Below are 55,653 nucleotides of genomic sequence, written 5' to 3' on the forward strand. Positions count from 1 at the left end.
CACGTTGAAGGCCGAACCGTTGCCCTGCTTGATGGCCTCCCCATCCGGGCCGACCCAACTCCACCCGCCATTACTGATCGGCGAAGTCTGAGCGGTGCCCACCGGAGCCGTCGCTACCACCTTGACCGCGACGAACACGAAGCCTTCGGCCTGCGGCTTCTCGGAGGTCGCCCCGGCCTGCAGGTAGACGATCGAAGTGGGGGTCAGCTCGAGACGCCCGAGGCCGCCAGCTCCGACGGTCTCTGCCCTCGCCCCGAGCGCCAGCGCACCCGCGGACCCAGTCGCCGAAGGCCGTGCGGTCGGATTGGCGTCCGGCTTGGATGGAGCCTCACCGCTGCAGCCGGCGAGGGCAAGCGAAGCGAGGAGGATGGCGGCGATTCGTCTGCGCATGTGCGTCCCCTGGGATCGAGTGGAGCGACCGTAGCGCCAGCGCGCGGACGCGGGGTACGTAGTTCCCGAACTGGTACCCCGCACCTCGCCCTCACCGCTCTCGCGGTGGGGATTTCTTGCTGTTCGGGCTGTTCATCAATCGATCCGTTTCCGCACGACCCGCGAACGGGGTGCACCCATGGCAGAGTCCACTGACCACGCACAGGCCGAGGTCATCAAGCTGTCCCCCCGGCCGCCCTCGCGGCCACGCCGGACTGCGGCCGCTGCCAGGACTACGCGCACCGCCACGACAAGGCCACGGGCCGTTGCGGGGGCGGTCGTCACGGACATGCAGGTGCTCATGAAGCGCTGCGCGGCGGCGGGACGCCGGTGACCGGCCGCCGCCGGTTCAACGTCGGCGACGTGGTGCTCGACGGTGACCGCCAAACACGCGGCGAAGTGGTCAGCATCGACCGCAGTCCGTCCGGTGAGGTGCCGGTGGTGTTCCCGCGGCATCTCCGGGGAGGCGCCACCCACAGCGCCTCCCCACGGACGGGCCGGATGTCCAGGTGGGACGTAGGTCAGTTCGAGTAGTTCACGCAGGTGTCGCCCGCCGACATCTTCTTGCCGCCGCAGTCGTCAGACGAGCCCTGGAATCCCACCCAGACGATCGCCACGCCGATGGCAAGGAAGAAGAGACTCGCCAGGAGGTTCTGCGCGGGGGTGTTCTCTCTGCGTGTTGAGGCCATGACATCCAGCTTTCCATCCGTAGGTGTAGGGGTTCCGATCACGAGGCCCCCGACCGGGGCGGCCGTACAGGTCATGCAGCCGGTCATTGGTGACCGGCGGCCACGGGAACGTACGGCGAGCCTGGTCCTGCGCGTCGGTCATGCCGAGCGCGCCCAGCACCAGGCCGTCCGCCAGGAGGAGGCCGCGCGTTGCGAGTTCATTGACGACCTCCTCTGCGGGCGCAGCCCTCGGGAGACTGTCAGAGCGCGCAGAGCGCTTCGGGCTGCGCCTTTCCCAGGCCCACGCGGTGGCCATGGCGAGCGGACCTGAGCGTACGGCGACGGCCACTCGGTGGCCCGCGGGATTGAATGTGTGGCCCCCGGCGACCGGCCGGACGTCCTCACGTTCTGCGCCAAGCAGGCGTACGCCGCCACCGACGGCGGCAAAGTGGCCATAGGCCGCTCCCCTCCCGGCGCCGGCGGCGTGGTGCACTCCTACGAGGCGGCGATCTACGTCCTCGACCTGGCCGAGCGGATGTTGTAGTCATCGGCGGGCGGGTTCCGTGGGGTAGGGGCGGGCTGGGTTTGTAGGGGCCGGCCCGGTCGGCCATGAAAAGCATCATGATGCCGATGCCGGCCAGTCTGATGATCACCAGGGCCCGGCCGATCGGGTTTCTGGGGTTGTAGTAGTAGCGGTTGGTTCCCCACTTGCTACGTTTGAAGACCGGCTCGTCGTCGTACCGCGCGGGTGGATCCTTCTGTCAGGTGGCATACGCGAGGCGAAGTAGCGCAGCCAGATGCAGAGGGCGGCGATCGCGGAGGTGACGGCGGTGACGATCAGGCCGTACTTGGTGAACTGCCAGAAGGTGATGGGCTGGCGGTTGCGTTCGGCGATGCCGAGGACGTCGACGTTGGCCGCTGGCGCCGATCGTGGTGGCGTTGCCACCGAGGTCGGCTCCCAGCGCCAGGGTCCACTGCATGACGTGTTCGCCGTCACTGCCCATGGACTGCACGAGGTCGCAGGTGACGGGGGCCGTGGTCGCGACGTGGGGGATGTTGTCGACGATGCCGGAGAGCACACGGTGGGGGCGCCGAGCATCATCATGGAGCCGGCCATCTCGCGGCGGCCGATGGCGCTCGCCAGAGCGTGGGAGACCTTACGCCGAGCGCCGGTGGACGGATCCGCCGGGCGGACCGGGGCATGTGGGCGCGCAGCTCGCGCGGGACCGCTCCGGCTCTGGACGCGCAGAAGGCGCTCATCATCGGGGCGGCGCCGAAGGACCGGCAGCACCGAGCGGTGGGCGATCCCTTCCGACTGTGGGCCATGCCGGTCCGCGCCCCCGGCTATATGGGGGAACCGCGGGCCACCGCGGTCTTCCCCGATCGAGTGCGGGCATCGATTGATGAAACGGAGGAGAGACACGATGCCGCTCTATCTATCGAGGTTCAGCTACACACCGGAGACCTGGGCGAGACTGATCGGCCACCCTGAGGACCGCGCCCTGGCCGCTCGGTCGTACATCGAGTCCGTCGGCGGGAAGCTCCACGGCTTCTGGTACGCCTTCGGTACGCACGACGGCTACAACCTCTGGGAAGCTCCGGACAACGTGTCCATGGCCTCGGTCGCGCTGGCGATCAGCGGCGGGGGCGCGCTCAGCTCGTTCGAGACGACTGTTCTCCTGAGCGTCGATGAAACGCTGGATGCCCTGCGCAGAGCTGAGCAGGTCCGGTATCGGCCTCCTGGGCAGTAGCGGTCCGGCCGGCGAAACCTACTGCCTCGGCCGGGCCGCCCCGGGCAGGCATGGCCGCCGGGCCGAGCGCCCACATGCACCCGTGCATCCCTGATCGTGCGGCGGTACGCCAAGTCCCTGGTCCCCGCCCCGGGCGTCTCAGTAGCAGGCCGCGGACGTCGAGTACGGGCGGGGGAGTGAGCTGGCACAGCGTCGGCAAGGACCGGCCGGCGCGGCGCTCCGACCACGCGTGGCGTGACGGTGACTGCTCCTTTGACCAGGGCCGAGACAGCCCCTTCGATGCCCGTCAGGCCGGAGGTCCGGGAAGGTGACCGAGGCGCTTGATGACGCGGTCACGCAGGAGGAGGTACTCCCCTCCGCGTCGGGGGAGGGGTCCCGGCGGGCGCTGGACGACGCGAGCCGCGGTGACGGTCTGCCCGTCCTGGAACTGCTCCCGCGTCAGATCGAGTTCAACGCCGCTGGGCAGCCGGTTCCACCAGTGGAAGCCGTGCTGGTTGCCGTTGAGGTGGACCTCACCGACCATGAGGTCGCCGCCGAAGACGTCGTTGACGACCAAAGCCGTGATGTCGCAGTGACCCCGGGCAGGGTTGTCGGGCCGCCAATCGGCCTGGTCATCGGGCGAGCAGGTATCGGCGGCCCAGCTGACGCGCAGAGCCCTGTCCAGGGCGAGCAGGTTCCAAGGGATCACGCGGTCAGCATCGCAGAGGCCACTGACAGGACGACTCCCGAGGGTGCCACTCGTCAGCCGCCGGCCGGGCACGGCGTGCCGGTTCACCCGCCGACGCGGGCCTGTTCTACGTCGTGGAGGAACTCGGCGACGCGGCTGTTGAAGACCTGCACGGGCATGCCGTGTGCGGCGCCGGGAATGATCCCGTTCCGTACAACCGGAGGCGCCTCGCACGGCCTCGGCTCGGCGCGAATCCATGACGCGGTCGGCGCCACTCAGGAGAACTGGGGCGGGCCCGGTAGTCGAGGCCAACTCCTCGTCACTCATGCGCTGCGGCCGAGGCAGCCGGTTGGCAGCCGGAGTCGGGGGTGAGGGGCCAAGGCGCAAATTCATCGTCAGGCTCTGTTGCGCGGTGTTGCCCTGGTGCCGAGCCGGCCCCGTACGGCGGCGGGTGCGTCGGGCGTGTGGATCGGCGAGAGCAGGCCCAGCCTGGGAAGAACTCGGCGGTGTCGAGCTCAACACCCGCTGGTGCGCCGCGCGCCTGGTCGAGACCGTGCACCGCCTCGACCCCGACAACCGCGCGTTGTCGATGGACCGCCCCCACGACGAGGAGGAGCATCTGGCCCGCATGCTGCTCGCCGGCGCCTGGTACCAGGTGTTGGCCCGCAACCCGTACGGACCCACCTACATCCAGCTGTACCTCACCGCGCTGGAGGACCCCAGCGGCTTCACCCCCCGACCGGCTCTTGACAGCTCCCCAACCAGAACGTGGCCGACGACGTCGTCCACCAGCTCTACCTGACCGCCACCAGCCCCTTGAAGGCGCTGCGCGCCCGCACCCAGGCCCAGGACTGCACCGGCGGGCCCACCTTCCCGGGCGCAGGCATCACCGCCGACGCCGACCACGTGGTCGACTGCCTGCCTCGACTTCAAGAGCACCAAGCACCCCGTCGTCCGGCGACTGTCCAAGCACACCGCGAACCAGCTGATCGGCTATCTGCTCCTCGATACCACCAACCGCTACCGGATCGACACCCTGGGCCTCTACCTCACCCGCTCCGGATCCTCGCAAGCTGGCTCGTGGAGGACTGCCTCAACCTCCTCGGCACCTGCCGGCGCGACCTGCCCACTCTGCGCACCGTCGTCGCTGAACTCCGCGCCAGCTGCCAGGCCGACGCCATCCCGTACGGACCGGAGGAGGACCAGGCCCACGAGCTCCTCGAGCGCCTGGCCCCGGTCGTCGCTGCCGGCCACTGCCCTACCTGCGTCCAGCCTCTGCCCGGCTCCACCGGGCGGCCCCGCAGGTACTGCAACCCCCGGTGCCGCAGCCGCGAACGGACCCTGTGCCGCAAGGGCCTGCTCCCCAGCGGCCCCACTCCGCTGCTCCCACGCCCGCGAAAGGAGCACTTGGAGCCGGCCGAAGGCCGGCAGGTTGTGAGCCCCACACTCGGCTGCGGCAGGTAGGCGTGGGCTGTACGTGCCGACCCAGATTATTAGCTGTCAAATAATCATTAGGGGGCAATTTCCTTCGGCACCCCTATGTGCCACAGACACAATGCGCTGTCATATTCCTGCCAGATTGGCCCCGTTCATCTCGTGCACCCATCAGGGGAAGGCAGGAAAATGGGCAGGTTCAGGTACGGAACCACGGCGTCGGCCATCGCGCTCGCCGCCTTTGGATCGCTCGCGGCCGCGGGAGGCACGGCTCACGCGGAAGCGGGTCAGGACACCATCAGCATGCTGAAGCAGGAGAAGACCCAGTGGTGCTGGGTCGCCTCCGGGCTGACCATCGCCAAGTTCCAGGGCTTCGGCTCCACACAGACGGACTTCTGCAACCGTGCCCAGCCCTACTACGGCTGCAACAACCAGCCCGCCACGCTCGACGACATGGCCAGGGGCTGGAGCAGCCTCGGCATGGCCCATACCGGCTCGGGCCTGAGCAGTGCAGCCACGTTCAACCAGGTGTACACCGACGTCAAGGCGGCACGGCCGATCGGTGCCCGCATCGGTTGGACGTCCGGGGGCGGCCACATGAACGTGGTCTACGGCTTCGACACGTCGAACAACACGATCGCCGTGGCCGACCCGTGGCCGGACACGACCACGTACACGTGGTGGAACTACAACGACTACGTGAGCAACAGCTCGTCCAAGTGGACCCATTCCCGCATCGGTATCTCCCGCTAAGGCAGGCGACATGCGCGACACCAGCGGCACCAAGATGTCCAACCAGCGGGCGGCCTCTCCCTTCTCCCGTCTGTCCATCGTCATTGCAGTGAGTGCGTCCGCAATGTTGTCCGTCGTCGGTCCGACGCACGCGGCCCCGGCCAAGGACCCTCTCCCCGCCGACATCCCCGACTACCAGGCGGCCCTCAACGCGGTGAAGTCCACCGATGTCCACAACGCGGTATGCCGCTTCCTGCGCACTCCGGTGCCCACCGGCGACGTCGGCGGGCCGGTGCAGACGATCCCCGAAACGGCAGAGCCGTGCCAGGGCCTCCCGGTCTTCACGATCAAGGATCCGGTGGCACTGAACGAGATCACCCCCGGGTTCGTGGCAGGCACCGCCAAGCCGCTGCCCACCGAGGCGATCAAACTGACGCAACTGGTCTCCTCGCTCAGCACCACCGTCAACGGCCGCAACGCCACCGTCATGCTCGCCCCCACCCAGGGCGGCGGCTGGCATCTGGCAGCCGTGCGAGACGGCGACAGCGACGCCACATACGCCAGCAAGGCCACCCTGGGCACGATGGTCTTCGCCGAGCCGCAAATCCGCGGCTGGTACCAGCTCAAGCTCACCACCGTCGAGCCCCTCAACGACCAGGCCCGGCAGGGACTCGGCGGCCAGGCGTCGGTGTCACTCAGCGACTACCAGAAGCTGGTCAAGGCCCGCTACGCCGACAAGCTGCCCGGCTCGGAGTACGACACCATCGGCTACTCCAGCGGCTACGGCCTCCAGCGCTCGGAGGACGAAGCCTCGTCCTCCGCCCAGCTCCTTGCCAGCGGTTCCTGCGCGGCACTCGCCCTCGCGGGCGGAGCCGTCGTGCTCCGCCGGCGTCGGCGCGCAAGCACCAACTGAGCACAACCCCGGACCGTCACTCCGCTCCGTCCCGGCATCCAGCCGGGGCGGAGCGGAGTGGCGGTCCGCCGTCGCAGAGGGGCTATGGGCGCGCGCCGTCGTCGACGACCTCGTCGCCAGCGCGTACGCGATCGGCGAGCTGGTGCTCGAAGTCGCCCCGGGCTACCTCTCCGACGAACAGGCCGTCCACGCCTCGACCCTGTTGTGCAACCAGATCGGCGAGGACCTCGAGCACGGCTCGGCCGCCCGCCGCTACGCGATGTCCGGCGACCGCCGCGCCCTGCACCGCGCCGTCCTGTGACTTGCAGGTGCAGGTGCAGGTGCAGGTGCCGGTGCCGGGCATCCGGGCGCATGGCCGCCAAGCTGATCGTCTACCCGCCCGGTGAACGGGGCCGGCGCCGGGTCCGCTACGACGGCGTCGCCGTCGGAGTCGCCCACCGCCCGGCAGACATCCGCGTCTTCCTCGCCGAGGCCGGGCTGGAGAACGCCGATGACGTGGGCCTCACCGGCACCGACTTCGTCGAGTGGAGAGGAGCCGGCCCGAGGAGTGGGGACCCGTCCGTGTGACCGGTGTGGCCGACGGTCTCCCGGAGGTTCGCCTGCTGGAGCAAGGACAGGGTCTGGGCCGCTTCCGGCCGTACGGGGATTTCAGCCTGGCTGTTGACAGTGTTCTCTATCACCATGGGCACGAGGGTGGTCCTCCGGGGCTCCCGGTGAGGGGGAGCTGATGGACGACGTTCGCGGCTGGGACGGCGCACTGGCGGAACTCGAAGCGTTCGCGCGCTCCAACGAGTCCTACCGCTGGCTCGTCGGGCCGCCAGGGTCCGGCAAGACCGCTCTGGGCGAGCGGTTCGCCGCTCACCCGCCGGGGGATGTCGACGTCGTCTCCTTTTTCGCGTCGGGCGCCTCCGGCGGACAGACAAGGCGGTTTCGACAGGAAGTCCATGACCAGCTCGCGGCGTTATTGGGCGAGCCGACTCCGCCGCTCTCCAGACCGAGCACGCTCGACGGCCTCTGGGCCCGTGCCTGTGCGCGGGCCGAAGCGAGCGGCCGGCACCTGCTGCTGCTCGTGGACGGCCTGGACGGGGACCATGAGTCGCCCCCGATCGCGGCCCTGCTGCCCGCCGCGACGGGCTCCCACGGTCACGTTCTGGTCCTCAGTCGCGTCCTGCCCCGGATTCCGGAGGCCGTGCCCCGGTCGCACCCGCTGCGGGACGAGCGACGCTGCCCTCGCGTCCGGTTGTCCGCAAGCCCCCTCGCCACCGCGCTGGCGGACCGTGATGCCCGTACGGTGCTGGGCGCTCTCGCCGTCGGTGGTCCGCTGACCGCGCACGACCTGGCAGCGGTCCTCGCGGCGGGCGGCGGCATGGACGCGCATGACGTGCGGGATGTGCTGCGGACGGTCCCTTCCGGCTTACTGGTGTCGCGTGGCGACCCGGAGTCGTCACAGGAGCGGTTCGACCTCGTCGACGACGCACTGCGCCGGGAGACCGTCGCCGCGCTCGGTCACGCCGAGACCGAGCGGCATCGGGGCGCTCTGCGCGCCTGGGCCGAACAGTTCGCACGGCGGGCTTGGCCGGACGACACCCCGGCGTATCTCCTGGACCATTACCCCGCTGTGCTGGTCGCGGGCGGGGACATCGCCGCGCTCGCCGCCCTCCCCTCGCCCGAGCGGATCGCGCTGTGGCAACGCCGGGCCGGTCACCCCGCCCGTGCCTGGCAGGAAATCACCGACGTCCTGAACGTCCTGGCCGCGACGGAGGCGGACAGCCTGGGCGAGGCATGCGTCCTGGCCATGCGCCGCTATCGGCTGACCGAACGTCCGGGGCATGTGAGCTTCGGCCACCCGCCGGCTCTCCCGGTGGCCTGGGCGGAGCAGGGGGAGTGGTCCTGGGCCGAGTGCCTGGCATCCGTGATCTGGCACTCCGTCCGGGCGTACACGGGCATGGCCGAGGCGGCCGCACGCCGGGGGGACGCCGAGCGCGCCCTCCGCTACGTCGCCCGGGCACGTGCCATCGCCCTCGACGATCCGGCCGGCGGAGTCTGGAACGCCCCATCACTGGCCGCCCTGGCCCGCACCGCGCACGCTTGCGGTGCGCGGACGACGGCCATGGAGTTGCTCCGGGAGGCGGAGCACATCGCCTGTGTCGCGCCGCCCAGCCCCGGTACGGATCTCATGGCCGTGGCCCTGGCCGCAGTCGCCGAGGCCCACCTGGAGATCGGCGACCGCGCCGACGCCCTGCGGATTCTCGGGACCGCCGAGGGCCTGGCCGACAGCGCCGGCGGGCGAAGGGACGACACCCTGGTCAGCATCGCCGCCCGCTCGGCCCAGGTGCGCGGTGCGCGGGAGTGCGTTGTCGCCTTCCCACGGCCCCAGGGGGCGGGTGCGCGGATCCGTGTGTACGCCGAGTTCGCCCGGGGGATCGCCCACAAGGAGGGGGCCAAGGCCGGTGCGGCGCTGTTGCGGGTCGCGGAGCAGATGCTGGCCAGGCTGCCCGCTCCCGTACCGGATGCGACGGACGCCGCCGTACTGCGAGCGGTGCGGGAACGGTTCCTCGCCGTGCTCGACCTGGCCGAGGCCGCGGCGCGGGTGCTCGATTGGGATCTCTGCCTGCGTCTGGTGGAAGAAGCGGCCGGGCAGGGCCGGCAGGGGGCCGCCCGCGTGGCGCATCTGCACCAGCTGCTCGACCGCCCCGATCAGGCCTGGGATCTGCTCGACCGCCTCGTGGACCCGGAGGCGCGGCTGGCTGCGCTGATACGTTGCGCCGAGGTGGCCCACGAGGGCGGCCACTCCGATGCCGCGTCGGTGTATCTGGAACACGCCGTGCAGGCTGCCGCCTCGATCGACCGTCCGCGCCATCAGTCGGACAGCCGGGTCGATCTGGCCGTGGCCCTGGCCCGGTGCGGCAGTCCGGGCCGCGCCGAACAGATCCTGGGCGACCTGGACACGCCCGGAACAGGCCATTTCTGGGAGACTCTGGCAGTGGCCGACGCGGTGGCCCACCACGGTCGGTTCGACCAGGCGGGACCACTGTTCGCGCTGGCCCACTCGAACGGCGACGCCGGTGCGGTGCACCGCATCGCGGCGATCCTGGCGCGGGGCGCGGGACGCGCCGGAGACCATGTGCTCGCCCGGGAGTTCGCCGCGCACGCCGGAGAGAGAAGCTACGTCTTCGCCCTCGAACAGGCCACGATCGGAGCCGCCGAGACGGGGCATTACGCCCTGGCCGAGCGATTGCTGACCCTGGCCCGGTCCGTGGCCAGGACCTCGGTCTCCAGGACCCGGAGGGGTCTGGAGCAGGACCCCGCCGCCGTCGCGGCGTCGGCGGCCCTGCGCGGCGGGGAACCGGAGTGGGCCGGGAGGTTCGCCGACCGGATCCGGATGCCCGACATGTTCAGCGACCAGTCGGGACCGGCGGTGAAGTGCGCCGTCGGGGGAGATCTCGTCGCCGCCGAGTACGAGGCACTGGCGGTCAAGGAGCCGAACAGAGCGCAGGCACTGCTCAGAGTCGCGGAGATCGCAGCCGCCCTGGGGAAGGACGACCATGTCGACCGCCTCCTGGATCTGGCCCGGCGGGCCGCCGACGGATGGACGGCCGCGACCAAAGGCGTACGGGCGCAGCAAGCGGCGGCCGTGGCGGAAGTGGCCGCGCGCACAGGCCGTCCGGACGGCGCCGACGCGATGCTCCGTCCCGCGGACGAACCGCTCGGCAACCGGTGGATCCCGGTGCTCGCCGCCCGTGCCGAGGTACTGGCCCGCGACGGTGATCAGGATGCTGCCGGCGCCCTGCTGGAGGAAGCCTTCGGCAGCCTCGGTTCGCGGAGCCTGGCCAACAAGGAGAGCGAGGTGCGGGCGCTGGTCCTCGCAGCCGTGGCCGTCGATCCCGCGCTCTGCCGCCGCCACATCATGCGCCTGCTGGCGACGCGGACGAGAACCCCGGAGTGGCTCGCGGCCGTGGTGTTCTCCCGGCCCGAACTCGCTCCGCTGGTGGTCGCCCTGCTCGACGGCGACGTGGCGTCCCACGATGCTGTCGCCCGTTGAGAGGAGGCCGAGGCGGGGGGACAACTCAGAGGGCAGCCCGATCGCCTGGCAGAGGACTTCGTCGCTCTCATGCTGCCCGGCAGCCCGATCACCGGATACCCGACGGACGACTGGGCGGCATCCGTTCCCGCCGCGGTCCTGCGCCGCGGGGACGACGGCGCGGCGCCGGCCTGGACGCCGCGGACCGTCGCCCACCTCGCGGCGGCGGCGGACCGCTGGCCGCACGTCGGGGAGAGATATCTGTACCCAGTGGTGAAGGCTGATCCCCGGATCGCCCTGGACGCGGGCTCGGCCGCGGTCGGTGCCCTGGCCAGGATCGCGGACGGCGAGGTGCTGGACGGCAGCCTGCTCGGGGTCCTCGAATCGATCGACACGGTCCTGCCCGCCAACCGGCACATCGACCTCGACGCGGGCATCGCCGCGGTGGCCGAGCGCCTCACCGACCGCCGCCTGGCGGACACCGAATCCCCCGTGGACCGGGCGATCCTGCACAGCCGTCTCGCCGCGCGCTACGCACATGCCGGTCTGGCCGACAAAGCGGTGACCTCTGCTGAGCGGGCCACCACTATGTTCCGCTCGCTGGCCGAGGCCGATCCCCGGGCCCACCGGGCAGGCCTGGCAGGAGCGTTGGTCAACCTCAGCGCGTACCTGCCCCGCATGGGCAGGGAGGCCGAGGAACTGGTGGTGGCACAAGAGGCTGCGGCGATCTCGCGGGAACTGATGGCGGCTGCCCCGGAGAGCGACCCCAGCGTTCTCTCCGGAGCCTTGATCAATCTGGGTTCGGCTCTTCTCCGGCACCGGCGGCCACAGGAGGCTCTGCGGGTCACGCTGGAGGCGGCGGCCATCCTGCTCCAGGGCGACGATGCCACGCGACGGCGTTACGTCGTCCCGGTCGCCACCGCCGCGGACAATCTCGGCCTGATCTTCTCCGCTCTGGAGCGGCCGGAGGACGCGCTGGCGGCGGCCGACAGTGCCATCGAGCTTCTCCAGCTGGTCGCGGAGCACAATCGATCCGCCTGCCTGCCCGATCTCGCCCGGGCGCTGCGCCACCGGGCGATGTGGTTGCGGCAACTCGGACTGCCGCAGGACGCGGCCCTGGCCCTGGAGGAGGTCGTCAGCACCTCAAGACGACTGGTCACTGCCAACGCCGATGCCCATGAACCCGGCCTCGCCGCGGCCCTGGACAATCTCGGCAGCTACCAGGTCGATGCCGGATGGCTGGACGAGGCGGTGCCGACGCTTGAGGAGGCCGTGGACCTCTTCCGCCGGCTGGCCGCGATCAACCCCGACGCCCACGAGCCCGACCTCGCCAAGTCGTTGAACAACCTGAGTGCCGTCTTCGCCCGCCTGGGACGTCTGGACGAGGCGTCGCAGGTGATACGGGAAGCGGTCGACGTGGGCCGCCGACTGGCCGATGTGGACCCTGCTGCCCACATGCCTGACTTCGCGCTGGCCCTGGACAACCTGTGCGCCCTGCTGGGGGGCATGCGGCGCCCCGAGGTGCTGGCCGCCCTGCGGGAGGCGATCGACGTGCGCAGGCGACTGGCCGAAGCTGACCCCGACGTCCAACTCGACCGTCTTCTCGTCCTGTTGCAGGAGTTGGCCACTCGGCTCCGGGCCGCTGGGCGCTTGCGCGAGGCGCTGGTGCCCCTGCGAGAGATGGTCGAGATCCACCGGCGCAGGGCCGGGATCGGCGCCGAGGCCCACCAGGCGGGCCTCGCCAGAAGCCTGGTCAACCTGAGCAGTCTGCTGGCCGACGCTGAGGAGGACGGGGCGCTGTCGGCCGCGCGCGAGGCGCTGGCCGTCTATTGGCGCCTGGTCGCAGCGGATCCCGCGACCCATCTGCCGCATCTCGCCGTGTCCGTGAACAGGCTCAACAGCCTGCTGGTCGAAGGTGAGCGATACGACGAGGCACTCACCGCGGCCGACGAGGTCGTCGGGAACTTGCGCCGCCTCTCTTCGGCCGACCCGGCCGTCTACCGCCCCTTCATCGCCAAGGCGCTGTGGGGAGCGGGCCGACTGAGGGTCGCCCGGGGCAGCGGGCTACAGCAGGCCGGGGCCGCGCTGGAGGAAGCGGTCGCCCTGTTCGTGCAGTTGGCCGCCTACGCGCCGCACGAGTACGCGGACGACCTGAGAGGCGCACTGATCACTTACGCCGCCGTGCTCGACAAGCTCGGCTCCACGGCCAGGGCTGATCGCATCAGGAGGGTCACCCAGACGGAAGCCACCATGGATGCCGTATACGAAGCATTGGCCTGACGATGAACCAACAGCGGAGCGACATCGCGCGCGTCCGGATGAGTCCAGCAGATCACTGCCGGGCATCGTCGTGTATCGGCGTCCCGGGGGTGCCCCACAGCACGCGGCAGCTGGTGCGAGAAGAACCAACTCGGGTGCCGGAGCGAGCGGTGGCAACACCGGTCACAACAGACCCGCCCGGATAGTCGGCCGGCCGGATCACCGGTGGTCGTCGGGACCGCTCGACGCCCATCTTTCTCCCACAGCCGAGTTTGCCGTGCTGGCCGGGCTTGCCGTGAAGGTCCTGCAGGAGCCGGCCGGGGTCCAAAAGTGAGTCCAGGTCGACGCGGCCGCCTTCGCCGCCCGTCCCCGCCCCGCCCGGCACCGGCCGGGCAGGTCGCGGGAACGGCCGCTGGCCGGGCCCCGGCTCCACCCGCACCGCCTTGCAGCAGCTCGCCGTCACCGCCGGCCCAAGAAGTGCTACCCGCTTTCAGGACGCGGCCCTCGGCCACGCGCCGGCCCCACAGGGCGATCGCGGCCGGCTGGTCGCCGGGGCCTCCCTGAGGGCATCATGAAGCCGGTGCACGAGACGTATACGAGCATGTCGATGACGCGGGCGCCGAGGTTGGCGTGTGCGAGTGCCTGTTCGATCACGTGCGGCAGGAGCCGTTTGGCCTCCATCTCGTGACCCGCCGCCCGCGCTCGTCGAGGTCGAGGGCGGTAGCCCGATCGCCGCGCATGGCGGCGGCGTGGGCCTCGCCGTAGAGCGGGTTGAGCAGCCTGAGCGACGGACGCTCCGGGAGCGGGGCCAGGGCCTGGCCCGCGGGGACGTCGGCGACGCCGAGGGATGCCCCTCGTACCCCGAGCGCGATGGCGGCCCGGCCCCGCACCCACACCCGGGTGGCCGGGTCCCCGGATTGGTCGGCGGCGGTGGCGGCCATCCGGTACCAGCGTATGGCGGCGGCCCCGTCGGCGCCGGGGAACGTCGTGGCGTAAAGGGTCATCAGCCGGCTTGCGACGGACCACAGGCGGGGCGTCGAGCCGCTGCTGTACGGCGACGAGTTCGCCGGAGACGCGGCGCTGGATGCCTTGCCACATCGGTCAGGAACGTGCGTCGGAGCATGGGGTCCTCCAGGACGGACAGCGGGACATCCTGCATTCGGGACAGCGCCGCGGTCGGGTGCAGGGGGGGGCGGGGTGTGCCCACGGCACCGGAGGGCACGGAAGATAACGCTTGGGTCACGGTCGGAGACGGCGTGCAGCAGCCGAGGAGCGAGCTCCGTCAGGTACGTCGGGGGAGCCAAGGCGGCTTCGGGAGGGGTGAAGATGCCCAAGAGGCACAGGCCGGGTGGCCATGCGAACTGCTGACGTTCCCGGCTTCACGGCCTTCGTGCAGGCACGGTCCTCGGCACTGTTCAGGACTGCCCTGCTGATCACCGGCGAACGGCACGTGGCCGACGACCTGGTGCAGTCCACCCTGGAGCAGGTGTGCCGGCACTGGCGCAAGGTCCGCTGCGCCGATGCGCCGGAGGCCTACGCGCGCCGGATCCTGGTGAACCTCGCGAACGACCGCTGGCGCAAGCTGCGATGGCGTGCGGAAGTTCGCCTGGACGACGGCATCGGGTGCGGGCAGGTCGATCCGTACAAAGGGCTCGTGGTCCGCGACGAGCTGATGCGCGAACTGCAGTCCCTGCCGGTCGGCATGCGCACCGTCCTGGTGCTGCGGTACTTCGAAGACCTCGACGACGCGGAGATCAGCCGCTTGATGAACATCTCGGCCGGCTCGGTCCGGTCCCAGATCGCCCGGGGCCTGTCGAAGCTCCGGTCGACCGTCGGTACACAGACACTGCGCGCGGGTTCGGAAGGAGCGGCATGAAGGACTTCGACCTGGAGGAGGAGCTGGCCGCGGCCATGCTTCACCGTGCACGGCAGGAACCGCCGCGCAGTTACGACGTGGACGGCCTCATCCGGTCGGTACGGCAGCGCCGCATGCGACGCCTGCAGACGGTTGCGGCGGCGGCCGTGGTGATCGTGGCCCTGGGCGCCGGCTTCCTCTCCCGGGAGGGGCCGGACCGCACACCGGCGCACGCACCGGCGGCCACCGCGCCAAGTTCCGACCTGCCCCCTTCCCCCTCCGTGCCCGGCGAAGCGCCCCGGGCCGACCCGGCCCGGACGACGAACGCCCTGTTCCTCTCCGCTCTGCGCCACCAGAACCCCGCCACCCGCTCACAGGTGGATCCGGCCGAAGTGGCGGCGCTGTTCGCCGACCGGTACACGTACGAGCGGATCTGGGGCCCCGACTCCCGGGGCGTGACCTGCGGCGCCGCGGTCGACGGCGTGCTGGTGGCGGGCGAGGTCCTGCTGTACCAGGGGACCGAACCGCTCGACCGGAGCCCTTCCCTCGCCTTCGACGGCGTCACGGGGAAGGTGACCGACCTGACCTGCGCGGCGAACGCCGGGGGCGGCAAGGGCGGTGACCCTACGGTGTCCGGCTTTTACGGTGGACTGGTGGCGGCCACCAAGTCCGGTGACTCCACGGCACTGGAGACGCTCGGGAAGCAGTTCGTGACCGGGCACCTCCGATCCGCCGGCGCCCAGGGGCCGACCGCCGGCACCTGTTCCTTCACCACACCCCCCTTCTGGCTCGCCGACAACCCTTCGTCGGGAACCCTCACCCACGGATGGACTGTGAACCTCGGCGGCGCCGCCTCCTTCCCGATCGACATCGACGAGAACGCGAAGATCGCCAAATCCTGCGGCGGATGAGCCGTACCGCGGCAGTCGCCGAACCGGCCACCGGCAGCCGCCGCCGCCCGCAGCGGACGGGCCCGGATGCGCCCGCACGGCGGCGCATCCGGGCCCCCTGACCCGCCCTTCCCGTACCCGGCAGGCCTTGCCGTACTCCGACCAGGCCCTGACACACCCCGGCTCGCCCCGGCATGCCCTGCCGCGCCGAGGGGCGATGTCCGCGGGCCCGGACATCCGAAAGCCCGTGCCCGTATGAAGCGCCGGACGCCCCTCCTCCTCCCCCTGCTCGTGGGCGCCACCCTGGCGGCTGTCTGCGGACAGTCCAACAGCGCACATCAGTAGCTTGCTGGTCACCGGGCGCTGCTGTTCACCCCGGCCGGGCCGGGGTGGGCGCGTGGTGGTGCACATCCGGCGCCGGGGGCCGCGGTGCCGTCACCCCTGTGGCTGACGGTGGCGGGCGGGCCGAGTGGGGGCGTGGTCGACTGGGCGGGTGCGCGGTGCGGCGCGGGTCGTAAGGGCGGGCCTGGAGGCGGTCATGGCGGAGGGCGGATCGTACGCGCGGATCGCGGTGGTCACCGGGGCGGCGCGCGGCGTGGGAGCGGCGGTGGCACGCCGGCTGGCCCTGCGGGGCATGCGGCTGGCACTGCTGGGCCGGGAGCTTGACTCGTTGCGCAAGGTCGCGGCCGGGCTGCCGACCGAGGCGCACTGCTTCGAGGTCGACGTCACCGACGAAGCGGCGCTCCAGGGCGCGGCCCGCTGCGTCGGCGCACGGATGGGCCCCGCCTCGGTGGTGATCGCCAACGCGGGAATCGCCGCCGCGGGTCCGTTCGCTACGTGCGAGGCATCGCTGTTCGACCGGGTGGTCGAGGTCAACCTGATCGGGAGCGCCAACACCGCCCGCGTCTTCCTGCCCCAACTCACCTCCACCAGGGGATATTTTCTCCAGGTGGCATCCACCGCCGCGTTCGGTTCGGCGCCGCTGATGAGCGCCTATTGCGCGTCGAAGGCGGGCGTGGAGTCGTTCGCCCAGGCCCTGCGTACCGAGGTGCGTCCCGCGGGCGTGGGGGTGGGCATCGCGTACCTGCACTGGACCGGCACCGACATGATCGCGGCCCTCGACGACCACCCGGTCCTGCGGGCCCTGCGTTCCCATCAGCCCGCGCCCGCCCGCCGCGTGCACAGTCCCGAGCGGGTCGCCGGATGGCTGGTGCGCGGGGTGGAGCGGCGCGCGGTCAGCGTCTACGCCCCACCTTGGCTGCGTCTGGTACAACCCTTGCGTCCGGTGCTGCCGCTGGTGGTGTCGGCGGTGGCACGGCGGTCGTTGTCGGCGCTGCCGTTGGAGGAGCTGGAGCGGACCACCGGGGTGCTCGGCGCGGGCGGTGCCGCCGACCTGCGGGCGCGCGGAGCGGTACTGCCGGTGCGGCCGGTGGCTCCGCCCCAGACCTGACCGGCACGGGGCGTGCGCGTCCGCGTCCCGGGCCGGGCCGTCGAACAGGACTACCTCGTACAGGCCGCGGTGTACACCGCCACCGGACCACCCTTCAGCTTCCTGCTCGTCGGCGATGCCACTGGCTTCATACCGGCGATGCTGCTGGAGACCCTCGGCTCCTACGTAACCCAGCCTGCTCGCACCGCGCGCCGAGGCCGAGGATCGAGTGCGGCGGACCAAGACCTCGGGGTTCTACTGCACCTGCTTCAGCAGTTCCTCGTCGAAGTGGTGCATCCACCAATGTGCGGAGCCACACCAAAGGCGAGCATCGCTCCTGATGTGCCAGGTGGGGCCTGTCCTCAGAGAGGGGCGACGGCACACGCGCCGGGGCGGACGCGGTCATCTGGTACACCCGCTTCCGCCCCGACCCTGTCTCACCTCGCCCCCGCAGGACCTGCGCGGGGCCGCGCGGGACACATCACCACCGACGGCACCCGAGCCTTGCCGGTGTGCTGGGCCGACGTCCCGGCGCAACGTCGTGGACGCCCTGCTCGGTACCACGGACCGTCGCCGCCTTCTACGACTGCCTGCCGGTCCGCGAAGGCCACCCCGGGCCTCCGCAGTTCACGGCAGGGCCGGGTTACACGTCCGGAGAGCTCAGCGGCGCGGACCCGATGTGTTCCATGGGGGCACAACGGACCTGGTAGCGGCCGTTGGGGACGTTTTCGACCGCGGCGAGCTGCACGGTGAGCGGCCCGGCCCATTCGTAGCCCCGGCGCTCGCCGTGGTGCTCCAACCGGTCGGTCAGCTCCTGCCCCACGACGGTGAGGTGCGGGCCGATGCCGGTGTATACGGCTGGAGGAAGCTCGACGATGTACACGTTCGGCACCACGGTGCGGTGTGAACTGCATACGACGGCCTGCTCGTCGCACGTTCGGAGCAGCGCCTGGACCACCTCAGCCTCCCCCGCCTCACTGCCGAACAGCTTCTCCGCGAGTGCCTGTTCGGCCTGTTCGATCGCCCGCTCCCAGCCTTTCAACGTGTCCATGAGCTGCACCTGCCCCGGTTCCGCGACGTCACGCGCCCGGCACTGCACCGGCTGACCTGCAGGATGCCCATGCGGTTGGCCTCGCTGCATGACCTCCGCAGGGTCGTGCCCGCACGCAGAGCCGACGTCAGTGAGGCGTAGCGTCGTGACGGTGCCGTACGCCCGGGCAGGCAGTCATCAGCTCTGGGCGCGCAGGCCGCCGGGGAGAGGGCACTGCCGCCGAGGTGATGACCGATCACCGACAGCGACATCATCGACCCGCCCGCCGTGCATTCGAGTTGGCGGACGGGCGCCCATGTCAGATTGGCGCAGCGTGCGGGGTGTGCTCGTTCTGCGGCGAAGGGGCGCGGCGGCGCCGTGGGTATCGCCCCTTCCAGGAAGCTCCTGCGGGGTGGACGCGCTCGAGCTGGCTCGATGCTCGGCGGGGCCGTCAGTCTTCGTCTGGCAGCGGGACGTGGCCCGCCGCTTTCTGGACTGTGGTCTCCAGCTCGTCGCGGTCCAGACCGAGCGTCTCCGCGTAGTGGTCCAGGGCCGTGTCCAGCAGCCACCAGGGCTCGCGCGCGTCTTCCCAGGCATCCCGCCACGTCACGTGCTGCTCGTCGGTCCATTGGCCCGCGTCGCCGAGTTCTGCCTGCAGTCGCGTCAACTCGGCTTGCGCTTCGTCGGTTGCTTGCTGCAGCTCGACCAGTTCGTCCAGTGCGTCCAACAGTTCGGTTTCCATTCGGGGATTCTAGGCGTCGAGGGCCGCCCGGCTCGCACTGCCGCCGGACCGCTGGACCGCCGCATGTGAGGTACGGGCCGGCGGCAGCGGCTGGGCACCGGCGCCGGCCCGTGCGGCGTACCTGGTATTGGAGCGCCTCCCGGGACGGGGACTGCTGTGAGTGTCCCCGGTCCTGGACGGGCTCGCGCTGTCCGAGGCGGAGGCCAAGGCGGTGACGCTTCTGGGGCGCGCGGTCGTGACGACGGCCGTCATGTACTGTCGGCGCCCGTTGCCGGAACACCTCCTGGCGATGCACGTCCGCCCACGCGCTGAGGTGCCGGACACCAAGAGTGGGCAGGAGTTGAGTCAACGGTCAGCCAGCCGTGGATGAGGGGCCTCACCCGTGGATTCCGCGCCGGTGTCGTCGGTGCCGACCGGGCCGCGGGGAAGCAGCCGGTCCAGCCACCTCGGCAGCCACCAGTTGGTCCGGCCCAGGAGTGTCATCGTCGCCGGTACCAGCACCATGCGGACGACCGTGGCGTCGATGAAGATCGCGGTGGCCAGTCCGAGCCCGAACATCTTGGCTGACGGGTCCTCGGCGACGGCGAAGGACAGGAAGACCGCCACCATGATGAGGGCCGCCGAGGTGATGATCCGGGCGGTGCCCGAGACGCCCTCCACGATCGCTGTGGCGTTGTCGCCGGTGCGCACGTATTCCTCACGCACGCGCGAGAGGAGGAACACCTCGTAGTCCATGGACAGGCCGAACAGGATGGCGAAGAGGAACATCGGGATGAACGACACGATCGGAACTGTCGCTTCCAGCCCGATGAGTGCGCCTCCCCAGCCCCACTGGAAGACCGCGACCATGACGCCGTAGGCCGCGCCGATGCTCAGCAGATTCAGCAGTACCGCCTTGAGCGGTACGAGTACCGAGCGGAAGACCAGCATCAGCAGCAGGAACGACGTCGCCAGCACGGCGGCGACGAACATCGGCAGGCGTTGGCTGGTGCGTCGGCCCACGTCGGACAAACTCGCGGCGGCGCCGCCGACGTGGGCCCTGGCCGGGCCGGGCCCGATCGCCTCGGGCAGTACGTCGGTGCGCAGCCGGGCGATGGTGTCGGCCGTGGCCTTGTCCTGAGGGCTGGTGGTCGGGAACACCACGAGGGTCGCGATGCCGGTGGCCCGGTCGATGTGCGTCGGCGCGACGGATGCGATGCCCGGATCCGCCGCGACCGATGCGACGAGTCGGTCCAGTGCTCCCGGATCACCGGCGGGGTCCGCGGCGATGACCAGGGGACCGTTGGTGCCCGGCCCGAACCCCTCGGCGACGAGGTCGTACGCGCGGCGCTCGGTACGGCTCTGAGGCAGCGACCCGTCGTCGGGCAGGCCGACTCGCAGGCCGAGCACCGGCAGCGTCGCCGTCAGCAGCAGCCCCGCCGCGCCGACCGCGTACGGCACCGGGTGCCGGCTGACGTGCCCGATCCATCGCCGCCACCCGGCTGCGGGGAGGGCGCCCGCCTCCGTGTCCCGCCGCCGGCCGAGCCGCCCCGCCCGAAGAGCCCGGCCGATCCGGCCGGCCCGGCCCAGGCGCGGGCCGGCCGCGCCGAGGAAGGCCGGCAGCAGCGTCACCGACGCGATCACCATGGTCAGGACGACGATCGAGACGGCGAGCCCGCCCACCGTCATGAACGGTACGTTCGCGACCGCCAGGCCCAGGATCGATACGACGACGGTGCCGCCGGCGAAGACCACCGGCCTCCCCGCCGTGGCCACCGCTCGCCCCGCCGCCTCGCGGGGATCGAACCCGCACGCGAGGTACTCCCGATGCCTGGCGAGCACGAACAGCGCGTAGTCGATGCCCACTCCGAGCCCGACCATGCTGCCCAGGACCGGCGCGAAGGTAGGGACGTCCGTCATCCCCGCCAGTACCGTCATCGTGGCGACGCCGACGGTCAGCCCGAAGACCGCCATGCCGATCGGCAGCGCGGCGGCGACGAGCGAACCGAACGCCAGGAACAGGATCGCGGCCGCGGCGAGGAGGCCGATCAGCTCGCTCGCGCCGCCGTCGGGGTCGGAGAAGGCGTAGAAGAGGTTCCCGCCCATCTCGATGCGCAGGGGCAGTTCGGCACGCAGCCGGTCGCCGAGATCGACGAGGGCGCCGAGGTCTTCGGCCGACAGCCGGCTCTGGTCGGGGTACTGCACCCGGACGACCGCGATCCGCCCGTCGGCCGAGACGAGGCCGCCGCGCACGGCGGTGTCCCCGCCCACGTCGAGCGCCCCCGCCGGGTCGCTCGTGCCGAGCACGTGCGGCAGTCGCTGCACCTCGGCCTGCAGGCGCGTGAGAGCGGTCCGCGCGCCGTCGTCGTCGAAGAACGTCGCACGGCCGTCGAGGGGGGTGACGACCACCTGGGCGGTCATCCCCTCCTGGCCGGTGCCGGCCCGCTCGATCAGTTCCGCCGCCCGCTGGGAGTCCAGCCCCGGAGCGGTCATCGAGTCCGCGGTCCGCCCGCCGAAGGCGACGGCGGCGAGGACGGCGAGCGTGGCGACGATCAGCCATGCAGCGATCACCCGCCAGGGACGGCGGGCGGCGCCAGCGCCGAGGCGCGACAGGGCTTTCGAGAGCATCGGGTCCTCCAACCACCTCGTCGGCCGTCCTTGTACGGCCGCCGATGCCGAGGGTCGTCGCCACGGCGCTCCGCGGCATCGGCCCGCGGGCCACGAATCCGTCGGCCCCAAGTCGGAGTGACAGCCCGTCCTTTCGGCCGATGCGTGGCGCGGCAGGGTCTCTACGCTGAGTACCGTGCTCCGAGACGACCTGCGAACCCTGTGGACCGAACCCCGGCCGCCCGACGTGCCCGCCCGGGTCCGGCGGGACTGGGCGCTGCTCGCCGCGGGCCTTGCCGGTGTGGCCTTGGAGGCCGCCCTGCGCGAGGACGTCGTGTGGCGGCCGGTGGCGGTGGTGTTCGCCGTATGGCCGTGCCTGCTGCTCCTGTGGCGCCGGACCCGCCCGCTGGCGACGGTGACGCTGGCGTTCGGCTCGGTGGCCCTGCTTCCGGTGGCATCGCTCGTCGCCGCACCGCGCGAGCCCGTCGGCCTGTACACCGCCGGCGCGGTCGTGCTCGTGCTGGTGTACGCGCTGCCCCGGTGGGGATCGGGACGCGAGATCGTGCTGGGCGGCGCGGTGATCCTCGCGGTCGGCACGCTGTGTGTCCTCATGGACGAGACCCCGGTCGTGGAAAAGGTCGTGGGCCTGGTCTTCCTGCTGCTGCCCGGCGTGGTCGGGGCTGCCGTGCGGTTCCGGGGGACCGCTCGCGAGAGGCAGTTGGAGCAGGTTCGCTCCCGCGAGCGCGAGCAGCTCGCCCGGGAACTGCACGACACGGTGGCCCACCACGTCTCGGCCATGGTGATCCTCGCCCAGGCGGGCCGGGTGCTCGCGGGCACCGACGCGTCCGCCGCCGTCGAGGCGCTGGAGGGGGTCGAGGAGGAAGGGGCGCGCACGCTGGAGGAAATGCGCGCCATGGTCGCCGCGCTGCGCGACCGCGGGGTCGGCGCCGAGCTGGCGCCCCCTGCAGGAGTCGCTGATCTGGAGCGCCTGGTGCGCACCCCGGGTGGCCGCCTCAGGGTCGTCCTGGGGCTCGACGGCGAACTGGACACGCTGCCCCCGGCCGTGGACGCGGCCGTCTACCGGATCGTGCAGGAGTCGGTGACCAACGCGCTGCGCCATGCGGTCGACGCGACCGAGGTCGTCGTCCGGGTCGCCGCCGAACGGCACGCCGTACGGGTGAGCGTGCGCGACAACGGCCGGCGCACCGGCCGAGGCCGTGCCGGATACGGACTTACCGGACTGCGGGAGCGCGCGACCCTGCTGGGCGGCACACTACGAGCCGGCCCGGGTACCGACCGGGGCTGGCACGTCGAAGCCGAACTGCCGCGAGCGAGGAGCGAGAGCGGTGTCCATTCGCGTCCTCGTCGCTGACGACCAGACGATCATCCGCACCGGGCTGCGGATCATGCTGAACGCCCAGCCCGGCATCGAGGTGGTCGGCGAGGCCACCGACGGACAGGAAGCGGTACGTCTGGCCCGCGAACTACGCCCCGATGTCTGCCTGTTCGACATCCGCATGCCCGTACTCGACGGGCTGGAGGCCACCCGGCTGGTCGCCGGGCCGGGCGTCGCCGACCCGCTGGCGGTGGTCGTCATCACCACGTTCGACCTCGACGAGTACGTCTACGGCTCCCTGCGGGCCGGCGCCCGCGGATTCCTCCTCAAGGACACGGGACCGGACCTTCTGGCGCAGGCCGTACGGTCGGCGTCCGACGGCGAGGCGCTCATCGCGCCCAGCGTCACCGTCCGTCTGCTCCAGGCATTCGCGGACCTGCCGGCCGGGCGGGCCGTCGCCCAACCGGTCTCGCCCGTCACCGCCCGCGAGGAGCAGGTGCTCCTCGCCGTCGCTCGCGGGCTGACCAACACCGAGATCGCCGATGCACTGCACATCAGCCTCAGCACGGTGAAGACGCATCTGGCGAGCCTGATGGCCAAACTCGGCGCCCGCAACCGGGTCGAGATCGCGATGTGGGCCTACGAAACGCGCCGTATCCTCCCCAGCACCTGAGCCGAGTGCCGGGCCATGTCCCATGAGAGCCTGACCTGGGGCCTTCATGGCCGCCGGTGGGCCTCGGGGCGGATGTGCAGGCCAAGCCGGCTGCCGTGCACGCGGGGTGCCGACGAGGTTCCTGTCGCTGTCGCCGACGGCGGGTACGGGGACACCGCTGCCTTCCGCCTCGACCTGCAGGAACGAGGGCTGCACTACGTGGTGGGTGTCTCCACGACCGTGACCGCTCAGCCGGGCGAGGCGGTCCCGCTCACTGCCTCCCACATCGGCACCGGCCGCCCGCCGGCGGCGAAGTATCCGGAGTCGGCAAGGAGCGTGATATCGCTGGCCATCGACGCGGGGAAGTGTACGGCCACACCGGTGCAGTGACGTGAGGGATCCCAGCCCGGCACGGGTCGCAGCGGTTTCAAGCGGATGTACTCACGCGTCCGACAAAGCGCCGCTGACCTGGCCCGGGCGTGGCGAGGGGAGACTTCGGCGCTTCCCCCTTGCCACGCCCAACGGGCGTCGTCAGCTGCTCGCGGAGGTGACCTGCGGGGCGGGCTCGTGCTTGAAGTTGGCCTGGCCGAAGTTCTTCGTCACGGCCGCGTCCCAGGAGCCGTCCTGGACCATCCTCTTGAGGGCGGCATTGATCTTGCCGTGCAGATCCTTGTTGCCCTTCTTGATGCCGATGCCGTAGCTCTCGTTGCTCAGGTTCAGCCCGACGAGCCGGAACTTGCCCGTGTTGCCCTTCTGGGCGGCGTAACCGGCCAGGATCGCGTTGTCCGTGGTCATGGCGTCGACCACGCCGTCCTGGAGGGCGATCAGGCACTCCGAGTAGCCGTCGAGCTCCAGCAGGGTGGCCTTCGGCGCCAGGTTCTGCTTGATGTTCTGCGCCGAGGTGGAGCCGACGGTGGAGCAGAGCTTCCTGTTGTTGAGGTCCTCGGCCTTGGTGATTGTGGGGTCGTCGGCGCGGACGAGCAGGTCCTGGTGGGCCGTGAAGTACGGGCCCGCGAAGTCGACCTTCTCCCGGCGCTTGTTGTTGATCGAGTAGGTCGCGGCGATGAACTTGACCTCGTTGTACTGGAGCAGCAGCTCGCGTTCGGAGCTGTCGACCCGCTTGAACTCGATCTGCTCCGGCTTGTAGCCGAGCTCCTTGGCGATGTACCTGGAGACGTCCACGTCGAAGCCGGAGAAGTTGCCCCCTGCCTCGCGGAGGCCGACACCGGGCTGGTCAAAGGCGATGCCGATGGAGAGGGTTCCCTTGGGTCCTTCGTCGCCGCCGCAGCCGGTGGCGGTCAGGGCGAGGCCGATCACAGCGGCCATCGCACCAGCCTTGGGGACCTTCATGTTGCAACTCTTTCCTCGGGGACGCGGGACGCGGAGCGGGATCGCCGGTGCGCGTGCCGCGGGGTACGTAGAAGCGTCAAGACGCGTGTAAGAGGAAGCTAAGAATGCTGCCGCCGCGGTGTCACTGGATCTTGGCGAAACTTGAGGTAACGATCCGGCTCGGACGGCGTTTCTACGGCGATTATGGCTTCGAACGGGATGAAGAGGGGCGTTCGCGGCAACAGGTTCGGTACGGACCAATGGAGATCCATCTTTCCTTGGTGAAGGACTGTAGATACGTTTCATCCGGACATTGCGGCCGCCGCAGTCCCGCACCCACGCCCTGCCCAGGGCAGGGGAGTTCCCGCTGTGCCGGGTCGAGGACTACCCGGACACCGTGCCGCCCGAGTGGCCGGCCGCCGCCGTACCCGCCTACCGAGCCTTCCTCGACCAGCGCCGGGCCGTCCGGCCCGCCGTGGAGTACCGCGAGCCCACCGACGACGAATGGCGGCGCGAGTTCCAGCAGCACTTCCACACCCGCACGCTCGAACTGGGTGATTGCGCCCGCCCCTACGGAACCCAGCGCCGGCTACTTCGAGTCCACCCGGAATGATGCCCGCTCAGACCGCCAGCGCGTAGTCCGGACAATCATCGGACATGGCCTTGAACGCGACGTCCGGCCGGCGCAGGAGCCCGGCGGCTGGAGGTGCTGGCGTCCTCCTCGAGGACTTGACTACGCCGATGCGCAACAAGAAGGGATCCTCTGCGATCACGGCGCGTACGGCAGTTGCACGGTGATGACGGTCGGGCCCCCGGCGGGGCTGAGGCAGGAGAACGTGCCGTCGACGGACGCGACGCGCTTGGCGAGCCCGACGAGTCCGGTGCCGCCAGCCGCCGCGAGATCCGCGCCGCCCGCTCCGTCGTCCGCGACGACCACCAGCAGTGTCTCCCCTCGCTGCTCCACGGTCACGTCCGCCCGGGTCGCCCGGGCGTGTTTGACGACGTTCGTCAGCGCTTCGGAGACCACGAAGTACGCGACGGCCTCGACCGTGGGGGAGGGGCGCCGCGGCAGGTCCACCGCCAGGTGTACCGGGATCGGGAGGCGGGCCGCGACCCCGGACAGCGCGGGGTCGAGGCCGCGGTCCTCAAGGACGGCCGGATGCAGGCCGCGGACCAGGTTGTTCAGCTCGGCGATCGCCTCCTTCGCCTCGCGGTGTGCCTCGTCGATCACCTTGCGGGCGTCCTCCGGCAGGTCGCCGAGGGTGGACTTGGCAAGGCCCAGGTTGACGGCGAGCGAGACGAGTCGCTGCTGTGCACCGTCGTGCAGGTCGCGCTCGATCCGCCGCCGCTCGGCGTCGGCGGCGTCGAGCACGCCGGCTCGGCTCTCGGCGAGGTCGGCGACCCGGCGGGCGAGCTTCTCCGCGTGGCTGGGGCCGAGCAGGACCTCGGCCGCCCGGGATTCCAGCCGCACCAGAGCCCCGGTCAGCCGGGGCCCCAGGAACAGCAGGGCGAGGCCGCCGACGGTGATGTACGCGGCCTGCGTGGTGTACCCAAGATCGGTGACCCGCCACTGCGGGGGCAGTGCCCAGATCCACACGTACATGGAGGCGGCCACGAGGGCGGCGGCCCAGACGGTGAGGACGGCGAGGTCCAGGACGGCGAAGAGCGGACCCGCCGCGGCGTGGTAACAGGCCTGCCGCCACAAGGTCCGTGTGGTCAGCCGGCGCACTACCCACTTCCAGTTGCGTCCCGGCCCGGGTACGGCGGGGCGCGGGAGGTCCTTGCCGACGAGCGCCCGGTAGCGCCGCCGCTGCCCGGCGGTCAGCAGGGGTGTCACCACGAGCGTGAGCAGGACGGGCAGCGGAGTCACGGCCGGCACCAACGCCGCCAGCGTGCCGAGCAGCCAGAGCCACAGTGGCACCACGGCGAGGTGGAGCGGCAGGCCGGCGGCGACGAGCGCGATCCGGTGTCCCGCGCCGCGGAATGGACGGCCCAGCACCAGCCGTAGCCACGTAGTGAGTTGCATGCCTCACACATTAAAGCCGCAGGTCAACCACGTGCCATGGCGCTTTCACCAGGTTCAGGGGTGCACTTACCTCCACCCCGGGTCGGAAACCTGCGTGACTGACGGCGGCCTGGTGTGCGGCGCAGGGTGGAGCACATGAAAGGCAGAGCCAGCGGGGAGCGAGGAAAGACGATGCGTCACCTGGTGTTGTGCGATCCCGAATTGGGCGGTGCCGAGGACTTCGACCGCGCCGCGGTCATCTCGCTCCACGAAAACGCGGACGAACCGCGCCCGGTGCGGGGCCTGCGGCGGACCGGGTGGCTGCTGGTCGCCTTCGGGCTCGCCCTGCTGCCGTGGCTGTACGTGCTGGCCACCAGCCTGCCGGCCACCGCGAGCGTGGCCCACTGGCCCGTCGCGTGGATCGGGCTCGACGCGCTGGAGGCGCTCGGCCTGATCACCACTGGCATCCTCGCCACCCGCGGCGACCGGCGGCACGCCCTGGCAGCCGCCGCGACCGCGACGCTGCTTGTGGTGGACGCCTGGCTCGACACCACGACCGCGGCGCCGGGCGGCGACTTCGCCACCGCGGCCGCCATGGCGCTCGGCGCAGAGCTGCCGCTCGCCGTTCTGTGCGGCCGACTGGCGCTGCGGGCGCTGAGCCGGCACGAGTGACGCCGACCGCCCAGCACACGGCGAACTGGCCGCAGGCCCGCGGCAGCTCCGTGCACGGGCCGGCTTGAGCTACGACGAACCCGCCGACAAGACCGGACTGCCGCCGGCCACGCTCAAGCGCGCCGCGGCCGGCAAGACCGTCCCGGCCGAGGAGACAGTGCAGAGGCTCGCCCCCGCGTGCGGGGGCGACCTGGACGCGCTGCCCCGGCTCTGACTGAACGGGAGGATCGCCGACCGGGGCAGACTCGCGCAGCGGGCGCAAACTAGCACTTCCGCAGCTCCTCGACGGCCGCCAGGAGGTGAGCGCAGCCCGGGAGTACTTCTACGAAGCAGCTGGCGCGCCCCGCTGCGCCGCCTCGCCGACCTTGCGGGAGGCGCCCGCCTGCTGCCAGTCAGCTCTGCAACGCTGATCGTCACCCGCCAAGCCCTGCCGGTCAGCCGTCAGCAGATGCTGGCCTTCCAGCGCACGTGTGCCAGACCGTGGACTTCAGAAAGCCGCCGGCCGAGTTCGACCTTGAAGCATTCGCCGCGAAGACTGCGGTCACCCGCAACGAGGTCCGGGCCCCCCTAGCTCCATAGACCCGAGGACGGCGGGCTCCCTACCGTTGCCCTCACTCCGACTGGCGGTGTTTCACAGAGCCCGCCGCCGGGCCCGCCCGCAGGCCTGGGATTGGGGTGGCGTGCCCGGGGAAGGCCCCACGGGTCTGCCTGGGACAGCTAGGGTCGGGTACGGGTACAGCCCGTGTCGATATGGTGTGCATGGGTGAGGCCCGGCGCCCAGGCGCTCGGGAGGCAGTACCGCCGGGCCGCCCCAAGCAGGGAGTCGGCCGTAGACGGAGCGGGGAGACCAGCGCCCGGCGGCTTCTGAGCCCGTCCCCAGAGTGCGCTGGCCTCTGGAGTGGGGCGCGCTCGCGTCCGCCGCCTCGACCAGCTCGACGGCCTGCCAGCATGAATCAGTATGCGTGCGCTGCCGATGCTTCGCAGGTCGTTGAGTCAGGTCTCCCCGGCTGCTGGAGATCGACGCAATACCCACGAACGACCGGACGAAGCCCGACGGCTGCAATGGCTCGGCGAGGTCACCAACCTTCAGGAGAGCCTGCGGCACATCGTCGACAAGAGGCGCCAGGGCGAACGCCTACGTCGACAGCACGCAGACCAGGTGAGTCAGGAGAGAACGCGCTCAGCTGACCCGATGGCGCTCACGCCACAGCGCTGCCGCCCGGGAGTCCTCCACGAGGACCCAGCTGTCGAAGTCTTCGCGCACGAACCCGGGGTCGACGGGCATGAGCCTGATCTGCGGACGGTCATCCATCCACCAGATCTCGAAGTCCGCCGCCGTGCCGACGGCCGGCCAGCGTGTCGCGTCCCGCGGCAGCATGAGTACGTCGACGAAGCCGGTGACGGCAAGCCCCAGGTCGACACCCGTCCCGGTGACGCCGGGACGGTGAACCCAGTCCACTGTTCCGGCCAGCCGCTGGCCAAGTCGAAGCTGTCCGCGCAGCTCGTCCCAGGCTTCGTCGAGGGAAGTCATCGCAGCCATCTTGCAGCATGCGCCCTCGAGTCCTCCATTTGGCCCCCGACCAGTAGTGCGGTGAAAAATCCGGTGGATGGCCGCCCTGCCCGAGTACGACAGCCGGAACGCGAACAGGCAGCAGGTCACCAGCTCGCCAGCCAGCCACACCGTCACGTCGCCGAAGTCGACCTCCGCCTCCGCTCCCGGCTTGTGCGTCTGCGTGACGAAGGCTTCCACCACACCCCGGCCGGCCTGGACCCGGACCTCCTCGCGCCGGTCAGCGACGTAGCCACGGACCATCTGGTACGAGATCTCGTCCGCACCATGCTCGTCCAGCAGCCGCTCGAAGATCCGCTTCACCGTGTGCCGCTGCTTGCGCGGGGCATCCAGATCGGCCCGCAGCATCTCGTCTATCAAAGGCTGGTACGGATCCAGCCGCGTCGGCCGCGTCGGCCGCGGCGGCAGCGCCCAGGCGCTCCCGGCGACGCCCGCCCCGATTCCGCCGAATCCAAGACCTGCCCGCAGGGCTGCGGCCGTCTTCGCCAGGCTGAACGGTTACCTCGGCACCTTCGGGCGCGTCATGATCACGACGGATATTCGCGCGAGGAAGGTAACAACATGACCGGATCAGGTCCGCACGACGTATTGGCGGGAGCCTTCGAAGAGCAGCGTGAGCGCCTGGTGGCGGTCGCCCACCGGATGCTCGGGTCGCGGGCGGACGCCGAGGACGCGGTGCAGGAGGCGTGGATCCGGCTGGCGCGCCAGGACGCGGCCGCGATCGACAACCTGGCCGGCTGGCTGACCACCGTGGTCGGCCGAGTCTGCATCGACGCGCTGCGCTCTCGCAAGACCCGGCCCGATCTGTCGTACGAGGACCGGCTGCCCGAGCTGGTGGTGTCCGTGGACGACGGGGCGGCACCCGAGGAGGACGCGATGCTCTCCGAATCGGTCGGGCTGGCAATGCTGGTGGTACTTGACGCCCTCCCGCCCACCGAGCGGCTGGCGTTCGTACTGCATGACATGTTCGCGGTGCCCTTCGCCGAGATCGGCGAGATCATCGACCGATCCACCGACGCGACCAAGATGCTCGCCAGCCGGGCCCGCCGCAAGGTGCAGGGCACACCGCTGCCAGAGGACGAGCCGCGGCGGCAGCGCGCAGTGGTCGACGCATTTCTTGCCGCGGCGCGGAACGGGGACTTCGAAGGGCTCGTACGGCTGCTCGATCCGAAGGTGACCTGGCGCACGTACCATCCGCAGGGCGTGATGACCACGGTCGGGGCGGCCGAGGTCGCCGAACCGATCCTGCGCGGCGCCCGGTCGATGACCTCGGTGCTCCCGGTTCTGGTCAACGGCGAGCCCGGGTTCGTGGCCTGGGGCGCGAACGGCAAGGTGCTCGGCGTGGTGATGTGCACCGTGGTCGACGGCCGGATCGTCGAGCTCCTGACCGTGAGCGACCGCAAGCGCCTCGACGCCATGGGTCTGCCCGCGCGACCCGAGTAGAACACGTCGAGCGCGTGGGGTTGTTACGTCTTGGCAGGGCGCTTCGTCGTAGTGGTGCAAGCATCCGAAGACGAAGGAGACCGCGATGGAAACCCGGATCAACCCCATGCACAACGAGGTCGGGGCGAAGTGGGTCAAGCACATCATCTCGTCGAACAAGGCCATCACCGAGTCGGCGCTGCCGAAGGCGGTACAGGAGCTGGTGAAGATCCGCGCCAGCCAGATCAACGGCTGCGGCGGCTGCCTCGACATGCACACCAAGGACGCTGCGGCCGCCGGCGAGAGCGCGGTGCGGATCAACCTGGTCGGGGCGTGGCGAGAGACGACCGTCTACACCGACGCGGAGCGGGCGGCGCTGGAACTCACCGAGCAGGGCACCCGCCTCGCCGACTCCAGCGGCGTCACCGATGAGGCGTGGGGGAACGCGGCGAAGCACTACGACGAGGACCAGCTCATGGCCCTGGCGGCCCTGATCTGCGTGATCAACGCCTTCAACCGGCTGAACGTGATCACCCGGACGCCCGGCGGCGAGTACCAGCCCGGCCAGTTCGCCTGACGCGGACATTCCCCCTCGGGCTCTCAGGCGGACCCGGGATCCCGGGTCCGCCGGCGACCGCCATACCCCTACTTTCGCCAAGGACAGGACTCATGAACACCGCACTGTGGATCACCACCGGCCTGCTGACTGCCGTCTTCCTGTTCTCCGGCCTCGGGAAGCTGTTCGTCCCGAGGGAGAAGATGGCCTCGATGGCCGAGGCCGCGCGCTGGGCCCTCGACTTCAAGCCCGGCACCCTCAAGGCCATCGGAGCACTCGAGATCCTCGGTGCCGTGGGCCTGGTCCTGCCCGCCCTGCTCGGCATCGCGCCGATACTGGTACCGCTGGCGGCCGGCGGCCTGGCGCTGATCATGACCGGCGCCACGATGGTGCGAATGCGCCGCGGCGAGACCAAAGCCGCGCTGGGGGACGGGGCCTACTTCGCCCTGACCGCCTTCGTGGCGATCGGCCGCTTCGCACTGGAACCCTTCACCGGCTGACCTGCCAGTCACCCGGGCCATCTGGGTGAACGTGACGAGCTGACGGCATCGCAATCCCCCTGGCTCGCGAGACATCCACCTCACGAGCAACACTTGCACGTGCACGAGGTGCCCCGCGTTGACGCCGACGGACTCCCGCTCCCCTGGACCAGCCAGTCCGGCTGTGCACTGAGCGGGACGCAACCCACGCCAAGCTCAGCGCACCGCGAGGGCCACCGCGCCGTGCGGTCCGAGCTCCGCGGCCGCTACCCCCGCCGCCCGTGGCCGCAGGACCCGGCTGCGGCCGAGCCGACCCGGCGGCTCAATACGCGCAACCGGGGAACGCCACGGGCAGCCCGGGGTCAGCCGCCACCCGAGCCGGCCGAGGCCGAACCACCGGACGTCCAGCCGGAGGAGTTGCGCTGCGGCCGATCGCGCGTGCTGCGCTCGGTACGCAGCACCACCACGACCCCAGCCGGGCCGAGCAAGGCCTTCAGCGCGTCGGCGAGCCGCTGCGGGTCGCCGTCGAGCGGGAGCGCGAGCTGCTCCCGGTCACCCAGCAGGACGAGTTCCAGCTCGAGCGTGGAGACGGCCGGCTTGTAGTCCCCCTGGTACGGCTCCACCACCTTGTGCGTCAGCCGCACCTCGCGCAGGGCCTTGACGGGCAGCCAGTCGTCCGGCCCGCCGCCCCGGACCAACCGCAAAGACGCGGGCACCCCCGTCGGCGCGAACTCCACCCGCAGGATGTCCTGGGCCCGGGAAGAGGCCAGCGCCAGCCAGCCGATCAGGTACTCCAGCCCGGCGATCACCCCCACCACCACGAACACGGTCGACGCCCGCGCCCCGGCCAGCGCCATCCCGAAGGCGACGCACAGGGTCGGCACGCCCAGAGCGAGCGGAGTGATCAGCGCCGGCCCTGCCGAGGTCAGCACGTTCCACGTCGGCCCTGCCGGGCCGCCGCGCAGGACCAGATCCGTCGAGTCGGGGCCTTGTCTCAGCAAGGGATCGGTGGCCATGCCTCCAGCGTAGGACCGGTCCGCAAGAGCGCCTCGACCACATCCGGCCGATGGGCCACGACTTCCGACGGCCGTAACCCACAGCCGACGGGCGCGGCGGGCACCCAGGGCTCGAACCACGGGTCGGGCCCCTGCTCGGCGGCGTCCATCAGCGGGTAGCGGTGGCGCCGTCCAGGGTCTCGTGGATGTGTCGGCGTGGCCGCCGTGGTGTGCGGTCAGTTCCGCGTAACCCTGTCCGGAGAAGACCTCAATGACGGAACGTCCGGTCTTCAAGGCAGCCTCGGCCTGCTGCTCGTCCCACGCGCTGAGGTGGGCCGTGGAACCCGCGGAGCAATTGTCAAATCTTGTGGATCACTTGTGCCTGCATCAGCGCTGACAGTAGGAAGCTGGTCTTCCCGCAGTTGGGCCCCTTACGGCCTGTCGGTGCCCAGGGATGCCTGTGCGAAGATCGCGCAGTGAATGATCTACGCTTCCGTCTCGCTGACGACGCTGATCTTGCCGCTGTGGCGCATCTGCGCGACGAGGCTCTCGCTGGCTGTTTGCCCAAGGAGTCGTTGATCAGTGGCGGCCTGGTGAGCTGGGCGAGGATCACTTCCGCAGGATCATGCAGAGCGGGGAGATATGGCTCGCGGAGGCTGCTGGTCGCGTGGTCGGGGCCTGGGAGCTCTGGTGGGAGGACGAGGACGCCTGGGGATCGCAGCCGCCGACGGCTGGCTACGTACACCGGCTGATGGTGGCCCACGGATGCGTTCCGCCCGGAACAGGGCGGAAGCTTCTGCAAGTGGCAGAGCGCCGCGTGGCCGAGGCGGGTCGAGTGTTGGTTCGTCTGGACTGCCTGGCCACCAACGAGCGCCTGAATGCGTACTATCTGGGCGCTGGCTACCGGGTTGTCGGGCATAAGGAGGGCAAGCCGCAGCCGGGCGGTATTCCCAAGTCGTTCACGCTCCTCGAAAAGTCCGTAGGGGATAAGTCGGGGCAGGTCAAAGCACCTGCAAGGGTCAATCCTTGAGGAGCGCCTGGCTAAGCGGTGGCTGCAGCCCGGCGATGAGAGCCGGCAGCTTCCGCATGTCGTAGAAGACGATTGTGTCGTGGCCTTCGAGACGTTCGGCCGGGGTGAGTCCGCCGGCGTAGCCGAAGGCTCGCATGCCGGCGGCGCGGGCAGCGTGGACGCCGGGCTGGCTGTCCTCGACCACCACGCAGGCTTCGGGATCGACGCCCATCTGCTGGGCGGCGTGCAGGAAAAGGTCCGGGGCCGGCTTGCCGCAGGAGACTTCGGTGGAACTGAAGATGCGGCCTGCGAAGCGTTCGTAGAGTCCGGTGCGGCCGAGGGTGTGCCGCATCTTGTCGTGGGAGCCGCTGGAGGCGACGCACGTCGGCAGGGTGAGCGCGTCGAGTGCTTCCGGCAAGCCGTCGATGGGGGCAAGCTCGGCGTCGACGGCCTCCCGGTGGAGCTGCTCGAACCTCTGCGACCAGACCGCCGCCGTGTCCGGGCCGAGCTGAACGGCGACCTGCTCGTGGATGGCGGCGTGCGAGCGCCCGATGAACCGGTCCACGACCTCGTCCTCGGTCAGCGGCCAACCCAGCTCGGCTCCGAGGGTGACCTGGACGCGTGCGGCGATGCGCTCGCTGTCGACCAGCACGCCGTCGCAGTCGAATATGACGAGTTCAATGGGCTTGATCATCCCCGCAGCATAGGCCCTGCTGTTCACGCTGCGGCGACCTCCTCGCGCTCGACCAAGATGCCGTTCCTGAACGTCGCGCCGGAGCGGACCAGGGCGACGAGGGAGGCTCCGGTGATGGCACGCCAGCGGGCCTGGGCAGACTCGATCAGCTTGAACACCATGGCCAAGGCGGCCGACGGGCTGCCGGCACCGCGGGTGACCTTGGTCCGCAGCTTGACAGTGGAGAACGTGGACTCGATGGGGTTTGTTGTCCGAAGGTGGATCCAGTGCTCTGCCGGGAAGTCGTAGAACGCCAGGAGCTCGTCCCGGTCCTCGGTGATCTTCGCGACGGCCTTGGGCCACTTGACGCCATAGGTCTTCGCGAAGCCCTCGATCGCCTTCTCGGCGTGGGCGCGGTCCTGGGCGTTGTAGATCTCCTGCATCGCCTTCGTCGCACTGGGCTGCACAGACTTCGAGAGACAGTTTGTGACATTCCGGGCTTTGTGAACCCAGCAGCGCTGATGCCGGGCGGCCGGGAACACCTCGGCCAGGGCCTTCCAGAGTCCCACCGCGCCGTCGCCGATGACCAGTTCGGGGTCGCGCATGCCGCGGCGGCGGCAGTCACGCAGCAGGTCGGCCCAAGATTCGGTGGACTCCCGCAGGCCCTCGGCCAGGGCGATGAGCTCCTTGGTGCCGTCCAGCCGCACCCCGAGCAGCACCAGCACGCAGGAGTGCGCCTGGCCGAGCCTCACTTTGGGGTGCACGCCGTCGGCCCAGACGTAGACGAAGTCGCGGTCCGCGAGGTCGCGCTCCTGGAAGGCGGAGTGGTCGTCGGTCCACTGCTTCGTCAGCCGGGTCACGGTCGCCGGCGACAGCCCGGCGGCCGAGCCGAGGAACTGCTCCAGTGCCGGGACGAAGTCCCCGGTGACGACAGTCCGTGCAGGTAGAGCAGCGGCAGCACCTCGGAGATCTTCGGGGACTTGCGGCACCACGGGGCAAGGATCTTGGAGGAGAATCGCTTGCGCTCACCGGTGGCCTCGTCGACGCGGCGGTCGTTGACCCGCGGTGCCTGCACCTCGACCGGGCCCGCGGCAGTGACCACGGTGCGTGGCCGGTGGTGGCCGTTGCGGACCACCAGCCGGTGTCCGCGTTCGTCCCTCTCGGCGGCCAACTCGGCTATGTACTGGTTCACTTCGGCCTCCAGCGCGGCGGCCAGCATCCGACGGGCGCCCTCGCGGACGATCTCGTCGATCAGAGAACCGGACTCGGCGGAACCCTCGGCGGTGACTGCGCTCAGCACGGGAGCACCTTCCTGACCTGCGCTGCAACGCAGGTCTACTCGGTGACTTCTCGATCAATCACCCTGGAAGGTACGCCCGTCGCGTGCTCCCAGGAGCTGATCCACAAGTCCTGAGCATTGCTCGAACCCGCGCTCCAGGCGGCCTTCAGGAGAAGTGGCGGCCTGAGAGTTTCGACGGCGGCCGTCCCCTTCGAACCACCCTCACGGACCAGCCCGTTCCGCTGGTCGGAGGGGAACGACCGGTCCGTCGCGCGAGGAGGCGGAGAGGGCCCGTGTCGTAGCGGCATGTGCTGACTCCCTTCCTTCACCGGGCCACACGCCGAGGCCGAGGCCATCGCCGCCCGGTCTGCCTCGCGGGGCGGTGAGCGGTCGAGGCCGCGGTGCCGCTGCCAAGCCGTGGGGCTCCTGATCTTGCCGGACACCAACCCCGCCCAGGGCGTCCCGACTACGCTTGCCTTGATCATGACCAAGATCGAACGAGGGGGTGCTCCCATGCCGTACGAGACCGGCGCGAAGGTGAAGCTGACCAGGGATGTGCAGGTCACCGCGAACGACACGCCGGGCAGGATCGGCTTCGCCGGTCCACTGTGGCTGGCCGAGGGCTTGGAGGGCATCGTCACCGGCTCGGCGAAGGAAGCCGACAGCATGGCCCAGCAAGGGCTGGCGGAATTCGAACGGCAAGTACGCGGAGCCCAGTTCGACGGCTTCACGGCCGGTGTGATCGACAACCTTCGCCAGCAGATCATCCAGCACGGAGGGCACGACGCCGGAGTCGGCGATCAGATCAGATACAGGGTGCGCTTCGAAAACGGGTTCGTTCTGGGGGGTCTCGAAGAAGGCTGGCTGACCGGAGCCTGACCACTACTCGCCACCGTGCCCACGACCCCAACTGACGTCGTGCTGGACGCCGAGAACCACTTCGTTCTCCGCCTCGCCCCGGAAGCAGGTCATCACTCCAATTCGGGTGACCGAGCTGCCGTCGCCGGCGCGGGCGCTGCCGAAGTCCAGAACGCGGGGCCCGCCCGGGGACAAAATTGACGTCCTGCGGCTTGACGTCGCGGTGCACCACCTCGGCGTCGTGAATCGCAGCCGGGCCTGCCCAGTGCCGGTGGCCAGCGCGTACAGGGAGCCGCCCGCGAGGGGCCGGTGGCTGGGCAGGTGCTGGTTCAGGGTGGGGCCGGGCACGTACTCGGCCGCCGGCCACGGGGCCTCGGCCTCCGGGTCGGCGGCCAGGTGCGGTATCAGGCAGGACCCGGACACGCGGGCCGAGAGCTGCACCTCGCGGCACAACCGGGCTCGGAACTCCGGGTCCAGAGACCCCCCCCCCCGCAGCACGCACTCCTTCCGCTATCTCGCCGCCGACGACTACAGGTCTCCGCCATCGGCGGCGGCGAACCTCTCCGACCACTTGGCGATCGCCACCGAGCCGGTACCAGTCGCCCGGTACACGCCGCTGCTCACCTGTGCGACCACGGAGCCGTTGGCCGCCACACAGAAATCGGGCTGTGCCCACGCAGCTTTCGGTATGAGGGCAATGGACTCCGTAGCGGTCGCAGTTACGCATACGGAGCGCAGCACAGCACCCCCAGCCCTCTTCACAGGTGGTGCGCCGGGCCGGTGGTTGACGTCGGGTCACCACTGGGCGATGAGCGGTGTGTCCGATCCCTGTTGCCGCCACGCTTCGGTGAGGCGGGAGAGGCGGGCGGGAGCAGCGATGCCGCGCACGGTGGCGATCTTTCCGCCCGCGAGGTCGAAGGTCACGGAGCCGACTACCTGATCGTCGACCACGGTGAGGATGGCGGGGGTGCCGTTGACGACCGCGTAGTGCATGGCGGGCGTGCCGCCGGCCAGTCGCCGCTTCGCGGGGCTGGGTTTGAATCCGGCCCGCGCGACGCGGGCGACACGCTCCGGGGTGTCGAACCGCAGCAGCTTCTCGGCCAGGCCGGCGCCGTCGGAGATCGCGATCACGTCATCGGTGAGCAGCGCCACCAGCCGTTCGGTGCGGCCTGAGGAGGCGGCGGCGAGGAATTCCTCGACGATCCTGCGGGCGGACGCCGCGTCCACCTCGCCGCCGCCGCGGCGGACGGCGGTGACCCGCCGCCGAGCCCGGTGGAGGTGTTGCTGGCTCGCGGACTCGCTGATGTCGAGGATCTCGGCGATCTCGGCGTGGCCGTAGGAGAACGCTTCGCGCAGGACGTAAACGGCCCGCTCGTGGGGTGACAGTCGCTCCATGAGTGTCAGTACGGCCAGGGAGACCGATTCACGCTGCTCGAAGGTGTCGGCCGGGCCGAGCATCGGATCGCCGTCGAGGAGCGGTTCGGGCAGCCAAGCGCCGGCGCTGCGTTCACGGCGGGCCTGTGCCGAGCGGAGCCGGTCGAGGCAGAGGTTGGTGACGACCTTGGTCAGCCATGCCACCGGCACCCTGATCCGCTGCCGGTCGGCGGCCTGCCAGTGCAGGAACGCGTCCTGCACGACGTCCTCGGCGTCGACGGCGGAGCCGAGGAGCCGATAGGCCAGCGAGGCCAGCCGGCTCCGGCCGGCCTCGAATCGATCGGTGTCGAAGCGATCAGCGGCGGAGCTGTCCACATGAACCACCCTAGACGATCTTGCGGAGGCGAAGGAAGGGCTCAGACTGCCGCACGGGCAGTCGGGTCCTCGACAGTGGCCGCGGCGGTGCGGCGGGTGCGCACCCCGCCGGCAAGGCAGAGCACCGATCCGAGCGTGAGCCAGGCCGCCAGGACGGCGGCGGAGCGGATGGCGCCGTGACCGTCGAAGAAGGCGGTGGAACGCAGCAGTTGACCGCCTGCCCCGGGTGGAAGCAGTTGGCCCAGGGTGCCGGACCAGCCGGGGAGCATCTCCGGTGCGGTCGCGGTGCCCGACAGGGGGTTGCCGATGAGCATCATGGTGGCGGCGCTGAGGCCGAAGCCGACGTACCCGAGCAGTGACTCGAGACCGAGGACGGTCAGGGAAATGGCCGCGACGGTCAGGGCGATGGCGCCGCAGTTGGCCCAGTACGAGCCGTCGAGTGAGCAGAACCAGAACTGCAGGACCGCCGCCACGGCAAGGCCGCCGGTCACGGCGAAGGCGAGCGCTCCGGTGACGCGGCGGACGGTGCCACGGACGAGCCTGGTCAGGAGCAGGGCGGCGAGCAGGCCGCCCATGACCAACGGCAGGGCCCCGGCGACCAGTCCGGTGCCGCGAGGGTCGTGGGCAGGCAGGGGGACGAGGTCTCGGGCGGCGGGCGCCGGGCCGGTTTCCCGTGCCTGGCCGAGGATGGTTGCAATGCCGTTCAGGGTCTGCGCTACGGCCGTGCTCCCGGCGGAGGCGGTGATGACCTGTGGGATGCCGGAGCTGAGGTCGATCGCCCCGTACACCTCACGGTCGCGGATCAGTCGCTCGGCGGCGGCGGTGTCGGCGACCTCGGTGACCTCGAAGCCGCCGGGAAGGCGTTGGTCGAGTACGGACGTGATCCGCTCGACGGCGGGGGCGGGCCCGGCGACGGCGATCGGCACGTCATGCACCGACGAGCGTACCGACGGCCAGGCGAAGGCGGTGAGCAGCAGACTGATGCCCACCGTGAGCAGGGCGACCGCCCTGGCCACGGTCGGCCAGGGCGAGGCCGGCACATCGGCTGCGGGCACGGCCGCCTGAGTGGATCCGACTCGCACGGCTACGCCACCGCCGTCTCTGCGGACGATGCGACCGGCGCGGCAGCCAGGCGGCGCTTGCGCTTGGGAAGGCCGAATGTCGGGTGCGAGGTGGCCCACAGCGACATCCTGACGATGCCCGCCTTGATCCGCGCGGCTTTGCGGCCACCCATGAACTTCGGCTTCGGCTGTCCTTCGTCGCCGACCATCTGAAGGATCCCGTCCCGCCGCCCGAGGCTTATGTGGTTGCCCACGTACTCCAGCTTGGTGTTCGCGATCTCACGGCCGGTCAGGCGTCCCACGATCGCGTCCACGGCCTGCCGGCCGGTATAGCCGGCCGAGGCGCAGGACATCGGCATCGGGCGGCCGTTGTCGCCGATGGCGTAGGCGCTGTCGCCGACGGCGTAGACGTTCGGGTGCGAGACCGACCGCATGGCGCGGTCGACCACGATCCGACCGTTCTCGGTGACCTCGATCCCGCCGGTGGCCGCGAGGGGGCTGACCGCGAACCCGGCCGTCCACACGGTCGCGTCGGACGCCAGGACTGTGCCGTCGGCGCACAGCACCCGCGCTGCTTCGACGGCTTCGACCTCGGTGCGTTCCCAGACGGTGATACCCAGCCGCTCGCATGACCGGCGGAGGTGGCCGCGAGCTCCTGCCGAGAGCTGGGCCCCCAGCTCCCCGCGGGCGACCAGCGCCACCGACAGGCCGGGCCGGGACTCGGCTATCTCGGTGGCGGTCTCGATGCCGGTCAACCCGTCGCCGACGACCACCACCCGCCCTCCGTCGCCCAGGCCGGCCAGGCGTTCGCGCAGCCGCAGCGCGGAGGGCCGGGCGGCGACGTCGAACGCGTGGTCGGCGACGCCGTGGACGCCGTGGACATCGCCGTGACTGCCGAGCGCGTAGACGAGCGTGTCGTATCCGAGCTCGCCGCCACCGTCGGCGTCGGCCACGGCGACGACCTGCCGCTCGGGGTCGACGGCGGTGACACGGGCCAGGCGCAGCCGGACCCCCGTACCCGCGAAGACGTCGGCAAGCTTGGGGGCCTCGATATCCTGGCCGGCCGCGAGCTGGTGCAGCCGCAGCCGCTGGACGAAGTCCGGCTCGGCATTGACCACGGTGATCTCGGCGTCCTCCCGGGACAGTCGACGGGCCAGGGTCCCGGCCGCGTAGGCCCCGGCGTATCCGGCGCCGAGGACGACGATGCGGTGCTGTTTCATGTCTCGCTCCTGTCGCTCTGCCTGCTCTCGGTGGCTTGAGCGGCGCAGCGCCCCGATCCCTGACAGGAATCAACTGTGATGTGGGTCACGCCGCGGAGGGGGGGTGCATCCTGCTGCGCACGATGCCGGGGCGGTGCAGATGCGGGCCGAGCTGAACGAGGCGGTCCGAGGCCGATCAGGAGCTCGAGATCGGTGGCTCGCATGTTGCGGTGTCGCGTATTCGCAGGCCGCTCGACGCGCCCGACGTGGTGAGTGATCGCCTGGGGGATCGGGGAGTCGGGGCGTCCTTGCTGATGCCGAGGCGAAGTCCCGCCACAAGAAGCCGAAGAATGTCCGCCGGTACTTCAGGCCCTCCGGAGGCCATCGACGAGCTGACCCGCCTGCTGGCCCCCGGGGAAGCCCGGCGCTGGTCCGGCCGCAGTACGGCCGGTCAGGTGAGGGCGGGGCCGCGGCATTCGACGAGGACGACGTCGCGCGGTGTGCCGTGGTGGCGGCCGATGCGTTGGGGGGGGGCAGATGATGCGGAAGCCGGCGCGCTGGTGGAGGACGAGGCTGGCGATGTTCTCGGGGCAGACGCCGGACTGCACCGTCCAGATGCGAGCGGCGTCGGTGGAGGCGAGCAGCCTTGAACATTCGCGACAGCTCGGCCGCGGTTTCCTCGCCCCAGCGGCTAGCGGGCCATCGGCGCGCAGCAGCCGGCGTCTACGTCCGTACGTCTGCGCGGTGTGGCGGAAACCGGTTCGGGGCTGCGATGGAAGCGGCTGTTACGGAGCTGTATGCGCATTCGGCGCACAGCACCGGCTGGCGTGAATGAGCTGTTTGTCTGGCTGGTAATCCTCTTTGTGGTGCGGGCAGGGCTGTTCCGGCTTGGCAGTGGGACGGTGTCAATTGGCAATTGACGCTTGCAGTTGGCAAGGGAGAGTTACGGATATGTCCGCATTGGGAAACGGCCGTCATGAGTTGTGGCGGTTGACGGCGGGGGCGGGTCAGGGTGTGGGTCCTCGGCAGGACGCCGGGAACCGCACGGAGCCCGCCCGGCCTGCATGAGGCCGGGCCGGCTGATCAGAAGGAGTCATCTGCATGTCAGCTTCCCTCGCCACCCGCCGTACCGTCGCCGCGGTCCTGGCCGCCGGTGCACTGATCGGGGCGGCCGCTGTTCCGGCCGTCGCCCACGACGACGACCGGCGTGACCACCGCGGCGGGTACGCCTCGATCGTCATCGGCGACGTCCAGCCCGGCAGCCGCGGACGCGACAACCGGGCCCTGAACCGTGAGTGGGTCGAGGTGAGGAACACCGGCCGGCACTCCGTCAACCTCCACGGCTTCACCCTCACCGACCGTGACGGCAACCGCTACCGCTTCGCCGGGCTCCGTCTCGAGGGACACTCCAGTGTCAAGGTCCACACCGGCTACGGCCGCGACACCCACCGCGACGTCTACCAGGACCGCCGCCACCAGATCTGGGACGAGCGCGACACTGCCACCCTCCGCGACGACCGCGGCCGCGTCGTGGACACCGAGACCTGGGGCCGCCACGGACACCGCGACCCCCGCTGATCCGACCCGGCAGCCACACCGTCGGGGGCCGTGACTGCCGGCCACCAGCAGCAGCGGCGTGCCGCGGCAAGCAGCCGCGGCACGCAACACCCCCACCCCCAACGGCCCGACCGGCTCGGCCCCGCCAAGTCCCCAATCCGGCGTGTCGTACGGGGCTGGGAAGGGCGAGTGGTCGGACGAGACAGGGCCCGAGAGGGCTCGAATCGCGCCCCGTCGGCTTGGCCGTCCCCCCCGTTCGACGGGACGGGTTCGCTCCGGCGGCCCCCACCGCGGCTGCAGCGGTGCCCAGAGCTGATGTGGAAGCAGCCGATCCAGGAAGGTCTTTTTGTGGAGCCATGGAACTGTGATCCGTCCGAGGTCACGATCCCTCAGCTGGACCTGGACCCCTACCGTTTCCCAGGCGCAGACACCGACCTGCCGACCGTCCACGCCGCCCCGGCGCAGAGCCGTCCAGGTGACACGGACTGGCAGTGTTCTCCGGCCGGGGAAGGCCATCAGGCTCACCGCCCGCCGTCCGACCCGCGCCCGGCCTGGTCCATCACGCCCATGGACCGTCGGAGACTGGACCTGCAAGCGGCCCTGACCGCCGCCGGTATCTCCCCACTCCCCGGCGACCTGGAAGCCATCTGCATCCTGTCGTCACTCGACGACGAAACCCACGCAGCGCTCGTCCGCTGGATCACCCCAAGCGCGCCGAACGCCCCACGCGCGTTGTCTGCCGGGGACCATCGGACCTGGCCTGGAGGGCAGTAGGGCCATTCCGGAACCCGCCGGCGGGGGCCAACTGCTTCGCTGCCCGGCATCAGCCGCAACGACCTGTCTGCTCATGCACCCCTCGCAGGGCGGCCCGTGTGTGGGCTCCTGGAACATGAGCATGGCCCCAGCGATTGACCCGAAGCCAGCGCGTAACGGCGCGGCCGCCCGGGCCGGGGGGCGAGTGGCGGTCGTTCGCTGTACCCGCGGGTACCGGCGCGCATCGGGCACAGCTTCGATAGATGTGAACCGATCGGGTCCTGACGGCCACACGGCACGCAACGATGTGTCCGCACCACATTGCCGATCGGATCCTGGCTGGCCGGGAATGTACCGTTCCGACTTTCCTGCCGGTGTTTTACTGGCTGGTGATCAGTCGACCACCGTTTCTGTGTCAGCCAAGCGGGCTGCCTCGTACTCAGGTCGGCAGGCACGGGTGCCGCACTTCGGGAGGCGGCGCCGGGGAAACCGGCGCAGTGGCGCCGCGCTCTGCTGGACTTCGTGCCGCAGCGGATGCGCGGCCCGACGGCAGCCGGGCGTCCTCCCCCCGGGTGTGGGTTAGGTTCCCCTCGTGACTGATGATCGCGGACGACTGCTGGCCGGCCGGTACCGGCTGTCCCAACTGCTGGGCCAGGGCGGCATGGGAACCGTCTGGCGGGCCCACGACGAGCAACTCGACCGGGAGGTCGCTCTCAAGGAGCTCCGCCTGCCCGACGATCTCAACGCTGTCCAGCGGGAGACCTGGATGGCTCGGCTGGACCGGGAGGCGCGCGCGGCGGCCCGGCTCAAACACCCGGGCGTCATCACCGTCCACGACCGGATATCCGACGATGCCGGCCGCCCGTGGATCGTGATGGAACTCGTCCACGGCCGTTCCCTGGACGACCTGATCAAGCAGGACGGCCCGCTGCCGCCGGCCCGGGTCGCCGGGATCGGACGGCAGGTCCTGGACGCCCTACGCGCCGTGCACGCCACAGGCGTTACACACCGGGACATCAAGCCCGCCAACGTGCTGCTCGAAGGCGACAGGGCGGTGCTGACCGACTTCGGGATCGCCGCTGTCGAGGGCGAGCCCGGCCTCACTCGCTCGGGAGCCCTGATGGGGACACCGGCCTACATGTCCCCCGAGCAGGTGCGCGGCCTTGCGGCAACACCTGAATCCGACCTGTGGTCCCTGGGCGCGACGCTGTTCACCGCGGTGGAGGGACACCCGCCGTTCAGCGGCTCCGGCTCCTGGGCCGTGTTCGTCGCCGTCGCCACCGAAGAGCCGGCCATCCCCACCCGCGCAGGCAAGCTCGCCCCGGTCCTTTCGGGCCTGCTGCGCAAAGACCCGACACAGCGCCTCACTGCTGAGGAGGCCTACGCAATGCTCACCGGCCCAGCGGGCGAGGCCGCGCCTGCCCAGCCGGACCCCGCATCGACCTCAGCGTCCACACTGCACCTGGGGACAGCCCCGGCTGACGGCTCAGGAGGAAGCCGCCTGTCTCCGGCGGTTCCGGGCCCTGGCCGCGCTGCCCGGCGGCGGGCGTATCTCCTGGGCGGCCTCGTGGCGGTCGTCGTGGCCGTCCTGGCGGCTATGCCCTGGTGGTTACCGCAGCTCAAAGCCACCGGTGAAGATGACGGCCGCACCCGTGCCAGCGGCTCCACGGCGCCCATCCGCCCTACCGCCTCCCCGTCCCTTTCCCCTCCCGCACCCACCACGGCGGCCCCGCTCACCGCCGAAACCAGCCCCCACCCCGACCCGAACTCCACCTCTCCCGCCACCCGCCGGCCCACCCACACCCCTCTCGATCGTGGGGCCATCGAGCGCGTCTTCACGCTCTACATGAACGGGCTGGCCGACCAGGACATGACCTCCCTGCGGAAGGGAACCTGCCCGCGCCTGCGCTCCACCCTCCTGGGCTTCGCTCTGAACGGCTACTACGTCCACCGCTGGGAACTCCAGCCTTACGACATTCCCGAGGGAAGGGACGAGCTCAGCGTGGAAGCGAAGATCACTCGACGGGACCCGGAGACGGGCGAGCTCGCGGGCGACGTCCTCAACCAATGGATCATCGAGCGGACTCCGGACCAGCAGTACTACGTATGCGGCTGGCTCAACGGGGAATGACCCGCCGCAGACGGCTGCCGCAGGAGGGGGCAGTCCCCGGACCAGGCGCTGCGGTGTGGGCGCTGGTGTACGAGCAGCAACCCGACGGCGCCTGGGCAACGGGCCCCTGCGAGGTCCACCAATCCCGGCCCGGCGAGCTCCCCCTGCTCGACATGTACCTCACCGGCGTCACCCCGCGGCAACGACCAGGAGCTCCGCAGTTCGAGGACCCAGCAGCCGGGACGGTTACACCCCCACCCCCGGGCGCCGCCACCGCCACGGCGGGCGGTGGCGGCACATCGCTGGACACAGGAGACGGTCGGCGGTGGGCACGACCTCGTACGCTCCGACGGACGCGATGTTCACGATGTGCTACCGGCCTTGGACAAGCATCACCGGAAGGGCTGCGGCGATCCCGTGCAGGACTCCCCGCAGGTTCACGTCGAACACCCGGTCCCAGTCCTGGGTCCGGAGCTCCTCCAGCGGGGAGAGCGGCATGATGCCGGCGTTGTTGCCCCTCCGTCCAGGCGTGGTGAGACTCCCCGAATCTCCTTGCCTCCTGCTTGCCCGTTCCCCAGATGTGCTCACCTGGATTGTCCACCCTTGATACGGCGCTTGGGCGGGGCGACGTCCAGGTCAGATACGGGCGATCAGCGCGTACCTCTCGTCGGTGACGGGTCCGCCCCACAGCTCAGGGTCGCCGCTGAGCGGCTCGATGTGGAGGCTGGCAACGAAGGGACGGACGACGGCGGCAAGATCCGAGGCGGTGATGCCGCCGTGCCAGGGAAGTGATTCGGCTCCTGCCACGTAGGGCACGCCGCTCTGCCCGGCTTCCCGCCACCGTCCCTCGATCAGTACCAGCCGGCCACCGGGTCGCAGCCGGGCGACCCATTCGCGCAGCGCGGCCTCGGGGTCGGGCAGGGTCCACAACAGATGCCGCGAGAGCAGGACGTCATACCGTTCCGCGCCGGTCGGTGGAACGGCGGCGTCACCGACGAGGAATCGGCCAGGAAGGCCTGCGGCCGTGATCTTGGCTCTGGCCTGCTCCACCATCCGTGGCGCCAGGTCCACGCCGGTGACGCGGTGTTGGGCCTCTGCCAACAGCAAAGACAGCGATCCGGTACCGCAGCCGACATCGAGGACATCGGCCGGCCCTTCGGGCACCCAGGAGTTCAAGAGTCGGGCCCAGGCAGCCCGGGTGTGCTCATGGCGCAGGCCGTGGTCCGGCTCGTCGTCGAAAGCAGGCGCGGCAGCGTCCCAGTACGCGGTAATGGCAGGTGTGGGATCAGACATGGCGGTGATCATGCCAGCCGCCACTGACATTGGTACTCGTACGCGGTTCCGGTGGTCGTGGCTCTGCCACAAGACTGTCCTGACCGCCCTGAAGAGTCTCGCGCGACGCGTCCAGGCCCTGGCCGCCGAGCACGACGAACTCACGGCCGTACTGACGGTGTGGTCACCGAACACAGCCTGCGGGCTGCCTACGGCGTCGGCCCGGACAACGCAATCCAGCTGTTGATCACCGCCGGGGAAATCCCGACTGCCTGCCAAACCGAGGCCTCGTTTGCAGCCCTGTGCGGCGTCGCCCCGTCCCGGCCTCCAGCGGCAAAACCAACTGTCACTGCCTCGCACGCGGCGGCGACCGGTATCCGCCGGATCAGGGAGAAGATGACCGATGCGATCGCGCTCGCCAAGCTCTACGGCACCGCCGACTTCGACCGCGCGCTCGGCGCCGCCGCGATGGTCGGACGGTTCACGGAGGGCGACCTGCCGCCGATCCTGGACCACCAGGCCGAGCGCGACCACTCCGAGCCGACCCGCCGCAGCGAGACCCACAGTCTGCAGCCGGGCACCTCCGCCTGGTCAGGATTCGGCTCGACCTGAGCCCTCGGGTTCCTCGTCGACCAGGCGGCAGGAGAACGGGAAAGCCTCCAAGAATTCCTGCTGCACCGGGTCCTGGTCGGCCTCGGCAAGATCTGCGACGACGGTCAGGAACCGGTCGCGCTGGTCCTGCGGCGCCGCCCCAGTACCCAGGCGACGCTCTCCATCATCTGAACCGCGGAGTCGGGGGCGACCTCGTCGTCCTCGCAGCTGTCGAACCGGCCCCGTGCGCCGACCGGCATCGGCTACATGTGGTTCGTCGCCGTCACCATCCCGCGGCCCGGCCCAACACGCCCCCCGGGGCCGTACACGCCACCCTCGTCCGCGGCCTGAGAGGGCGACACAGCCATTCAGGAGCCTCCTACGAGGAGGGCTGACGTGCGGCTGGACGTACCCCGTCCCGGCGTAGCCGCCCGAGGACGACGCCCACGACGAGCAGCAGAAGACAGGTGCCCGCCGCAGCGTGCACCAGGAGCAGGTCAAGGCGGTCGGCCTCCAGGTACGCGCCGACGGCCAGCGCCACCAGCGCGCACACGCCGCGGTCGACGATGGACTCCACCGACAGCAGGGTCGCCCGGTAGGGGGTCGGCGGGATGGCCGCGTTGATCAGGTTGCGTTGCACCGGATAGGCAAGGCCCGCCGCGGCGGCGAACACGCACAGCCACAGGATCGTGCCCAGCCCTCCCGACAGGGTGGTGGCCGCGAGCGTGAGCGCCATGACGACGCTGAGGACGGTCACCGCGGTGATGTCGGACAGTCGGCTGCGCAACCAGCCGGTTCTGGCCGAACCGACGGCCTCGGCGACCGTCATCGCCGACAGCACCGCACCGTGGTCGGCGACGGGGAGGTTCTTCTCGAGGAGCAGCGGTTGGAAGAGGTTGACCTGGCAGATGCGGGCGAGCGTGAACAGGGCCACGCCCTGCACCATCAAAGGTCCGAGGGACCGTGACGTGCCGAGCACTTTCGCGGCATGGCGGGTCGAGGCGAGGAGCCCGACGCGGTCCGCGGGCGGGCGAGCGCCCCCGCTGGGCGCCTCGATCGCCGGGAGGGCCGCGGCGCAGGCCAGCGAACCGAGTGCGGACAGCGCGGTCAGCACGTAAGGGGCTTCGTGCCGGACGTGCATCAGGACGCCTACCAGGGGCCAGCAGGCGATCTTCGCCCAGAGGCCGAGCGCTCGGGCGGTGCCCTCGGCCTGTACGTAGTGTGCGTCCGCACCGTGCTCGTGCAGGTACTCGTACAGGTAGGCGCTGGAGGCCCCCGACACCAGCGAGCGGGCGGCGGCTATGGCCAGGAAGTGCGCCATGAAGCCCGCGAAGGACGGCGAGGCGACCGGAAGGAGGTTCGCCGCGACCATGGCGGCCGCCCCGAGCTGCATGCAGCGGCGCTGTCCGATGCGGTCGGCGAGGAAGCCGGTGGGGATCTCCAGCAGGCAGAACGCCACGTAGTAGACGCTCTGGATGCCGAAGATCTGGCTGTCCGACAGGCCTGCCTGCTTCTGGTACTGGTAGAAGACCGGCATCCACCACAGCAGGTTGAACAACAGCTGGAAACCGTTGTTGAGCCGGATCACGCGGAGCACCGCGGCCGGTGGACGGTCGCGGCGCTTCACGCGCGCACGCAGGGACACGGGCATGGGCATCGGCGTGGCCCTTCGGGTGGGCGGGACAGGGGGGAAGCGCGGGCGGCTCAGGCGCTGTACGGGCGCAGCTGGAGGATGTGGGGCACGCCTCCCGGCCCGAGCAGCCACTCGATGTCGAGCGGCCCCGCGAAGGTGTAGTCCGTGGCGAAATGGGACTGGAGCAGGCGGCCCGCCAAGGCCAGCCGGCCCAGGTGGGCCCTCGTCTCCTGGGGCAGGTCCTCTGTGGCCGCGCCCAGCGAGATGGTGCGGCCGCCGCCCTCGACCGTGTTGTACAGGTACTGCAGGGGCATCGTCCGGCCGTCGACGACGTCGGCCGTGGACCCGTGCGCACAGTTGAGGTACACGTTGCGGAAGTCGGCCCGGTTAGTCGGATTGCAGGTGACCATGACACCTCCGAGCGGGGACTGCTCGTAGCGCTGGACGATCACCCCCATGTAGGTGTCGTCCAGGGAGATGCCGGCCTGATGGGGCAGCCGCACGCTGCGCGGGGAGAGTAACGAGGCCCATACCTGGCGGATGGCGTCCAGTAGCCCTGGCAGGTCGGTGACCTTGGTGTGGGACTCGTAGATCCCGGCCGCGGAGAAGCCCGGCAGGTCCTCGGCGTTCGATGAGGACCGCACGGCGAAGCGGCCCGTCCCCGCCAGGTGCTCGACCAGCTGTGTGTCCAGGGCGCGCACCAGCTCTTCGGGCACGGGAAGGGTGCGCACCAAGTGCTGGAGTTGGAGGCAGACCGTGTCCACGGCGTCCATGGCGTTCAGTTCCAGGGCCATCTTCAGCTTGCCGATGCTCTGTTGCACGGCCGGCGAGGAGTCCAGGAAGCGCTGTTGGACGGAGAAGGGGACGGCGATGCCCGCCGGCGCTTGGACGTGCCGGGTCAGGAACTCGCCCGCGTACTGGGCGAGGTCGCCGTCCTCGGGCATCCCGAGCCGGGCGGCCAGGTGGCCGAGGAGGTCGGGGCGGGGCGGGCGGGGCACGGAGTAGTAGCCGGTCAGCCGGCCCGAGCCGTGGCGCAGGACGTGGTGCAGTTCGCCGAGGTTGGCCGCCTTGGTGCCGTAGCGGTTGCGGTCGTGGGCGCGTAACGCGGACAGCGGCACGAGCGGAACGTCCGTCACGTGCGGGGCGTCGAGGCGGACCCGCTGCGTGTGCCACGTCGGTTCGGCGAGGTCCGAGGGCTCCTCGGCGCGCTGGATGACGTAGGCGTCGGCGGTGACCTCGTAATGGACCCAGGCACCGTCCAGTTTCTCGTCGGCGATCGTGTCGAGGACTCCGCGGACGATGGCGTTGGGGATGCCCCAGCCGGCGGCCAGCATGTTGGTGTGCGACAGCGGGGTGGTGGGTTGGGCGTTGATCAGACCGGCGAGCCGCGGGATGTCGTCGGGGACCACCGGCATGGCGACGATGTCGTACCAGGTGAGGTCCCCGCGGGCGGCCAGGTACTCCTCGCCCGAGGTGAAGGCGCGGAGCCGGCCGGTGGCCGAGGCGAGCGTCAACGGTACGAAGGGCGCGGTCGCCAGGAGCGCGTGACCCCGCGCGCGGGGCACCACGGTCTCCGGCACTGCCGAGAGGGCGTTCTCCTGTCCGTGGTTGGCGGGCTTCACCAGCAGCTCCAGGCCGGGGTCGAGGTGGGCCCGTACGAAGGTGTGGAACTCGATCAACAGATCAGTGCCCATGGTGTCGGCCTCGGTGGTCTCCAGGACCATGAACGGCTCGTCCTGCGCCGGACCGCCCCGGGAGTGCAGCGACAGGACACCGAGGAGGAAGCGCCGCGCGGGGTCCTGGTAGACGTCGTGGTTGAAGCGGTCGAGTTCGGCGTCGAGCTGCTCGAGCGTCAGCCCCTGGATCTCGGTGGCTATGTAGTTGACGTGGAAGGAGTGCACGGTGCTGTCAAGGACGTGCCAGCGGCCCTGGGCGCGGTCCACGACGACCTTCACGTACGGATGTCCGCCCAGCACCCCGGCCAGCTGCTCGAACAGGGGGAGCGTGAGCAGGGTGTCCACGGCGGCGCCCCGGGGGGACGGGGCGGCAGCGATGGTTCCGGCGTTGGTCATGCGGTGCTCCCGGGCGTCGGTCGGTCGGCGGACAGGACGGAGGGCGTGGTGGGGGCGGCGGCTGCGACGGCAGCTTCGGGCGTGACGGGCGGCGCGGTCAGGGCGTTCGGCAGTGCCGCGAGGATCCGGCCGCAGTCGGCCAGCAGTGCCGGACCGGACTCGGCGGTGAGAAAGCACAGTGCGGCCATGGAGTTGGCCCCTCCTGCCTCCTCGTACGGCGGGACCGGGCTGCCCGGCGTGAGGCTGTGCTCGCGCACCAGCTCCACACGGGTTCCCGGCGCGACCAGGGCGGGCCAGTCGACCGCATCGAAGTCCCAGGCCGGGTGGTCGGTCCAGGGCCGGCCTTCGGCGTCGACGGCGAGGATGACGAGGGATCCGGCGGCGCCCTTGCCCTCGGTCAGCATCCGCTGCGGGTAGGCGACCTCCCGGCCGAGCAACTGGCGCACCAGCATGCCGATCATGTCGAGCCCGAAGACGGTCTCCACCTGCCGTGTGGTCATCACCCCACCGAAACGGGCCGCGGCCTCGATCAACCACATGGCCCCGTCCGCGCCGAGTTTGATCTCGGTGTGGGTGGCGCAGGTGTCGAGGCCGAGCGCGTCGACGGCGGCGCGCGACACCTCCTCGATCCGGTGCTGCAAGGCGTTCGGGAGGGCGGCGGCCGGAGCCAGGCTCGCCCGCTCGGTGAAGGGCGCGATGGTGGGCATCCGGCCGGTGATGCACAGCGGGTGGTAGTGGCCGTCGGCGACGATTCCCTCCACGCTGACGTAGTCGCCCCACCCGTCCCCGTCGAACCAGCCGGAGGCGTCTCCGGGCACGATCTCCTCCAGCAGGAAATCACTGACGCCCTGGTCCGCGGCGTGCAGTTCCGCATACCCCTGCGCGGAGGACGCTTCCATCACGGAACGTCCGGTCTTCCAGGCCGCCTCGGCCTGCTGCTCGTCCCACACGCTGAGGTGGGCCGTGGAACCCGCGCTCCAGGCGGCCTTCAGGAGGAGCGGCGGCCTGAGGGTTTCGAAGGCGGCCGTGATGTCCTCCGGAGCGTGGATCTCCGCGAACCCCGGTACGGGCACCCCGGCGTCCCGCCAGATCCGGCGCATCAGGCGCTTGTCGCGTGCCCTCGCGACCCGCTCGCCGGCACCGCGCAGACCCAGCCGCAGGTTCGCGTGGGCGACGGCCACCACCGCGTACTCCGACAGGGTCAGCACCGCCTCGGCGCCGACGCGGCGAGCGTGGGAGCAGATGAGATCGACCAGATCCGCCCCCTCGCCCGGCGGGGCGGTGGTGACCGACGCGCACCCGGGCAACCACACCGACTCGGTGGCACGGGGCAACGGCGCGAGCGCCAGGACGTGAACCTCGGCGTGGGCGACGATGCGCGGGACCGCGTATTCCAGAGGAGGGCCGCCCTTGGCATAGACGAAGAGGATCGGGGTCATGCTGCTCCTCGGGTCGAGGGGGACGCCAATGGTGCGCCGGCGTCGTCGGCGGACGAATCCGTACGCGGTGTAACCGCGAACGGACCAGGGTGACTGGACCGTGACCAAAGCGGTGAACGCACGGATGTACGCCTACTCGGTTGGGTGTTCGCCAAACAATCACGCTCACCATGTGGAGCCGGGACGAGGGTGTTTCAGCCATTCGCGCGAAGCACGCGATCGCCATCCAGCGCCTGAGGCCGCTGTTGGCGCCGGAGCGGGCCCCGCGGCCAGCCGCCGACGTCGAACGATTCGGATCCGCGGATATACCCCGCATGCGGCTGGGGGCGCTTTCGTCTGCCCGGCCAGTGGTCCAGGTCACCTTGAGCGGTCGCTCAAACTCGCCTAGGGTCCCGTTTGAGCGACCGCTCAAACGGCAGACGCAGGGGGAGGGGCGGGCGTGAGCCTGTACGTCGAGACCGTCATCAGGACGGAGATGGACGAGCTCTGGGCGCGCACTCAGGAGCCGGCCCAACACCAGCGCTGGGACCTGCGCTTCACCACCATCGACCACCTCCCGCGCGCCGACGGCGAACCGCAGCGCTTCCGGTACGCGACCCGCGTACTGCCCTTCCTCTCCGTCGCGGGCACCGGGATCTCCGCCGGCGAACGCCACCGGCTCGACGGGAGCCGGGTGTCGGCCCTGCGCTTCGCCTCGGCCCATCCGCTCTCGCTGCTCGCCGAGGGCAGCGGGTACTGGCGCTATGTGCCCGGCCCCGACGGGATCCGCTTCCTGACCGGCTACGACTACCGCCCGCGCTGGGGCCGCTTCGGCGCCCTCGCCGACCGGCTGCTGTTCCGGCCGCTCATGGGTTGGGGCACCGCCTGGTCCTTCGACCGGCTGCGGCTGTGGTGCGAACGCGGAACCCCGCCCGGACTCGTCCTCGCCCGAGCCCTCGGGGAGACCGCCCTGCGGGCGCTGCTCTGCGCGGTCGCCCTGGCCTGCGCGCCGCTCGGCGCCGCCCTTCTCGTCCTCGCTGCCGCGCTGCTCCTGCCCCCGCTGCCCGGCACCCCGGCCGCCCGCCGCTGCCTGCGCAGGCCGCCGGGCCGCCCGGCCGCCCCCGCCCCCCGCCTGCTGACCTCCCTGGAGCCGTCATGACCTCGATCTTCCGTGCGCACATGGGCGCCGACTTCGACCGCCTGCACCCGCAGATCCAGCGCCGCTTCTCGGTCGGGCTGGAGAGCGGCGAAGGGTCCATAGGGCGCGGCATGATGGACCGGATCTGGCACGGGCGCCGCTTCGTGAAGCCGTTCCTGCGGATCGGAGGGACGCGCAACATCCTGGTTCCGCGGGAGGGGCGCGACGTCCCGTTCGTCATCGAGAACATGCCGTACCTCGACTCCTTCGGACGCGAGACCGTCACCTTCGTACGGACCTTCCGGCTGCCCGGCGGACCCCACCGCTTCGACGCCACGATGGTGCACAGCCCCGAACGGGACTGCATCCTCGATTACCTGGGCACCCACCAGCACCTGGCCAGCGACCTCCACATGAGCGCGGAGCCCGACGGCTCGCTGCTCATCCGCTCCGGCGAGCACCGCTTCCGCGAGGGTCCCGTCGACGTCCGCGTCCCCGGACTCATCGGCGGCGACGCCGAGGTGCGCGAATCCTTCGACGAGGCCACCGGCCGGTTCCGGATCCGGGTGCGCGTGGTCAACCGGCACTTCGGCCCGCTCTTCGGTTACGAGGGGTCCTTCACGGCCGAGTACGTGGACGTCGCCGCGCACGGGGTCCGCCGCGACCTGCGGCCCGTGCGCGAGGAGGTCCGCGCGTGAGCGCCGCCACCAAGGAGAAGCTGCTCGAAGGGACCCTGCGCACCCTGGTCGAGCAGGGCATCGCCAAGACCTCGGCCCGCACCATCGCCGCCACCGCCGGGGTGGGGCAGGGTCTGATCTTCTACCACTTCGGCTCCGTCGACGCACTGCTCGGGGCGGCATGCCGGTTCGGGGCCGAGCAGCGGGTGGCCCGCTACCGCCCCCGGCTCGCGGAGCTGGACAGCCTCCCCGGGCTGCTGGAGTTCGCCCGCGAGATGCACGCCGAGGAACGGGCCGGCGGACACGTCGCCGTGCTCGGGCAGTTGCTGGCGGCCGGACAGAGCTCGCCCGCCCTCGCGGCCGCCACCGCGGCCGGGCTCGGCCTGTGGATCGAGGAGCTGGAGACGGTGCTCACCCGGCTGCTCGCCGCCACTCCGCTGGCCGGGTTCATCGACCCGGCGGGGCTCGCACGGGCCACCGCCGCCTCCTTCGTCGGCATCGAGCTCTACGAAGGGGTCGACCCGCAGGGTGCCGGGCGTGCGCTCGACGCCCTGGAACAGCTCGCCGGACTCGCCCAGCTCCTGGAGGGACTCGGGCCGCTCAGCCAGCGCGCGGTACGGCACGGCCTGCGCCGCGGCACCCGCACCTAGACGAGTAGGTCCGAAGTCTTGTCGTCCGGTCCGGAACCCTCGGCCGCCCTGCCAACAGCTTCGGCGCCGCAACCGGCAGCAACGGCGCTATCAGCGAACACAGTTCGTCCGAGACGTCCTATGGCCGAGAGTTCCTCATTGCCACGAACGGGCCAACGAGCAACCGAGCCGACAGTCACATGATCAACGGCCTCTGTGAGGACCTCTAAGGCGCAGGCCCAGCAGCAGAAGGCGGCACGAAACGTCGAGAAGCTGACCAGCCCCGACGGGTAGACCACCACGCGCAGGCCCGAGACGGTGTACCGCGTGAGGCCAGGTCGGCGCTGCTGATCAGCCCACCACGCCAGCAAGGCGCTGGGCAGATGCCAGCTGGGGCGAAATGGATCGCCCCACTCGTCTACCCAGCGCCAGGAGTCCGCGATCGGGCGCTGGGCTGCCAGCTGGAGAAGTCAACAGCCAAAGTCACCGCCACGAGTGAACGGACGTTAGCCCGATGACGAGACTGGCCGCACGGCCCATCCTCCCAGGAGAGGAAGCTGCGATCTTTGCCCAGGCGGACGAGCTCAACGCCCACATCGCTCGGCTCCTCGAGCACTACGGGTAGGCTTGTAGGTATGGGTTGACTGGGAGAACATACTCGGTGCGAGCGGTAACGGCCTCGCCGATGCCTACGACAGGGCGGTCTCCGCGGTCGTCTATAGCGATGACCCGGTGGAGGACCGACGGCCACTGCCAGTCGGCGAAGAGCACGACGACACAGACGGGTTGCGCTGAACTGAGCGCACGCACGAAACGCCCCGGCAAGCCGGGCGTTTCGCCGTCTCAGAGATCGTGTCAGGTCAGGGGTCGGTCAAGAGGCGGTCGAGCTCAACTCTGCGCCTCTTGGAAAGTTCCGGCCAGCTGACGACGAGTTCCACAGTTAGTGGCTCCGCTCCACAGGTCGACCCGTAATTGATCCGGCGCCGTCTGGCCGTTGGGCATTCAATGCCGACGCGGGCCTGCAGCGGCTCGTCGAGGACATCAAGGTCCCGCAGGCAGGTCAGCACGGTGTCGCCGGGGCCGCGGCAGAGCTCCGTGGTCACGCCCAGACGGAAGTCCCGGATCTCGTCCGCGCGGAGACCGGCCGGACGGACGAGAGGTGTGCTGGGAACGCGTGCAACCTCCTCGGCGTCGGCCCGCCTCGTAAGGCAATCGGAACCCGGCGCCGATCAGTTTCCGGTCGGCCGGATTGAACCTCAGCTCGTCGGGAGCGTCCCACAGCAACGCTGGAAGAGACGCCGAGGAACGCGACGCACCGGCCGACGAGATCGATGGCGACCCACAAGACGCCCGACGTCAATAAGTGGCTGCTGGCCACCCGCGGTTGCACCGCACTTCACGCCCACCAGGGCGTCGTGGCTGAACCTGGTGGAGCGATGGTTCGCCGAACTCACACAGAAGAAGCTCAAGCGCGGCGTCCACCGCTCCGTCCAGGCCCTCGAACGCGAATCCGAGCCTGGCGCGCCGACTGGAACGACCACCCCAGGCCCTTC

At 70.6% G+C, this 55,653-nt stretch carries 50 protein-coding genes and 7 pseudogenes (1 of these 57 running past the window's edge); 31 read left to right on the plus strand and 26 right to left on the minus strand.

The features are described from left to right. Positions 1 to 390, minus strand: partial view of a hypothetical protein gene (locus tag ACZ6Y1_RS25080; protein ID WP_469633879.1) — the 5' portion only. Its footprint begins 198 nt before the window's first position; 390 of the gene's 588 nt are visible here — the first part of the coding sequence; it begins with the start codon at positions 388 to 390; the stop codon falls past the left edge of the window. A 560-nt stretch (positions 391 to 950) separates the two neighbouring features. Then, positions 951 to 1,118 (minus strand): hypothetical protein, encoded by a 168-nt coding sequence (locus ACZ6Y1_RS25085; RefSeq protein WP_469633881.1) that lies wholly within the window; start codon positions 1,116 to 1,118, stop codon positions 951 to 953. Positions 1,119 to 1,263: 145 nt separating this feature from the next. Between ACZ6Y1_RS25085 and ACZ6Y1_RS25090 the strand changes: the two are divergent. Next, a pseudogene (locus ACZ6Y1_RS25090) lies at positions 1,264 to 1,635 on the plus strand (CdaR family protein); the annotation flags it as partial. 886 nt (positions 1,636 to 2,521) lie between these two features. Beyond that, on the plus strand, positions 2,522 to 2,848 hold the full coding sequence (locus ACZ6Y1_RS25095) for a GYD domain-containing protein (RefSeq protein WP_469633884.1): 327 nt from the start codon (positions 2,522 to 2,524) through the stop codon (positions 2,846 to 2,848). 286 nt (positions 2,849 to 3,134) lie between these two features. On the opposite strand, the gene ACZ6Y1_RS25100 is transcribed toward ACZ6Y1_RS25095, so the two are convergent. Continuing rightward, a complete protein-coding gene (locus tag ACZ6Y1_RS25100; RefSeq protein ID WP_469633887.1) occupies positions 3,135 to 3,536 on the minus strand; it encodes a YunG family protein in 402 nt (133 codons plus the stop codon). Positions 3,537 to 3,966: 430 nt separating this feature from the next. On the opposite strand from ACZ6Y1_RS25100, the gene ACZ6Y1_RS25105 reads away from it, so the two are divergent. From ACZ6Y1_RS25105 to ACZ6Y1_RS25135, 7 genes are all read left to right on the plus strand, one after another. Further along, positions 3,967 to 4,317 carry a hypothetical protein gene (locus ACZ6Y1_RS25105; protein WP_469633890.1) on the plus strand — a complete coding sequence of 117 codons (351 nt, stop codon included), beginning with the start codon at positions 3,967 to 3,969 and terminating at the stop codon, positions 4,315 to 4,317. A gap of 821 nt (positions 4,318 to 5,138) precedes the next feature. After that, complete coding sequence (locus tag ACZ6Y1_RS25110; RefSeq protein ID WP_125824382.1) at positions 5,139 to 5,702, plus strand: papain-like cysteine protease family protein; 564 nt, start codon at positions 5,139 to 5,141, stop codon at positions 5,700 to 5,702. A gap of 10 nt (positions 5,703 to 5,712) precedes the next feature. After that, positions 5,713 to 6,594 (plus strand): hypothetical protein, encoded by an 882-nt coding sequence (locus ACZ6Y1_RS25115; protein WP_469633893.1) that lies wholly within the window; start codon positions 5,713 to 5,715, stop codon positions 6,592 to 6,594. Between the two features lie 142 nt (positions 6,595 to 6,736). Continuing rightward, on the plus strand, positions 6,737 to 6,895 hold the full coding sequence (locus ACZ6Y1_RS25120; RefSeq protein ID WP_469633896.1) for a hypothetical protein: 159 nt from the start codon (positions 6,737 to 6,739) through the stop codon (positions 6,893 to 6,895). A 50-nt stretch (positions 6,896 to 6,945) separates the two neighbouring features. Then, on the plus strand, positions 6,946 to 7,161 hold the full coding sequence (locus ACZ6Y1_RS25125; protein ID WP_469633899.1) for a hypothetical protein: 216 nt from the start codon (positions 6,946 to 6,948) through the stop codon (positions 7,159 to 7,161). Positions 7,162 to 7,321: 160 nt separating this feature from the next. Further along, on the plus strand, positions 7,322 to 10,636 hold the full coding sequence (locus ACZ6Y1_RS25130) for a hypothetical protein (protein ID WP_469633902.1): 3,315 nt from the start codon (positions 7,322 to 7,324) through the stop codon (positions 10,634 to 10,636). Between the two features lie 69 nt (positions 10,637 to 10,705). Continuing rightward, the gene (locus ACZ6Y1_RS25135; protein WP_469633905.1) at positions 10,706 to 12,895 is read left to right on the plus strand and encodes a tetratricopeptide repeat protein; all 2,190 of its coding nucleotides are present in this window, start codon (positions 10,706 to 10,708) and stop codon (positions 12,893 to 12,895) included. A gap of 629 nt (positions 12,896 to 13,524) precedes the next feature. On the opposite strand, the gene ACZ6Y1_RS25140 is transcribed toward ACZ6Y1_RS25135, so the two are convergent. Continuing rightward, positions 13,525 to 13,878, minus strand: a complete 354-nt coding sequence (locus ACZ6Y1_RS25140) for a hypothetical protein (RefSeq protein ID WP_469633909.1) — start codon at positions 13,876 to 13,878, stop codon at positions 13,525 to 13,527. Between the two features lie 350 nt (positions 13,879 to 14,228). Between ACZ6Y1_RS25140 and ACZ6Y1_RS25145 the strand changes: the two genes are divergently transcribed. From ACZ6Y1_RS25145 to ACZ6Y1_RS25155, 3 genes are all read left to right on the plus strand, one after another. Further along, positions 14,229 to 14,750, plus strand: a complete 522-nt coding sequence (locus ACZ6Y1_RS25145; protein ID WP_469633912.1) for a SigE family RNA polymerase sigma factor — start codon at positions 14,229 to 14,231, stop codon at positions 14,748 to 14,750. After that, positions 14,747 to 15,640: a hypothetical protein gene (locus tag ACZ6Y1_RS25150; protein ID WP_469633915.1), complete on the plus strand. Its 894-nt coding sequence runs from the start codon at positions 14,747 to 14,749 to the stop codon at positions 15,638 to 15,640. The genes ACZ6Y1_RS25145 and ACZ6Y1_RS25150 overlap by 4 nt, the downstream gene beginning before the upstream one ends. A gap of 517 nt (positions 15,641 to 16,157) precedes the next feature. Continuing rightward, a complete protein-coding gene (locus ACZ6Y1_RS25155) occupies positions 16,158 to 17,069 on the plus strand; it encodes a short-chain dehydrogenase/reductase (protein ID WP_469633918.1) in 912 nt (303 codons plus the stop codon). 622 nt (positions 17,070 to 17,691) lie between these two features. Here ACZ6Y1_RS25155 and ACZ6Y1_RS25160 read toward each other — a convergent pair. The 3 genes from ACZ6Y1_RS25160 to ACZ6Y1_RS25170 all read right to left on the minus strand — a co-directional run bounded on the left by ACZ6Y1_RS25160 (position 17,692) and on the right by ACZ6Y1_RS25170 (position 21,427). Further along, complete coding sequence (locus ACZ6Y1_RS25160; RefSeq protein WP_469633921.1) at positions 17,692 to 18,099, minus strand: DUF3662 domain-containing protein; 408 nt, start codon at positions 18,097 to 18,099, stop codon at positions 17,692 to 17,694. A 430-nt stretch (positions 18,100 to 18,529) separates the two neighbouring features. Then, positions 18,530 to 18,820, minus strand: a complete 291-nt coding sequence (locus tag ACZ6Y1_RS25165) for a hypothetical protein (protein ID WP_469633925.1) — start codon at positions 18,818 to 18,820, stop codon at positions 18,530 to 18,532. A 345-nt stretch (positions 18,821 to 19,165) separates the two neighbouring features. Continuing rightward, entirely contained in the window at positions 19,166 to 21,427 is a 2,262-nt protein-coding gene (locus ACZ6Y1_RS25170; protein ID WP_469633928.1) for an MMPL family transporter, read from the minus strand. A gap of 175 nt (positions 21,428 to 21,602) precedes the next feature. Here ACZ6Y1_RS25170 and ACZ6Y1_RS25175 point away from each other — a divergent pair, with 175 nt between their 5' ends. The 3 genes from ACZ6Y1_RS25175 to ACZ6Y1_RS25185 all read left to right on the plus strand — a co-directional run bounded on the left by ACZ6Y1_RS25175 (position 21,603) and on the right by ACZ6Y1_RS25185 (position 23,784). After that, complete coding sequence (locus ACZ6Y1_RS25175; RefSeq protein WP_469633931.1) at positions 21,603 to 22,778, plus strand: sensor histidine kinase; 1,176 nt, start codon at positions 21,603 to 21,605, stop codon at positions 22,776 to 22,778. Further along, a complete protein-coding gene (locus ACZ6Y1_RS25180) occupies positions 22,753 to 23,415 on the plus strand; it encodes a response regulator (protein WP_469633934.1) in 663 nt (220 codons plus the stop codon). Before ACZ6Y1_RS25175 ends, ACZ6Y1_RS25180 begins: the two co-directional genes overlap by 26 nt. 72 nt (positions 23,416 to 23,487) lie before the next feature. Further along, on the plus strand, positions 23,488 to 23,784 hold the full coding sequence (locus ACZ6Y1_RS25185; RefSeq protein ID WP_469634068.1) for a transposase: 297 nt from the start codon (positions 23,488 to 23,490) through the stop codon (positions 23,782 to 23,784). 141 nt (positions 23,785 to 23,925) lie between these two features. Here ACZ6Y1_RS25185 and ACZ6Y1_RS25190 read toward each other — a convergent pair whose 3' ends face one another. Next, positions 23,926 to 24,744: a glutamate ABC transporter substrate-binding protein gene (locus ACZ6Y1_RS25190; protein ID WP_469633937.1), complete on the minus strand. Its 819-nt coding sequence runs from the start codon at positions 24,742 to 24,744 to the stop codon at positions 23,926 to 23,928. A gap of 292 nt (positions 24,745 to 25,036) precedes the next feature. On the opposite strand from ACZ6Y1_RS25190, the gene ACZ6Y1_RS25195 reads away from it, so the two are divergent. Then, positions 25,037 to 25,336 carry a hypothetical protein gene (locus tag ACZ6Y1_RS25195; protein WP_469633940.1) on the plus strand — a complete coding sequence of 100 codons (300 nt, stop codon included), beginning with the start codon at positions 25,037 to 25,039 and terminating at the stop codon, positions 25,334 to 25,336. Between the two features lie 156 nt (positions 25,337 to 25,492). Here ACZ6Y1_RS25195 and ACZ6Y1_RS25200 read toward each other — a convergent pair whose 3' ends face one another. Then, entirely contained in the window at positions 25,493 to 26,749 is a 1,257-nt protein-coding gene (locus ACZ6Y1_RS25200; RefSeq protein ID WP_469633943.1) for a sensor histidine kinase, read from the minus strand. A 171-nt stretch (positions 26,750 to 26,920) separates the two neighbouring features. Between ACZ6Y1_RS25200 and ACZ6Y1_RS25205 the strand changes: the two genes are divergently transcribed. Next, a complete protein-coding gene (locus ACZ6Y1_RS25205; protein ID WP_469633946.1) occupies positions 26,921 to 27,400 on the plus strand; it encodes a hypothetical protein in 480 nt (159 codons plus the stop codon). A 25-nt stretch (positions 27,401 to 27,425) separates the two neighbouring features. Further along, positions 27,426 to 27,614, plus strand: a complete 189-nt coding sequence (locus tag ACZ6Y1_RS25210) for a helix-turn-helix domain-containing protein (protein ID WP_469634071.1) — start codon at positions 27,426 to 27,428, stop codon at positions 27,612 to 27,614. Between the two features lie 966 nt (positions 27,615 to 28,580). Here ACZ6Y1_RS25210 and ACZ6Y1_RS25215 read toward each other — a convergent pair. After that, entirely contained in the window at positions 28,581 to 29,318 is a 738-nt protein-coding gene (locus ACZ6Y1_RS25215) for a hypothetical protein (protein ID WP_469633949.1), read from the minus strand. Positions 29,319 to 29,531: 213 nt separating this feature from the next. On the opposite strand from ACZ6Y1_RS25215, the gene ACZ6Y1_RS25220 reads away from it, so the two are divergent. The 4 genes and pseudogenes from ACZ6Y1_RS25220 to ACZ6Y1_RS25235 all read left to right on the plus strand — a co-directional run. Further along, positions 29,532 to 30,413 carry a sigma-70 family RNA polymerase sigma factor gene (locus tag ACZ6Y1_RS25220; RefSeq protein ID WP_469633952.1) on the plus strand — a complete coding sequence of 294 codons (882 nt, stop codon included), beginning with the start codon at positions 29,532 to 29,534 and terminating at the stop codon, positions 30,411 to 30,413. A gap of 85 nt (positions 30,414 to 30,498) precedes the next feature. Then, positions 30,499 to 30,969, plus strand: a complete 471-nt coding sequence (locus tag ACZ6Y1_RS25225; protein WP_469633955.1) for a carboxymuconolactone decarboxylase family protein — start codon at positions 30,499 to 30,501, stop codon at positions 30,967 to 30,969. 92 nt (positions 30,970 to 31,061) lie between these two features. Next, positions 31,062 to 31,448, plus strand: a complete 387-nt coding sequence (locus ACZ6Y1_RS25230) for a DoxX family protein (RefSeq protein ID WP_469633958.1) — start codon at positions 31,062 to 31,064, stop codon at positions 31,446 to 31,448. Between the two features lie 204 nt (positions 31,449 to 31,652). Continuing rightward, positions 31,653 to 31,766 (plus strand): annotated as a pseudogene (locus ACZ6Y1_RS25235) (ATP-dependent helicase C-terminal domain-containing protein); the annotation flags it as partial. A 23-nt stretch (positions 31,767 to 31,789) separates the two neighbouring features. Here ACZ6Y1_RS25235 and ACZ6Y1_RS25240 read toward each other — a convergent pair. Next, positions 31,790 to 32,443: a hypothetical protein gene (locus ACZ6Y1_RS25240; protein ID WP_469633961.1), complete on the minus strand. Its 654-nt coding sequence runs from the start codon at positions 32,441 to 32,443 to the stop codon at positions 31,790 to 31,792. Between the two features lie 455 nt (positions 32,444 to 32,898). On the opposite strand from ACZ6Y1_RS25240, the pseudogene ACZ6Y1_RS25245 reads away from it, so the two are divergent. Next, positions 32,899 to 33,452 (plus strand): annotated as a pseudogene (locus ACZ6Y1_RS25245) (GNAT family N-acetyltransferase). Here the strand turns inward: ACZ6Y1_RS25245 and ACZ6Y1_RS25250 are convergent. Both ACZ6Y1_RS25250 and ACZ6Y1_RS25255 read right to left on the minus strand, forming a co-directional pair. Next, positions 33,442 to 34,125 (minus strand): HAD family hydrolase, encoded by a 684-nt coding sequence (locus tag ACZ6Y1_RS25250; RefSeq protein WP_469633964.1) that lies wholly within the window; start codon positions 34,123 to 34,125, stop codon positions 33,442 to 33,444. The pseudogene ACZ6Y1_RS25245 and the gene ACZ6Y1_RS25250 sit on opposite strands and share 11 nt — an antisense overlap. Before the next feature lie 23 nt (positions 34,126 to 34,148). After that, positions 34,149 to 35,404 (minus strand): annotated as a pseudogene (locus ACZ6Y1_RS25255) (IS256 family transposase). Between the two features lie 462 nt (positions 35,405 to 35,866). Between ACZ6Y1_RS25255 and ACZ6Y1_RS25260 the strand changes: the two are divergent. Beyond that, complete coding sequence (locus ACZ6Y1_RS25260) at positions 35,867 to 36,262, plus strand: hypothetical protein (RefSeq protein WP_469633967.1); 396 nt, start codon at positions 35,867 to 35,869, stop codon at positions 36,260 to 36,262. Positions 36,263 to 36,265: 3 nt separating this feature from the next. Here ACZ6Y1_RS25260 and ACZ6Y1_RS25265 read toward each other — a convergent pair whose 3' ends face one another. The 5 genes from ACZ6Y1_RS25265 to ACZ6Y1_RS25285 all read right to left on the minus strand — a co-directional run bounded on the left by ACZ6Y1_RS25265 (position 36,266) and on the right by ACZ6Y1_RS25285 (position 40,271). Beyond that, positions 36,266 to 36,739 carry a hypothetical protein gene (locus ACZ6Y1_RS25265; protein WP_469633969.1) on the minus strand — a complete coding sequence of 158 codons (474 nt, stop codon included), beginning with the start codon at positions 36,737 to 36,739 and terminating at the stop codon, positions 36,266 to 36,268. 30 nt (positions 36,740 to 36,769) lie between these two features. Then, a complete protein-coding gene (locus tag ACZ6Y1_RS25270) occupies positions 36,770 to 36,895 on the minus strand; it encodes a hypothetical protein (protein ID WP_469633972.1) in 126 nt (41 codons plus the stop codon). 141 nt (positions 36,896 to 37,036) lie between these two features. Next, entirely contained in the window at positions 37,037 to 37,990 is a 954-nt protein-coding gene (locus ACZ6Y1_RS25275) for a sigma-70 family RNA polymerase sigma factor (protein WP_469633974.1), read from the minus strand. 41 nt (positions 37,991 to 38,031) lie between these two features. Next, a complete protein-coding gene (locus ACZ6Y1_RS25280) occupies positions 38,032 to 39,045 on the minus strand; it encodes an ABC transporter permease (RefSeq protein ID WP_469633977.1) in 1,014 nt (337 codons plus the stop codon). Positions 39,046 to 39,074: 29 nt separating this feature from the next. After that, the gene (locus ACZ6Y1_RS25285; RefSeq protein ID WP_469633980.1) at positions 39,075 to 40,271 is read right to left on the minus strand and encodes an NAD(P)/FAD-dependent oxidoreductase; all 1,197 of its coding nucleotides are present in this window, start codon (positions 40,269 to 40,271) and stop codon (positions 39,075 to 39,077) included. 266 nt (positions 40,272 to 40,537) lie between these two features. Between ACZ6Y1_RS25285 and ACZ6Y1_RS25290 the strand changes: the two are divergent. Beyond that, positions 40,538 to 40,678 (plus strand): annotated as a pseudogene (locus ACZ6Y1_RS25290) (site-specific integrase); the annotation flags it as partial. Between the two features lie 23 nt (positions 40,679 to 40,701). On the opposite strand, the pseudogene ACZ6Y1_RS25295 reads toward ACZ6Y1_RS25290, so the two are convergent. After that, a pseudogene (locus ACZ6Y1_RS25295) lies at positions 40,702 to 40,894 on the minus strand (GNAT family N-acetyltransferase); the annotation flags it as partial. A gap of 457 nt (positions 40,895 to 41,351) precedes the next feature. On the opposite strand from ACZ6Y1_RS25295, the gene ACZ6Y1_RS25300 reads away from it, so the two are divergent. Further along, positions 41,352 to 41,828 (plus strand): lamin tail domain-containing protein, encoded by a 477-nt coding sequence (locus ACZ6Y1_RS25300; protein WP_469633983.1) that lies wholly within the window; start codon positions 41,352 to 41,354, stop codon positions 41,826 to 41,828. Between the two features lie 1,324 nt (positions 41,829 to 43,152). Further along, the gene (locus ACZ6Y1_RS25305; protein WP_469633986.1) at positions 43,153 to 44,691 is read left to right on the plus strand and encodes a serine/threonine-protein kinase; all 1,539 of its coding nucleotides are present in this window, start codon (positions 43,153 to 43,155) and stop codon (positions 44,689 to 44,691) included. A 354-nt stretch (positions 44,692 to 45,045) separates the two neighbouring features. Here the strand turns inward: ACZ6Y1_RS25305 and ACZ6Y1_RS25310 are convergent. After that, positions 45,046 to 45,183: pseudogene (locus ACZ6Y1_RS25310) on the minus strand (SDR family NAD(P)-dependent oxidoreductase); the annotation flags it as partial. Positions 45,184 to 45,306: 123 nt separating this feature from the next. Then, positions 45,307 to 45,963: a class I SAM-dependent methyltransferase gene (locus ACZ6Y1_RS25315; RefSeq protein ID WP_469634074.1), complete on the minus strand. Its 657-nt coding sequence runs from the start codon at positions 45,961 to 45,963 to the stop codon at positions 45,307 to 45,309. A gap of 159 nt (positions 45,964 to 46,122) precedes the next feature. Between ACZ6Y1_RS25315 and ACZ6Y1_RS25320 the strand changes: the two genes are divergently transcribed. Beyond that, positions 46,123 to 46,554, plus strand: a complete 432-nt coding sequence (locus tag ACZ6Y1_RS25320) for a transposase (protein ID WP_469633989.1) — start codon at positions 46,123 to 46,125, stop codon at positions 46,552 to 46,554. A gap of 104 nt (positions 46,555 to 46,658) precedes the next feature. Here ACZ6Y1_RS25320 and ACZ6Y1_RS25325 read toward each other — a convergent pair whose 3' ends face one another. The 4 genes from ACZ6Y1_RS25325 to ACZ6Y1_RS25340 form a co-directional block, all read right to left on the minus strand. Beyond that, positions 46,659 to 46,793 (minus strand): hypothetical protein, encoded by a 135-nt coding sequence (locus tag ACZ6Y1_RS25325; RefSeq protein ID WP_469633991.1) that lies wholly within the window; start codon positions 46,791 to 46,793, stop codon positions 46,659 to 46,661. A 119-nt stretch (positions 46,794 to 46,912) separates the two neighbouring features. Then, the gene (locus ACZ6Y1_RS25330) at positions 46,913 to 48,190 is read right to left on the minus strand and encodes an MFS transporter (RefSeq protein WP_469633994.1); all 1,278 of its coding nucleotides are present in this window, start codon (positions 48,188 to 48,190) and stop codon (positions 46,913 to 46,915) included. A 47-nt stretch (positions 48,191 to 48,237) separates the two neighbouring features. Further along, positions 48,238 to 50,238 carry a PEP/pyruvate-binding domain-containing protein gene (locus tag ACZ6Y1_RS25335; protein ID WP_469633997.1) on the minus strand — a complete coding sequence of 667 codons (2,001 nt, stop codon included), beginning with the start codon at positions 50,236 to 50,238 and terminating at the stop codon, positions 48,238 to 48,240. Next, on the minus strand, positions 50,235 to 51,677 hold the full coding sequence (locus ACZ6Y1_RS25340; protein WP_469634000.1) for an ATP-grasp domain-containing protein: 1,443 nt from the start codon (positions 51,675 to 51,677) through the stop codon (positions 50,235 to 50,237). The genes ACZ6Y1_RS25335 and ACZ6Y1_RS25340 overlap by 4 nt, the downstream gene beginning before the upstream one ends. Positions 51,678 to 52,116: 439 nt before the next feature. Between ACZ6Y1_RS25340 and ACZ6Y1_RS25345 the strand changes: the two genes are divergently transcribed. Genes ACZ6Y1_RS25345 through ACZ6Y1_RS25355 form a run of 3 tightly spaced genes read left to right on the plus strand, consistent with a single transcriptional unit; the run spans position 52,117 to position 54,121 of the window. Then, positions 52,117 to 52,815, plus strand: a complete 699-nt coding sequence (locus tag ACZ6Y1_RS25345) for a hypothetical protein (RefSeq protein WP_469634003.1) — start codon at positions 52,117 to 52,119, stop codon at positions 52,813 to 52,815. Further along, positions 52,812 to 53,492 (plus strand): DUF4166 domain-containing protein, encoded by a 681-nt coding sequence (locus ACZ6Y1_RS25350; protein ID WP_469634007.1) that lies wholly within the window; start codon positions 52,812 to 52,814, stop codon positions 53,490 to 53,492. The genes ACZ6Y1_RS25345 and ACZ6Y1_RS25350 overlap by 4 nt, the downstream gene beginning before the upstream one ends. Beyond that, positions 53,489 to 54,121 (plus strand): TetR/AcrR family transcriptional regulator, encoded by a 633-nt coding sequence (locus tag ACZ6Y1_RS25355; protein ID WP_469634009.1) that lies wholly within the window; start codon positions 53,489 to 53,491, stop codon positions 54,119 to 54,121. Before ACZ6Y1_RS25350 ends, ACZ6Y1_RS25355 begins: the two co-directional genes overlap by 4 nt. 839 nt (positions 54,122 to 54,960) lie before the next feature. Here the strand turns inward: ACZ6Y1_RS25355 and ACZ6Y1_RS25360 are convergent. After that, positions 54,961 to 55,203: a hypothetical protein gene (locus ACZ6Y1_RS25360; RefSeq protein WP_469634012.1), complete on the minus strand. Its 243-nt coding sequence runs from the start codon at positions 55,201 to 55,203 to the stop codon at positions 54,961 to 54,963. Between the last annotated feature and the right edge of the window lie 450 nt (positions 55,204 to 55,653).

The organism is Streptomyces sp. NPDC053432 (genome assembly GCF_055585365.1).

Coding starts and splice junctions, on each gene's coding strand:
- ACZ6Y1_RS25325 (WP_469633991.1), bottom strand. CDS start 46,793: ATGCCGGTCGGCGCACGGGGCCGGTTCGACAGCTGCGAGGACGACGAG.
- ACZ6Y1_RS25340 (WP_469634000.1), bottom strand. CDS start 51,677: ATGACCCCGATCCTCTTCGTCTATGCCAAGGGCGGCCCTCCTCTGGAA.
- ACZ6Y1_RS25150 (WP_469633915.1), top strand. CDS start 14,747: ATGAAGGACTTCGACCTGGAGGAGGAGCTGGCCGCGGCCATGCTTCAC.
- ACZ6Y1_RS25315 (WP_469634074.1), bottom strand. CDS start 45,963: ATGTCTGATCCCACACCTGCCATTACCGCGTACTGGGACGCTGCCGCG.
- ACZ6Y1_RS25110 (WP_125824382.1), top strand. CDS start 5,139: ATGGGCAGGTTCAGGTACGGAACCACGGCGTCGGCCATCGCGCTCGCC.
- ACZ6Y1_RS25135 (WP_469633905.1), top strand. CDS start 10,706: ATGCTGCCCGGCAGCCCGATCACCGGATACCCGACGGACGACTGGGCG.
- ACZ6Y1_RS25185 (WP_469634068.1), top strand. CDS start 23,488: ATGTGCAGGCCAAGCCGGCTGCCGTGCACGCGGGGTGCCGACGAGGTT.
- ACZ6Y1_RS25160 (WP_469633921.1), bottom strand. CDS start 18,099: ATGGACACGTTGAAAGGCTGGGAGCGGGCGATCGAACAGGCCGAACAG.
- ACZ6Y1_RS25335 (WP_469633997.1), bottom strand. CDS start 50,238: ATGACCAACGCCGGAACCATCGCTGCCGCCCCGTCCCCCCGGGGCGCC.
- ACZ6Y1_RS25115 (WP_469633893.1), top strand. CDS start 5,713: ATGCGCGACACCAGCGGCACCAAGATGTCCAACCAGCGGGCGGCCTCT.
- ACZ6Y1_RS25200 (WP_469633943.1), bottom strand. CDS start 26,749: ATGCAACTCACTACGTGGCTACGGCTGGTGCTGGGCCGTCCATTCCGC.
- ACZ6Y1_RS25085 (WP_469633881.1), bottom strand. CDS start 1,118: ATGGCCTCAACACGCAGAGAGAACACCCCCGCGCAGAACCTCCTGGCG.
- ACZ6Y1_RS25230 (WP_469633958.1), top strand. CDS start 31,062: ATGAACACCGCACTGTGGATCACCACCGGCCTGCTGACTGCCGTCTTC.
- ACZ6Y1_RS25285 (WP_469633980.1), bottom strand. CDS start 40,271: ATGAAACAGCACCGCATCGTCGTCCTCGGCGCCGGATACGCCGGGGCC.
- ACZ6Y1_RS25205 (WP_469633946.1), top strand. CDS start 26,921: ATGCGTCACCTGGTGTTGTGCGATCCCGAATTGGGCGGTGCCGAGGAC.
- ACZ6Y1_RS25220 (WP_469633952.1), top strand. CDS start 29,532: ATGACCGGATCAGGTCCGCACGACGTATTGGCGGGAGCCTTCGAAGAG.
- ACZ6Y1_RS25300 (WP_469633983.1), top strand. CDS start 41,352: ATGTCAGCTTCCCTCGCCACCCGCCGTACCGTCGCCGCGGTCCTGGCC.
- ACZ6Y1_RS25250 (WP_469633964.1), bottom strand. CDS start 34,125: ATGATCAAGCCCATTGAACTCGTCATATTCGACTGCGACGGCGTGCTG.
- ACZ6Y1_RS25095 (WP_469633884.1), top strand. CDS start 2,522: ATGCCGCTCTATCTATCGAGGTTCAGCTACACACCGGAGACCTGGGCG.
- ACZ6Y1_RS25145 (WP_469633912.1), top strand. CDS start 14,229: ATGCGAACTGCTGACGTTCCCGGCTTCACGGCCTTCGTGCAGGCACGG.
- ACZ6Y1_RS25350 (WP_469634007.1), top strand. CDS start 52,812: ATGACCTCGATCTTCCGTGCGCACATGGGCGCCGACTTCGACCGCCTG.
- ACZ6Y1_RS25155 (WP_469633918.1), top strand. CDS start 16,158: ATGGCGGAGGGCGGATCGTACGCGCGGATCGCGGTGGTCACCGGGGCG.
- ACZ6Y1_RS25170 (WP_469633928.1), bottom strand. CDS start 21,427: ATGCTCTCGAAAGCCCTGTCGCGCCTCGGCGCTGGCGCCGCCCGCCGT.
- ACZ6Y1_RS25140 (WP_469633909.1), bottom strand. CDS start 13,878: ATGACCCTTTACGCCACGACGTTCCCCGGCGCCGACGGGGCCGCCGCC.
- ACZ6Y1_RS25130 (WP_469633902.1), top strand. CDS start 7,322: ATGGACGACGTTCGCGGCTGGGACGGCGCACTGGCGGAACTCGAAGCG.
- ACZ6Y1_RS25165 (WP_469633925.1), bottom strand. CDS start 18,820: ATGGAAACCGAACTGTTGGACGCACTGGACGAACTGGTCGAGCTGCAG.
- ACZ6Y1_RS25225 (WP_469633955.1), top strand. CDS start 30,499: ATGGAAACCCGGATCAACCCCATGCACAACGAGGTCGGGGCGAAGTGG.
- ACZ6Y1_RS25215 (WP_469633949.1), bottom strand. CDS start 29,318: ATGCTGCGGGCCGATCTGGATGCCCCGCGCAAGCAGCGGCACACGGTG.
- ACZ6Y1_RS25125 (WP_469633899.1), top strand. CDS start 6,946: ATGGCCGCCAAGCTGATCGTCTACCCGCCCGGTGAACGGGGCCGGCGC.
- ACZ6Y1_RS25330 (WP_469633994.1), bottom strand. CDS start 48,190: ATGCCCATGCCCGTGTCCCTGCGTGCGCGCGTGAAGCGCCGCGACCGT.
- ACZ6Y1_RS25240 (WP_469633961.1), bottom strand. CDS start 32,443: ATGGCCACCGATCCCTTGCTGAGACAAGGCCCCGACTCGACGGATCTG.
- ACZ6Y1_RS25260 (WP_469633967.1), top strand. CDS start 35,867: ATGACCAAGATCGAACGAGGGGGTGCTCCCATGCCGTACGAGACCGGC.
- ACZ6Y1_RS25190 (WP_469633937.1), bottom strand. CDS start 24,744: ATGAAGGTCCCCAAGGCTGGTGCGATGGCCGCTGTGATCGGCCTCGCC.